The organism is Suilimivivens sp. (assembly GCF_037359455.1).
GTDB lineage: Bacteria > Bacillota > Clostridia > Lachnospirales > Lachnospiraceae > Suilimivivens > Suilimivivens aceti.
Map to the genome: position 1 here is coordinate 1 of NZ_JAXXXI010000048.1, position 49,337 is coordinate 49,337.

The following is a 49,337-nucleotide window of genomic DNA, read 5'->3' on the forward strand; positions in this document are numbered from 1 at the left end:
GAAGAAAAAGAGCTTCGGTGCCCCGCCGGCAGAGAAAAAACAGGGAAGAAGAGAGAAAATCCGAGGCGGGCGGGGCATGGAGAGCAAAAAGAAGCCTGTGGTGCCCCGCCGGCAGAGAAAAAACAGGGAAGAAGAGAGGAAATCCGAGGCGGGCGGGGCATGGGGAGCAAAAGGAAGCCTGTGGTGCCCCGCTGGCAGAGAAAAAGCAGGGAAGAAAAGAGAAAATCCGAGGCGGGCGGGGCATGGAGAGCAAAAAGAAGCCTGTGGTGCCCCGCCGGCAGAGAAAAAGCAGGGAAGAAGAGAGAAAATCCGAGCTGGGCGGGGCACAGGGAGCAAAAGGAAGCCTGTGGTGCCCCGCCGGCAGAGAAAAAACAGGGAAGAAGAGAGAAAATCCGAGCCGGGCGGGGCACAGGAGAAGAAAAAGAGCTGTGATACCCCGCCGGCAGAGAAAAAGCAGGGAAGAAGAGAAAAAATCCGAGCCGGGCGGGGCATGGAGAGCAAAAAGAAGCCTGTGGTGCCCCGCCGGCAGAGAAAAAGCAGGGAAGAAGAGAGAAAATCCGAGCCGGGCGGGGCACAGGGAGCAAAAAGAAGCTCTCATACCCCGCCTGCCATCAATAAATAGACCAGCCTGAGATAAGAGAGCTTCTTTAATAAAGCTTTTAGGAGAATAGTACCTTCTCAGCGACTTCCACACCACAACGGATGCAGTCAGGGCAGGAGCACAGTACTTTGCCGGTTTCAATTCCCTTCAGCTCCTTACATACGGTGCTGCCGGTCTTTTCACGGAACTGGTTCAGCAGTTCTTTGGAAAGCTGGTAGGTAGAAGCCTTGGTGGCGGGATTCTCGATGTTTCCGTCACTGTTCTTCATGCCAGCCAGCATGATAGCACCTGACAGGGCACCGCAGGTACCTTCCATACCGCCCATGCCAAGACCGAAGCCTTCTCCCGCCTTGAACAATACTTCCTCACTTACGCCAACTTCTCCAGCGAAAGCGCAGGCTACAGCCTGACAGCAGTTGAATTTCTTATCGTGGTATGCGATAGCAAGTTCTTTCTTATCCATTTTCATAAGTATCCTTTCTTTCTGTCATCTTATAGATTCACACATTCTTATTATACCATATTTTCCTGAAGTGCACGAAGATATTCCAGCCTGAATTTTGGGTGTTTTATAAACTCCGGGAATCTGATACAATGTATTATGATTTAAGCGATTCAAACGCTCAATTTTCCGGGCTTAAGAACGAAAAGGAGGAAGAAAATGTCTTTTTACAAAAATAAAAAATTCTGGATCATAGCGGGTATCGTCGTAGCAGTCTGCGGCGCAGGCACATGGGCTGCCAGAAATGTAACGATACACAAAAATGGAGACGCTGTTTCTATCATCGGAGGCGCAGACGGGCCAACCTCTATTTTCCTTGCCGGAAAGCTTCCCGGAGGAGAAACAGGAGAAGAGGGCGCAGCGGCTGATGCAGGGAGCGGAAGCAGTACAGGAATCATTCCCATGGAGAATAACATTTCTACCATGCCCTTGGAAATGACCATGACAGCGGTAAAGCTTGAAGATGGAATCCTGACGCTTGAGATCGATAACCACAGTGGTTATGAGATGACCTACGGAGAGGACTATGAGCTGCAGAGGCAGGAGGGAGATTCCTTTGTGAAGGTGGAGCCGGAAAGTGATATCGTATGGCATGATATTGCTTGCAGCATCCCGGATCTGACGAAAGCGACCGTAACCTGTGATCTGAAGCCCTACGGGAAGCTGCAGGCAGGAGTATATAAGCTGATCAAGTCAGATATGGAAGCGGTCTTTGAGCTGACGGCAGATTATGATCCTGACTGATAAGAGACCGGCAGGAGTGCTGACAGAAGCGCAAAACAGTGGACAGAAGCGGGGAAAAGTAGTAAATTACAAATATATGTGTGCAGACAGAAATGCCATGCACAGAATCATGTAAAGAATAATGATTTATCATAAAAGAAAGAAGGAAAAGATTATGGCAAGAAAAGTAGTTTTAGCAGGCGCATGCCGTACAGCGATCGGAACCATGGGAGGTACCTTAAGTACAACACCCGCACCGGATCTGGGAACCATTGTGATCAAAGAGGCTCTGAAGAGGACCGGTATAAGGCCGGAGCAGGTTGATGAGGTATATATGGGCTGTGTCATCCAGGCAGGACTTGGACAGAACCCTGCAAGACAGGCAGCAGTTAACGCAGGAATCCCGGTAGAGGTTCCGGCGACTACGATTAACGTACTCTGCGGTTCCGGTCTTCATTGTGTAAACCTTGCAGCCAAGCTGATCGCCAGTGGGGATGCTGATATCATCGTGGCAGGTGGTATGGAGAATATGAGCAAGGCACCTTACCTTCTTTATGATGCACGTTTCGGTTACCGTATGGGAGCAGCCATGATGGACGATGCGCTTCTGCGTGATGCCCTGCATGATGCTTTTGGAGGCTATCATATGGGAATGACAGCAGAGAACGTAGCAGAGGACTGGGGACTTACAAGGCAGCAGCTTGATGAATTTGCTGCATGGAGCCAGAACAAGTGTGAAAAGGCACAGGCAGAAGGGCGCTTCAAGGATGAGATCGTTCCGGTAGAGGTAAAGAAAAAGAAAGAAACCATTATTTTTGATACAGATGAAGGTCCACGTAAGGGTGTTACCGCAGAGGGCATCAGTAAGCTCCGTCCCGCATTTAAGGAAGGCGGTATCGTAACAGCAGCCAACTCTTCCGGTATCAATGACGGTGCAGCAGCCATCATCGTTATGAGCGAAGAGAAAGCAAAGGAACTTGGCATTACTCCTATGGGAACCTGGATCGGCGGCGAGCTGGCAGGTGTAGAACCACGTATCATGGGTGTAGGCCCTGTGGCTTCTACCAGAAAGGTTATGAAGAAGACAGGCTACCAGATCTCTGACTTTGATCTGATCGAGGCAAATGAAGCGTTCGCAGCACAGTCCGTAGCCGTAGGACATGACCTTGGCTTTGATATGGACAAGCTTAATGTAAACGGCGGTGCTATTGCACTGGGACATCCGGTAGGAGCATCAGGCTGCCGTATTCTGGTTACCCTGCTTCATGAGATGGCAAAGAGAGATGCAAAGAAGGGACTTGCAACCCTCTGCGTAGGCGGCGGTATGGGCTGCTCAGCCATCGTCACAAGAGATTAGTATCTGAAGTTTTTTGAAAGGAAAGAAAAACGTGGCAAATATCATTTCAGACGAAACCATTGATTATGTAGGAATCCTTGCCAAGCTTGAGCTTTCTGAAGAAGAGAAGGAGCAGGCAAAGAAGGATATGGGAAGCATGCTTGATTATATTGACAAGCTTTCCGAACTGGATACCGAAGGAGTAGAGCCCATGTCCCATGTGTTCCATGTCAGCAACGTATTCCGTGAGGACGTGGTGACCAATGGAGATGACAGGGAAGCCATCCTGAAAAATGCACCGGAAGAAAAAGACGGGATGTTCGTAGTACCCCGTACATTTGAATAGGAGGACGGCAGAATATGAGTATATTAAGCATGACTGCCGTAGAGCTTGCAGCGGCGATCAAAAAGCGTGAAGTCACCGTTAAGGAAGCCGTAGAGGCAGTCCTTGACAATATTGAGAAAAAGGAAGACACCTATCACTGCTATGTGACTGTAGACAGGGAAGGTGCTTTAAAGCAGGCAGAGGAGATCCAGAAAAAGATCAATGACGGAACGTTAAGCGGGCCTCTTGCCGGTGTGCCGGTAGCCATCAAGGACAATATGTGTACCGAGGGACTGCTGACCACCTGCTCTTCCAAAATCCTTTATAATTTTGTACCCACCTTTACCTCAGAGGCGGTTTTAAACCTTCAGAAGGCAGGGGCTGTGATCCTTGGCAAGACTAATATGGACGAATTTGCCATGGGCTCCACTACAGAAACTTCTGCATATGGCGTGACAAGAAATCCCTGGAACCCGGAGCATGTACCGGGTGGATCCTCCGGTGGAAGTGCGGCAGCAGTGGCAGCAGAGGAATGCTTCTATGCCCTTGGCTCTGACACCGGCGGTTCGATCAGACAGCCCGCATCCTTCTGTGGTGTTGTGGGGCTGAAGCCTACCTATGGTACGGTGTCCCGTTACGGTCTGATCGCCTATGGTTCCTCACTTGACCAGATCGGACCCCTCTGCAAGGATGTGACGGACTGTGCGACCATTCTGGAAGCGATCGCGTTCCATGACAGCAAGGATTCCACTTCCGTAGAAAGACTGGATACTGACTTTACCTCTGCGCTCGTAGAGGATGTAAAGGGAATGAAGATCGGTATTCCGAGAGATTACTTTGGAGAGGGTCTAAATCCCGAAGTAAAGGAAGCTGTCCTGAGAGCAGCAGAGGTTCTGAAGGAAAAGGGAGCCATCGTAGAAGAATTTGATTTAAGCCTGGTGGAATATGCAATCCCCACCTATTATACGATCGCAGCAGCAGAAGCCAGCTCCAACCTGGAGCGGTTTGACGGCATCAAATACGGATACCGTACCGAAGAATATCAGGGACTTCACAATATGTACAAGAAATCCCGTTCTGAGGGCTTCGGTGCTGAAGTAAAGAGAAGAATCATGCTGGGAAGCTTTGTACTGAGCTCCGGCTATTATGATGCTTATTATCTGAAGGCACTGCGTGTGAAGGCACTGATCAAAAAGGCCTTTGACGAAGCCTTTGCCAAGTATGATGTGATCCTCGGACCGGTAGCACCCACTACTGCACCGAAGATCGGAGAGAGCTTAAGCGATCCGATCCAGATGTATCTTGGAGATATTTACACTATTTCCATCAATCTGGCCGGACTGCCCGGACTTTCCATTCCCTGCGGCAGGGACAGTAAGGGTCTGCCGATCGGCATGCAGCTCATTGGTGACTGCTTCAAGGAAAAGAATCTGATCCGTGCCGCCTATACCTATGAAAAAGCAAGAGGTGCATTTGTAAGGAAGGAGGAGAACTGACATGGAAAAGCAATATGAAACCGTCATCGGTCTGGAAGTGCATGTAGAGCTGGCGACGAAGACCAAGATTTTCTGTGGATGTTCCACAGCCTTCGGTGGTGCACCCAATACCCACACCTGTCCGGTCTGTACCGGTATGCCGGGATCCCTTCCCGTACTGAATAAGCAGGTGCTGGAATACGCAGTGGCGGTAGGACTTGCCACAAACTGCGATATCACCAGATATTGCAAATTTGACAGAAAGAATTATTTCTATCCGGATAATCCGCAGAACTATCAGATCTCCCAGCTGTATCTGCCGATCTGCCGTAATGGTAAGGTAGAGATCGAGACAGAGAAGGACAAGAAATATGTGGGAATCCATGAGATCCATATGGAAGAGGATGCCGGCAAGCTGGTCCATGACGAGTGGAATGACTGTTCTCTTGTGGACTATAACCGTTCCGGCGTGCCGCTGATCGAGATCGTATCCGAGCCTGACATGAGAAGTGCAGAAGAGGTGATCGCCTATCTGGAGAAGCTCCGTATGACGATCCAGTATCTTGGCGCATCTGACTGTAAGCTGCAGGAAGGCTCCATGCGTGCCGATGTCAACCTTTCCATCAGGGAGGCTGGTGCGGCAGAATTCGGTACCCGTACCGAGATGAAGAACCTGAACTCCTTCAAGGCTATCGCAAGAGCCATCGAAGGAGAAAGAGAGCGTCAGATCGACCTTCTGGAATCAGGAGAAAAGGTTATCCAGGAGACAAGACGCTGGGATGACAATAAGGGTGAATCCTATGCCATGAGAAGCAAGGAGGATGCCCAGGATTACCGTTATTTCCCGGATCCTGATCTGGTACCGATAGAGGTTGATGAAGCATTCCTTGACAGGATCAGAGAAAGACAGCCCGAATTCCGCGAAGAAAAGATGGCAAGATATAAAGAAGAGTTTGACATTCCTGAGTATGATATTGATATCATCACAGGAAGCAAGCGCATGGCAGACCTGTTTGAGGCTACTGTTGCCCTTGGGGCACAGCCCAAGAAGGTTTCCAACTGGCTGATGGTGGAAACGCTCCGTCTTCTGAAAGAAAATGACATGGAGCCGGAGGATATCCGTTTCTCACCGGAGCATCTGGCTGCGCTGATCGCCATGGCAGATAAGAAGGAGATCAACAGCTCCGTAGCCAAGGAGGTTTTTGAAGAGATCTTCAAAAGCGATGTGGATCCTGCGAAGTACGTAGAGGAAAAAGGCTTAAAGACCGTCAATGACGAAGGGGCTCTGCGAAAGACTGTAGAGGAAGTGATCGCAAATAATCCCCAGTCTGTGCAGGACTATAAGAGCGGCAAGGAAAAAGCGATCGGCTTCCTGGTCGGACAGACCATGAAAGCCATGAAGGGCAAGGCAGATCCCGGCATGATCAACAAGATGCTGAAGGAACTGCTGTAGAAAAGATTAAAAGGAAGGCACTGCCTGGCTGGTGGTGACCTTCTTTTTTATTTTCTTCTTGCCTTTAAAAAAAGAATGTGCTAGAATATCCCTCGGTAACGTACAAATGTCTTTTATAGAAGGACGAGAACATTCATGGGAAACAGATTTTATGTTGTAAAGGAGCAGGCGGTGCCTGAGGTGCTTTTAAAGGTAGTGGAAGCCAAGAAGCTGCTCGACAGCGGCAGGGCGCATACGGTCAATGAAGCAGCCGATCAGGTGGGGATCAGCCGGAGCTCTTTTTACAAGTACAAGGAAGATATCTTTGAGTTCCATGAGCATTCCCAGGGAACGACGATCACTCTTACCTTTCAGATGGAGGATGAGCCGGGGCTTCTCTCCGATGTGCTGAAGATCATCGCACAGTTCGGAGCCAATATCCTGACGATCCATCAGAGTATTCCGATCAATGGCGTGGCATCTTTAAGCCTCAGTATACAGGTTCTCCCGACGACAGGAGATGTTTCAGATATGCTGGAAGCCATGGAAGCACAGAAGGGTGTCAGAAATGTAAAACTTTTAGCGAAAGAATAATTTAGGCTGCTGCAGGAAATCCTGCATGAGTCTCACAAAGAAAGGAAACGAATATGATACAGGTAGCAGTGTTAGGATACGGTACCGTAGGAAGCGGTGTAGTAGAGGTCATTGAAAAGAACAAGGCTGAGATCAACAAGAAGTCCGGTGAGGAACTGAATGTAAAATACATTCTGGATCTGAGGGATTTTCCGGGGGATCCTTATGAGGATAAGGTGGTGCACGATGTTAATATGATCCTGGATGATCCGGAAGTAAAGATCATCTGTGAGACCATGGGAGGCTTAAAGCCCGCCTATGACTTTACAAAGAAAGCTCTGAGTCTTGGCAAGAGTGTCTGCACTTCCAATAAGGAACTGGTAGCTGCCCATGGACCTGAGCTGATCCGGGTGGCACATGAGAACAAATGCAACTACCTCTTTGAGGCCAGTGTAGGCGGCGGTATCCCGATTATCCGTCCCCTGAACTACTCCCTGACAGCAGAGAAGATTGATGCTATCACCGGTATCCTGAACGGAACGACCAACTACATCCTGACCAAGATGGACAGAGAGGGTGCAGATTTTGAGGCTGTTTTGAAGGAAGCTCAGGAAAAGGGCTATGCAGAGAGAAATCCGGAGGCTGATGTGGAAGGCTATGATGCCTGCCGTAAGATCGCCATCCTTTCATCTCTGATGTGCTGCAAAAATGTAAAATATGAAGAGATCTATACAGAGGGTATCACGAAGATCACAGCAACAGACTTCGTTTATGCAAGGGCTATGGGCAGAACCATCAAGCTTCTGGCACAGAGCAAGGAAGTAGATGGTAAGCTTTTTGCCATGGTAGCACCGTTCATGATCAGCCGTGACAATCCGCTTTATATGGTAAATGATGTATTTAACGCAGTCTGCGTACACGGTAATATGCTGGGCGATTCCATGTACTATGGTAAGGGAGCAGGAAAGCTTCCCACTGCAAGTGCTGTCGTATCTGACGTTGTTGACTGTGCAAGACATATTGGTAAGGTGATCATGTGCTTCTGGGATGATGAGGATGTGAAGGTTTCTGATGTCAGTGAGGCAAGAAGGGCATTTTTCGTCAGAGTGGATGTGGCAAAAGAAAAAGAAGCCATTGATACCTTCAAATCCGTCAGAGTCATTGAGGCAGATGTGGAGGGTGAGTTTGCATTCGTGACCGATGTGATGAGTGAAAAGGAATTTAATGAAAAAGCAGATGCAGTAGGCATCATCAGCCGTATCAGGATGGAAGCATAAGATATATCCTGTGAAAACAGGTACGGGATCGAAGATTTCGAAAATGAGGAGAATGGAAAAATGAAAAAGGTAGTTAAGTTTGGAGGAAGCTCTCTGGCGAGCGCAGCACAGTTTCAGAAGGTAGCGGATATCATCCATGCGGATCCGGAACGCAGGTATGTGGTTCCTTCAGCCCCGGGAAAGCGTTTTTCAGGGGATACCAAGGTAACGGATATGCTTTATAGCTGCTATCATCTGGCAGAAGAGGGCGCAGATTTCAAGAAAGAGCTGAAAGCCATTGCAGAAAGATACCAGGAGATCATCGATGGACTTTCTCTTTCCCTGTCTCTGGCAGATGAGTTTAAGCTGATCGAGAAGAACTTTAAAGAAAAGACCGGCGAGAATTATGCGGCTTCCCGTGGAGAATATCTGAACGGTATTATCATAGCAGCATACCTTGGCTATGAATTTATTGATTCCGCTGAAGTAATCCGTTTTAAAGACAATGGTGAATTTGATGCTGAAGTAACCAATGAGATATTAAGCGCAAGACTGCAGGATGTGGAAAAGGCTGTTGTGCCCGGCTTTTACGGTGCCTACGCAGACGGCAGGGTAAAGACCTTTTCAAGAGGCGGTTCGGATGTGACAGGTTCTATCGTGGCAAGGGCTGTCAAGGCAGATGTATATGAAAACTGGACAGATGTATCCGGCTTCCTGATCGCAGATCCCAGGATCATCGACCAGCCGGAAGCTATTGAAACTATCACCTACAGAGAACTGAGGGAGCTTTCCTACATGGGAGCCAGCGTTCTCCATGAGGATGCAATCTTTCCGGTAAGAAGAGAGGGGATCCCGATCAACATCCGCAATACCAACAGTCCGGAGGATACAGGAACCTGGATCGTGGAAAGCACCTGCCAGAAGTGCAGGTACACCATTACCGGTGTAGCTGGAAAGAAGGGGTTCTGTTCTGTTAATATTGAAAAGGCCATGATGAATTCTGAGATAGGCTTTGGGCGCAAAGTACTGCAGGCCTTTGAGGACAATGGTATTTCCTTTGAGCATATACCGTCCGGTATCGATACCTTGACCGTATTTGTTCATCAGGATGAGTTCATGGATAAGGAACAGAAGGTGGTTTCTGCCATCCACAGACTGGCAGACCCTGATTCCATTGATATCGAGGCCGACCTGGCACTGATCGCCGTCGTAGGACGTGGCATGAAGTCCACAAGAGGAACTGCCGGAAGGATCTTCTCCGCACTGGCACATGCCAATGTCAATGTCAAGATGATCGACCAGGGCTCCAGTGAGCTGAATATCATCATCGGTGTTGCCAATGATGACTTCGAGACAGCCATCAAGGCGATCTACGATATTTTCGTAGTAGCAAGGATCTGAGCAGCTCCTGAATAAAAGAATAAAAGCTGACAAAGATAAAAAGAACCTCCTGCAGGAATATCTCGCAGGAGGTTTTTAAGTCACTGCAGAACCATCGCTTCAAAGGGAATGCTGTCATCATATAAATAGGAAAGATATGTGGCAGCCTTATCCATCCGCTGACTGGTAGAAGCAATTCCAAAGACTGGGATCAGACCATGATAGGAATCTGTCTTCTCTATAAAGGGACTGTCTTCTATATAAATACCGACAGGAACAGGCTCCTCCATGTTCTCTGGATGCTTATGTTCCTCGGCATCTGCTTTGATCACAGCATTGGTGGCATTTTCCATTTTGCTGTAAAACGCTGTGGCTTCCGGATCATCCGAGTCAGCCTCATCAGCCCTGTCGATGGCAGCCTGGTCTATATAATAGATATTTCCTTCGTAGGCAGCCAGCTCTTCTTCACTTAGGACAGTCCGGAGATCCACCATAAAGCCGCTGATGGAAAGCTTGTAAAAGACGGCTGAATCAAGGACAAGGGCATCGAAATCATTGGTGGCTGCCTGCGCAATGATCTTCTGATAGGTTGCCATGTCGTACTGTGTGTAGTCCTTTAAGGAAAGAGTCGTCATCGTATCAATGTAGCATTCATATTTTTCATTATCAAGGTCAGCATATTCACTGAAGGATTCACTGATGGCCGTATCGTTCAGATTCTGGGAATTCAGCATCAGTGCATAAAAATTATAGTCCTTTGCTGTGATCATATCATGGATCATGACGGACAGGAAAATAACGGCTGCGATCCCGGCAATGAAAGGTACCTTATAATAAAACCAGAAATAGGCAAGCCGTTCCTTCGGAGTCATATCCTTTGTTTTTTTCTGCTGCTCCCGGATCTCATCCCGTACACCTGTGTACTTTTTCTTCTGTTTCTTTTCATCAAACATATAAATTCCTCTGTTTTTCTTGCAATTTTAAAAGAGGTATATTAAAATAGCCTCTAACTCATATCATAGCTTTTCAAAAATTGACTGTCAACGAAACAAAATATGCAATCTGTGAAATTTTCCTAAATTTTCAGACACTAAACTTTCAGATGGGCAGCAGCACTTGCATGTTGACTGAAAATATACTATCATTATCGGGTAAGGCTTTGAAACTATATAGAGAAAAGAAAGGCAGATAAAATGAACGAAACCTATGTGGAATGTCTGGTAAAAAGAAAAACACCGGGATATATGTCCTTTTTAAAGATACTTCTGATCATGCTTACAGTCGGATTTGTCTTGGTTGGCATGGTATTTATCATAGCACTGATCCCGGCGATCCTGTTTGGTGTTGCAGCTTATTTTGTTTATATGAATACCGATCTCGAGTATGAGTATCTCTATCTTGACAGAGAGCTGACGGTGGACAAGGTCATGGCCAAGAGCAAGAGAAAGAGAGCTGCGGTTTATTCTCTCGACAAAATGGAAATCGTTGCACCTGTCAAGTCTTGGCACCTGGACAATTTCAAAAACAGACAGACCAGTAAGAATGTTGATTACAGCTCCGGAGAAGAGAAACAGCCGGATAAGCGCTTTGTATTTTATTATGAGGGCAATCAGAAGGTCATTTTCGAGCCCAGTGAGGAAATGGTCAAGGCGATGCAGTTCGTCGCTCCCAGAAAGGTTTTTAAAGATTAAATGATCTTTTAAAAAAAGAATATAACAGGAGGAGAGAAAATGGGTCAGATAATTGGCGAAGGAATTACATTTGATGATGTACTGCTTGTACCTTCCTATTCCAATGTAATCCCGAATCAGGTAGATCTTACAACCTGGCTGACAAAAAAAATCAAGCTGAACATTCCGATGATGAGTGCCGGAATGGACACAGTAACAGAACACAGAATGGCGATTGCCATGGCCAGACAGGGTGGTATCGGTATTATTCATAAGAATATGTCGATCGAAGCACAGGCAGAAGAGGTAGACAAGGTAAAGCGTTCTGAGAACGGTGTTATTACCGATCCGTTTTCTTTGACTCCGGATCATACACTGGCTGATGCCGATGCACTGATGGCCAAGTTCCGTATTTCCGGTGTCCCGATCACAGAGGGAAGAAAGCTCGTTGGTATCATTACCAACAGAGATCTGAAGTTCGAAACAGATTTTACAAAGAAGATCAAGGAATCCATGACAAGTGAAGGACTGATCACTGCCAAGGCAGGGATCACACTGGAGGAAGCAAAGAAGATCCTTGCCAAGGCAAGAAAGGAAAAGCTTCCTATCGTGGATGACAATTATAATCTGGTAGGTCTGATCACCATTAAGGATATCGAGAAGACGATCAAGTACCCTCTTTCAGCCAAGGATGCACAGGGAAGACTGCTGTGTGGTGCCGGTGTTGGTATTACAGCCAATGTACTTGACAGAGTAGCAGCTCTTGTAGATGCCAAGGTAGATGTGATCGTTCTTGACAGTGCACACGGACATTCCCAGAATGTACTGAACTGCGTCAGGATGATCAAGGAGAAATTCCCGGAGCTGCAGATCATTGCAGGAAATGTGGCAACCGGTGAAGGAACAAGGGCACTGATCGAGGCAGGTGCTGATGCAGTCAAGGTAGGAATCGGTCCCGGTTCCATTTGTACGACACGTATTGTAGCAGGTATCGGTGTACCCCAGATCTCCGCAATCATGGATTCCTATGCAGTTGCCAAGGAATATGGCATCCCGATCATTGCGGATGGCGGTATCAAGTACTCAGGCGATATGACCAAGGCGATCGCTGCAGGCGGAAATGTCTGCATGATGGGAAGCATCTTTGCAGGCTGTGATGAGAGCCCCGGAACCTTTGAGCTGTATCAGGGACGTAAATACAAGGTATATCGTGGTATGGGATCTATTGCAGCCATGGAGAACGGCAGCAAAGACCGTTACTTCCAGGAGAATGCAAAGAAGCTGGTTCCGGAAGGTGTAGAAGGCCGTGTGGCTTACAAGGGAACTGTAGAAGATACTGTATTCCAGCTGATGGGTGGTCTCCGTTCCGGTATGGGCTACTGTGGAACAGCTTCCATCGAAGAGCTAAAGGAGAAGGGAAGATTTGTCAAGATTTCAGCAGCTTCCCTGAAGGAGAGCCATCCTCACGATATCCATATCACCAAGGAAGCTCCTAACTACAGCGTGGATGAATAAAAATAGAATGCGGCAGAAAAGAGGAGAACATCATGTCGACAGTTGAGTTTGACAAAAGAAAGTACAGTACAGATAGTGAATACATGATACAGAACTTCAAGGAGAAGAAAAATCTGGAGAAATGGCAGAAGCTTCTGTGCCAGTCAGTAAATGTATTTGCATGCTTTGTAGACTGCGATGGGACTCCTCTCACAGCCCTTTCCGGCAATCCTGATGAAGCAGCAAGGCTGATGAAGGCCATTGATCAGGAACAGCTGCAGAATATGCTTACGAGAGTATGTGAAAGCACACTTGAGGATCAGGCAATTGAAGAGACAGGGTATTCCAACCTGCGCATGGCAGTGATCACTGCCAGGGCGTTTGGAAGACCTGTTCTTAACTGGGTGATCTTTGGTGTGCTTTCTGATGACTTTGAGGAAGAAGAGAATGACAGGCCAGGACTGCTCGGCTTTGAATCCATGATCACAGCGAGGGCATTTAACCGCGTGATCGATGCCGTCAGCGAGTTTTCGAGGGATCTGGTCAGCAGTGCAGCCCATACGCTGAATGCAGAAGCAGAGAGCCGGAGAAGCCAGTATTCGGCCAAGGCACTGGAAGCCAACCTGAAACGTACAGAAGCACTGGCAGAGATCATCCAGCTTCTGGAAAATGATGATGCAATTGAGAAATTAATGCTCCGGATCCTGCGGACAGTAGGAAGCTTTCTGGATTTAAGCACAGCAGCTCTGTGCAGAAGGACAAAGCAGAGGGATGAGATCGATATCCTGTCCCACTGGTGTAACCAGAAGGAGGTCTGGGGACTGGAGGCAGATGCAGCTCAGAAAAAGCCCTTCTTTATCAAGGATGATGATAAGGCTTTTATTTTATCTGACAGTTCAGGACTTAAGAAGGAAGAAAGAGAAGAGCTGGAAACATTTGGGATCCATGCACTTGTGGTAATTCCCATCATGATCCTTGGAAAGGTCGATATGTATGGCGTTTTCACGGAGAAAAGGGAGGACAGGATCTGGCAGAAGGAAGAGATCAAGTTCCTGGCGGATGCCATGAAGATCCTGCAGAGTATCCTTACAAGAAGGATCCAGAAGAATTCACTGGCAGGCTCCTATGCCTGTCTGGAAACTATTCTTGATAATGTGGGCGGCGCTGTTTATGTCAGGGATTTTGAAACGGGGAATAGCCTGTTCACCAACCGGAATATGCGTGGCATTTTCGGTGAAGAACTGAAAAACGGAAATATCAACAAGCTGCTTGAAAAGACGATTGTGGCGGAGAAAGGAATCGGGGAACTGTTCCTTGAGGATCCCGGCAAGTGGTTTGAGGTTTATTATACAAAAATGTGCTGGGTAGATGGAAGAAATGTAATGCTGGTTGCCCTGTACGATGAGACTGAGAAAAAGGTATATCAGAAGAAATTGGAACAGCAGGCTCATACCGATTTTCTGACAGGACTTTCCAACAGAATGTGCTGTGAAAGGGATCTGGCAAGATATGTGGATGAAGCCGGTAAAAAGAAGAAAAAGGGTGCGCTCCTTTATCTTGACCTGGATGATTTCAAGCATATCAATGACGGACTGGGACATCAGTATGGTGATGTACTGCTAAAGGCGATCGCACATAATTTTCAGAGGATCAAAGGAATTGAGAATACCTGCTACCGTATGGGCGGTGATGAATTTGTCATTATTGTGGCACCTGAGCATTATCAGGAGCTTAACAGGATCATCCAGGAAATCAAAGACATCTTTATGAAACCCTGGTTTTTAAAGGATTCGGATTACTACTGCACCATGAGTATGGGTGTAGTAGAGTTCCCTGACAATGGAGAGGTCGTCCATGAACTCATCAAAAAGGCAGATATCGCCATGTATGAGTCCAAGAAGGCAGGTAAGAACAGAGTTTCCAATTACACATTGGAGATCGGCAGTCTGTCAGGAAGAAGACTGGATATGGAAAAGAATATGCGTGAGGCGACAGCCAAGGGCAATCAGGAGTTCGAGATCTTTTTCCAGCCGATCATGGATATCAGGGGTGAGAAGCCGAAGTGTACAGGTGCAGAGGCACTGATCCGGTGGAACAGTACGGAGCTTGGCTTTATTTCACCGGCAGAGTTTATTCCGCTTGCAGAGTATCTGGGATTGATCAATCCGATCGGAAACCATATCCTCAGGGAAGCCTGCAAGATCTGCAGCTACTGGAATCAGAATGGTTATCCGGATTATAAGGTGAATGTCAATCTGTCTGTCATCCAGCTTTTGCAGAGTGATATTGTTGAAATTGTAGAAAGTGCTATTCATGACAGTGGGATAAGTCCCTGTAATCTGACGCTGGAGGTAACAGAGAGCCTTGCCATCAATGATATGGACAGAATGAAGGGAATTCTTGGAAGGATCAAGGAGCTTGGGGTAAGGATCGCACTGGATGATTTTGGTACCGGTTATTCTTCCCTGAACCATATCAGAGAGCTTCCGCTTGATGTGATCAAAGTGGATCAGAGCTTTATCAGAAATCTGGAAATGGACGTATATGCAAAGTCCTTTGTCCGTATGATCGCTGAACTGGCACAGGTGATCGGTGTAAACCTTTGTGTCGAGGGAGTGGAAACAGAAGGCCAGTTCTATATTGTGTCCAAAATGAATGTAGGACTGATCCAGGGGTACTATTTTGATAAGCCCTTAAAAAGAGAGGATTTTGAAAGGAAATATGCACCTGACCTTCCGAAAAATCAGAAGGGAACAAAGAAAAAATGAATCTGAAACAGCTGGAACAGTTCAATCCAATTACGATACAATGTCATGACAATCCTGATGCTGACGCTTTGGCATCAGGATTTGGCTTGTATTGTTATTTTAAAGACAAGGGAAAGGATGTCAGGCTGGTTTATAGTGGGGTAAATCAGATCCAGAAGCCAAATCTGCTTCTGATGATCGATAAGCTTGATATACCTGTCGTATACCTGAAGGATCAGGATGTACCGGTAAAGGGATTGCTGATCACAACTGACTGTCAGTATGGCGCAGGAAATGTGACACACCTGTCAGCGGAAAATGTGGCGGTGATCGATCATCATCAGGTAGAGATCACAGGAATCCCACTGACAGAAATCCAGTCCGGTCTTGGAAGCTGTTCTACACTGGTGTGGCAGATGATGAAGGCAGAGGGGTATTCCTTTGAAGGCAGGGATAAGCTGAAGACAGCTCTTTATTATGGACTACTTTGCGACACCAACATGTTTTCCGACATTGCAGCATCGGAAGATACAGAAATGCGGGATGCACTTTCCTATGATAAGGGACTGATCACTCTTTTTAAAAATTCCAATCTGTTCCTCCGGGAGCTGGAGATCGCCGGAAGGGCACTGCTTCATCACATATATAATGAAGATTTTCATTATGCGATCGTAAGGTCAGCACCCTGTGATCCGAATATTCTTGGAATGATCAGTGATTTCATGATACAGGTGGAAGAGATCCACATCTGTGTGGTATTTGCGGTTCTGGAGGAGGATATCATCTTTTCCCTCAGGAGCTGTATTGAAGAGGTTCATGCAGATGAACTGGCAGCGCTTTTGGCCGGAGAGGACGGGAGCGGAGGCGGTCATCTTCTGAAGGCAGCCGGCAGAATGAAAAGAACCAGTATTTTCAGGATCCTTGATATGGAATTTACAGAGAATTATTTTAATCAGAAGCTGGAAGATTATTTTGAGAAACTGGAGAAAACTCACGGAAAGGAATAGCATATTAAAAAATAATGTGCTATGATGTGGGATAAGAGTAACGGAAAATGCAGGAGGTAAAGCCAGAGCCGGTCTGCGGCTTATGGTATCGGACAGGAATGAGCGAAAAAGAACTGAAAGAAAATGTGACCACCGAAGGAGAAGCAGAAAAAACTGTTTCCAGAAATTTTATTGAGCAGATTATTGATAAGGATCTGGCAGAGGGTGTCTATGATACTGTGCACACCAGATTTCCACCGGAACCCAATGGATATCTTCATATCGGACATGCCAAGAGCATCCTTTTAAATTATGGACTTGCAAAAGAGTATGGCGGCAAGTTCAATATGCGTTTTGATGATACCAACCCTACGAAGGAGAAGGCAGAATTTGTAGATTCCATTCTGGCAGATATCAAATGGCTTGGAGCTGACTGGGAAGACAGGCTGTTCTTTGCATCGGATTATTTTGAACAGATGTATGAAGGTGCTGTGAAGCTGATCAAAAAGGGAAAGGCTTATGTTTCCGAGCTTTCTGCAGAAGAGATGAGAGAGTATCGTGGTACTCTGACAGAGCCCGGTAAGAATGATCCCAGCAGAGACCGCAGCGTAGAAGAAAATCTGGAATTGTTTGAAAAGATGAAGAACGGCGGCTTTGCCGATGGAGAAAGAACGCTCCGTGCAAAGATCGATATGGCATCTCCCAATATCAATATGAGAGATCCTATCATTTACCGTGTGGCGCATCTGTCCCATCAGCATACGGGAGATGCATGGTGTATTTACCCGATGTACGACTTTGCGCACCCAATTGAGGATGCCATTGAAGGAATCACCCACTCCATCTGTACGCTGGAGTTTGAGGATCACAGACCACTGTATGACTGGGTCGTAAGAGAACTGGAGTATCCTCATCCACCCAAACAGATCGAGTTTGCCAAAATGTATCTGACCAATGTGGTAACTGGTAAGAGATATATCAAGAAGCTGGTTGAGGATGGAATTGTAGACGGATGGGATGATCCCCGCCTTGTATCTATCGCAGCCCTGAGAAGAAGAGGCTTTACACCTGAGTCCATCAAGATGTTCGTGGATCTCTGTGGTATCTCCAAGAGTAATTCATCTGCAGATTATGCCATGCTGGAGTACTGTATCAGAGAGGATCTGAAGCTGAAGAGACCGAGAATGATGGCGGTTCTTGATCCTGTCAGACTGATCATTGATAACTATCCGGAGAATCAGACAGAGATGCTCACCGTAGCTAATAATCTTGAGAATGAGGCTATGGGAACAAGACAGGTACCCTTTGGCAGGGAGCTGTATATAGAGAGAGAGGACTTTATGGAAGAGCCTCCGAGAAAGTACTTCCGTATGTTTCCAGGCAATGAGGTTCGTCTGATGAATGCCTACTTTGTAACCTGTACCGGCTGCGTCAAGGATGAAAATGGCAGGATCATAGAAGTACACTGCACCTACGATCCGGAGACGAAGTGCGGAAGCGGCTTTACCGGCCGTAAGGTAAAGGGAACCATTCACTGGGTTCCTGCAAAGGAAGCAGTGAAAGCAGAAGTAAGACTTTATGAAAATATTATAGATGAGGAAAAGGGTGTATACAATGAGGATGGAAGCCTGAACCTGAACCCCAATTCCCTGACCGTGCTGAAGGAATGTTATTTAGAGCCGGCTTTGAAAGACGGAAAGCCCTATGACAGCTTCCAGTTTGTCAGACAGGGATATTTCTGTGTGGATTCTAGGGACTCTGTGGAGGGCGCACCGGTATTTAACAGGATCGTATCTCTGAAGAGCTCATATGTATTACCTAAGGCGTAGGAGGAAAATATGGCTGGATTATTAAGTGGACTTTCCGAGATTGGACTTGGAGGTCTTGAAAATATGGAAGTATATGAGCAGCCTGAGGATAAAGAGGCAGAAAAGCAGGCAGAGGAAAAACCAGAGGTGAAGGAAGAAACATTCCTGTTTGATAAGAGCTATGAATGTCCGGTCTGCTATCAGGGCTTTAAAGCAAAAACAGTCCGTTCCGGAAAATTACGTTCTCTCGGAACAGACAGGGATCTTCGGCCGCTTTATGATCAGATGGAGCCATTGAAATATGATGTGGTGATCTGTCCGCACTGTGGCTATGCAGCGCTTACCAGATTCTTTGGAGGACTGACAGCAGGACAGATCAAAGCGATCAAAGAAAATATTTCTGCAAATTTCCATCCGGTAGAGGAGGAAAAGGAAACCTATACTTATGAGGAGGCACTGTACCGTTATAAGCTATGCCTTGCCAATACGATCGTAAAGCACGGCAAGGTCAGTGAGAAGGCATATATCTGTCTGAAGGCAGGATGGCTCCTTCGCAGCATGGGTGAAAATCTGGATCCTGCAGTAGAGGATTACAATAAGAAAATACAGGAGATCAAGGAGCAGGAAAAGGATTTCCTGAAGAATGCCCTGGATGGACTGATCAACGCCAGGCAGACAGAAAGCTATCCGATCTGCGGTATGGACGAGGTGACACTGGAGTATCTGATCGCTGTGCTTGCCATGGAATTTGAAAAATATGATATTTCATCCAGACTCATCTATAATATCCTGAATACGCCAACAGTAAACAACAGGATCAAGGATAAGGCAAGAGAAGTAAAGGATGAGCTGCTTCAGCAGATGGGTAAGAAATAACGATAAAAGAGACCGCATACCAGTAAATGATATGCGGTCTTATTTTATTATTTAGGAGATGATCCGGGAAATTTCATGCCGGATTACTGCGCAGGATCTTCATCATCAAAGAATTCTTCTACAGTATCTTCAGATTCTTCGGCTGCTTCTTCAGATGGTTCAGCTGCTTCAGAAGCCTCTTTGACATCCTCTCTGGCAATCTCGGAAAGATCGGTAAAGGAGGTATGGGCACTCTGATTATCAGCAACGGATTTCACGGTGTCCTTTACCTGCTGGACGGAGTCGGTGATCACTTCCTTGGCCTTATGGAAAGCCTCTGTGGCAAGAGCCTCTGCCTTATCAAGATTTAAGGAAACATAGGAACGCTCCTTAGAAGAAGTGAGATCCTCGTCCAGGTCTTCGCTGAAATCGTCAAAATCATCATCAGTATCATCACCGGCTTCAGGATGGGTAATGATATCCTTCTTCTGGAGATAGGAATAAGCACCATAGGCGGCACCGGCAACTAAAGCGCTGCAAAGTAAAAATTTACCAAAACTCTTAGACATCGAAAAACTCCTTTCAAGATCACTTATAGAATAACAACATTCTAATACTATTTTGCAGGATTGAAAAGAGAATATAAGCAAAAAACAGGAAAAAACCGAAGTTTTATAGACAACAGGAATTGCGAAGCGCATGAAAATATGATATATTTAATTTCGACTAGAAAGGTCAATGGGGAGAACGGGGGTTATATGAACGATAAATTTTTTGATCTCAAAAAAGAGAAACAGGATCGTATGATCAATGCTGCATTGAAGGTGTTTGCGGGGAACGGGTATGAGCATGCCAGTACAGATGAGATCGTGAAGGAGGCAGGCATCAGCAAGGGACTGCTCTTTCACTACTTTATCAGCAAGATCGGATTGTATACGTTTGTATATGATTACAGTGTGAAGTATCTTCTGCTGGAGCTGAATACCGGTGTGGATAAGGAAGAAACTGATTTTTTTAAATTGACCAGACAGATCAAAAACTGTGAGCTGCAGGTCATGCGCACCTATCCTTACCTGATCCGGTTCTTAAGTGAAAGCGGCAGAGAGCAGAACAGTGAGGCACTTGAAGCTACCAGGGAGAAGCGGGTATACCTTGGGAAACAGTATGACAGACTACTTGAAAGGACAGAGAATACGTCCCTGCGGGATGGGATCAGCATGGATCAGCTGAAGAAGATGGTGCAGCTTACACTGGACGGGCTGATGGCAGAAGCCTTTTTTGAGGGCTCCTTCCAGCCGGAGCGTTACATGGAGGATGCACTGGGGTATCTGCTGCTTTTAGAAAGGCTTTGTGTCAGGGAGGCATAGAATGAAAGAAACTTTGTATACGATACCACTCAATGATGCTGTCAGTGCCAATGATGAATGTCCTTTCTGCTATATTGAAAGAGAGGTAGAGCAGGATCTGATGGACTTTGTGCTGGGCAGTGGATCCTCTTATATGGAAAGTGATGTAAGGGGAGAAACGGATAAGGCAGGCTTTTGCCGGGCACATTTCAAAAAGATGTTTGATTATGGCAACACTCTTGGAAATGCCTGGATACTGAAAACGCATTATATGAAAATCAACCGGGATATGAAGGAGCAGTTTAAGCACTTTACACCGGGAAAGAGTTCCTTTGCCAGCAGATTCAGGAAAATGCCGGAGGAGGAAAACAGCATCAGCGCCTGGGTGAAGCAGATAGAAGGCTCCTGCTATATCTGTAACCGGTTTGCAGATACCTATGACAGATATATGGATACCTTTTTCTATATGTATAAGAGGGATGAGGAATTTCGTAAGAAGATAAAGGAAGGCAAGGGGTTCTGCCTGCACCATTTCGGGGATCTCTGCGAAGCCGGGGAAACCAGGCTTTCTGATAAGGAGAAAAAAGAATTTTATGACGATATGTTTGCTCTGATGGAGCGCAATATGGAAAGGCTTCAGGAGGATGTCAACTGGCTGGTAGAGAAATTTGATTACCGGAATAAGGATGCCGACTGGAAGAATTCCAGGGATGCTGTACAGCGCGGCATGCAGAAGCTGAAGGGCGGATACCCCGGGGATCCCGTTTATAAGATGAATAAATAAAGGATCCCAAGGATAAAGCTTGTGAAAATACCGTAGAGAATGACGGGACCGGCAATCGTAAAGATCTTGCAGCCGATACCAAAGACCTGCCCTTCCTTCTGATATTCAATGGCAGGGGCAGCAACGGAATTGGCAAACCCGGTGATAGGTACAAGGGCGCCGGCACCTCCAAATTTTACAAGAGGGGCATACAGGCCAAAGCCCGTTAAAAGGGCACTGACAAGGACAAGACTGATGGAGCAGAAGCTCCCGGCCATGTCCTTTTCCATTTGCAGGGTATTTTTTGCGTAATCAAGGAGCAGCTGCCCCAGGGTACAGATAAGCCCGCCGGTCAGAAATGCCTTCAGCATCTGTAAAATTAAATTGTGACAGGGGGTAACCTTTTTTACATAACTGGCATAATCCTTTTCCAGTGAGAGCTGTTCTTCTGACTTCTTTTCTTCCATAGCGATTGATCTCCATAATATTCATTTGTATTTCAGTATGTGCATTTTTGTAAAAAATATGTAAAGGAATATTTAGCTTAACTTAAGATTCTGGAAAAGAATGTGCCTTGTAGATTAACAGGGCAGATGCTACAATGATAGAAACAAATGAGAAATGAAGGTTAACTGGTATGGTCAATTTTGCGGGGATGGAATTTATATTCTATTTTTTTCCTGTTTTTTTACTGATATATCATCTGATCCCCATAAAATATAAGGATGTAGTTCTGCTTCTTGGCAGTTATCTTTTCTATGCATCAGGGGATCTGAAATATGTTCTTCTGCTTCTTTTGCTGACTCTTTGTAATTACTTTATGGGACAGCAGATCCATAAGCTTTCCGAAGGCTATAAAATGCATAGCTGGCAAAGGACAGAGAGGAAAAAAAAGCTTGCGTTCATTATCAGCCTGGATGTCACAGTGCTTCTTGTTTTCAAGATGCTTGCGGTTTTCGTGGACAGCAGTCTGTTTCCTCTTGGACTCAGCTTTTACCTGTTTAAGATGATCTCCTTTCAGGTAGATTATTACAGAGGGGAGATTTTCGAAAAGACATCATTCCTGTCAGTTGCTGTGTATTTTTCCCTGTTTCCCCAGGTGATCTCTGGTCCGATCATGCGCTATAATGAAGGAACTGAGCCGCAGAACAGAATTTACTGTCTTTCACAGCTTGAGGACGGCATGAAGTATTTTGCAGCGGGACTTGGCATGAAGGTACTGCTGGCAGACCGGCTGGCGATTCTGTGGAATGATCTGCAGATGATCGGCTATCAGAGTATTTCAACGCCGCTGGCATGGCTTGGGGCAGCAGGCTATTCCCTGCAGTTATATTTTGACTTCTGGGGTTATTCCCTGATGGCATCCGGTATTCTGGTATGTCTGGGCTTTGATTTTATTGAAAACTTCCATCATCCTTATGCATCAGGCAGTATAGGGGAGTTTTACCGGAGATGGCATATGACACTTGGGAGGTTTTTCAGGGATTATGTGTATATTCCGCTTGGAGGAAGCAGATGCAGGAAGAATAGGTTGATCCTGAATCTTATGATCGTATGGCTGATCACGGGACTGTGGCATGGAAACGGGCTGAATTACCTGCTGTGGGGCGCTGTGCTTGGTCTGTTTATCATGCTGGAAAAGCTGTTTTATGGGGAAAGGCTGAAAAAGCTTCCGGTGCTCCGGAATCTGTATGTTCTGTTTCTGATCCCATTGACGTGGGTGATTTTTGCGATCACAGATCTGCACCAGCTTCTGATTTATTTTGGCAGGCTTTTCCCGGTATTTGGCGGCACAGGCATTGCAGTGAATACTGGAGATTTCCTGAAATATGCAGGAACCTATGGAAAGCTTTTCCTGGCAGGTGGACTGCTCTGTATTCCGGGTGTTTTTGATTTCCTGGAAAAGCACAGAAAGAATCCGTTCGTGATCGCAGGACTTCTGCTGATCTTCTGGTATTCGGTTTATTTTATGGCAAGCAGTGGAGAAAATCCATTTTTATATTTTCAGTTTTAAGGTGAGCAGGGATGAAACATTTGAAGGAAAGTCCGTTTTTCTTTTTGCTTTTGTTGTCGGGTATTTTATTTACCATACTGGCAGCGATCGGGAAAAATAACATATACCGGGATCAGCAGTATCATCCGGAAAAGGGACCGCTTCTGTCGATTCTGTTTACTGCCATGAATGAGGACATTTATCCCTGGCAGTTATTTACAGACGCTCAGGCGGTTGAGACAGAAGGCAGTGCTGCCAATCCGACAGAGGATAACCAGAATGGTCAAAACGAAGGCCAAGCATCTGAAAGCGGTCAAAACACCGATGACACCTCTGACAGTGCAAAAGATACAGGTGAAGGAAACGACACAGCTTCTGGCAGTGATTCCGCAGCAGGAAATAGTACTGTCAGTGGAAATGCAGCAGGAAACAGTACTGTCAGTGGAAATAACGCTGCACAGGAAAAGGAAGATGATGCTGCCGGTGGTATGCCACAGGAGGAGCCACCTTACGGTGAGAACAGACCGGAGCCTTTAAGAGGCAGTACGGAGGAAGAGTATTTAAGCCATATCTCAGCCGATATTTATGGAGATGCAGGAGTGCAGAAGGCTGCAGAATATCCTTTTGCTACGGTAGATGAGAGCTACTTTGATGATGCCCTGTTTATCGGTGATTCCAGAACGGTCGGGCTCCATGATTATACAGATCTGTCGGAGCATGCGGATTTTCTCTGTAAGACATCGCTGACGATCTATAAGGTACTGGATGAGAATTTCAAGGACATGGGAACAGTAGAAGAGGTTCTCAAGAAAAAGCAGTATGGAAAGATCTATATCATGGTCGGTATCAATGAGCTTGGAAGAGGAACCACAGAGGATTTCATGGCAAAGTATACGGAGGTCGTGGACACGCTGCATGAGTGGGATCCGGATGCCAGGATCATCATTCAGGGCATTATGAAGGTGAGTAAAAAGAAGGATACAGAGGATAAAGTCTTCAATAACAGCAATATAACAGGAAGAAATCATGCCATTGCCACGCTGGCAGATAATTATCATATCTTTTATATTGATATGAATGAGGCGGTCTGTGATGAGGAAGGAAATCTGAATGCGGAATATACCCATGATCAGATCCATCTGCTTGGTATGTACAATGACCTTTGGAAGGATTTCCTGATGACGAAGGGAATCAGCGGATAGAAGGTACCGGAACTGCAGGATTTGTATTTCCGTGTATAAAAACCTCCAGATCAGAAAAACTACTAGAAAAGTAATTTGATCTGGAGGTTTTTTATGGACAGCTGGAAAGGTGCATTTTTTGAACAGGGAAGGCAGAGCATTAAAATTCCTGTGCCGGTTTATATCAGGGCAAGTGCCAGTATAGCAGGGAGCAAGGAGGGAGATGGACCCCTTGGCGATCTGTTTGATATGGTTGGAGTAGATGATAAATTTGGCAGTAATACATGGGAAGAAGCAGAAAGCACTCTGCAGAAGGAGACACTGCAGCTTGCCATAGGGAAGGCAGGGCTCAGTGGTGAGGATATCCGTTTCCTGCTTGCCGGGGATCTTTTGGCACAGTCCATGGCAAGCAGCTTTGGCCTTGCATCCTTCCAGATCCCGCTGATCGGCTTGTATGGAGCCTGTTCCACCTGTGGACTTTCCCTGGCCATGGCTGCGGCCCTGATCGTTGGCGGAATGGCACAGTATGTGGCCAGTGTGACATCCAGTCATTTTGCCAGTGCAGAAAAGGAGTTCCGTTACCCGCTTGGATATGGAAATCAGAGACCCCTGTCAGCCACCTGGACAGTAACGGGAAGCGGTGCCTTTATCTTAAGCAGCCTGAAGGGAAAAAAAGACAGAGCAGTGATCACAGGGCTTACGATAGGAAAGATCGTGGATCTTGGGATGAAGGATTCCATGAATATGGGAGCATGTATGGCACCGGCAGCATCGAGCCTAATCTGTCAGCATTTTGCAGACTTTGGAAGAACACCGGAGGATTATGACCGGATCATAACCGGTGATCTTGGCCTTGTAGGCCAGCGGGTGCTTCTGGATATGCTGGCTGAGAAAGGCTTTGACCTATCCGGAAAGCATATGGACTGCGGCATTGAGATCTATGATGAGAAGCAGGATGCCCACGCAGGAGGAAGCGGCTGTGGCTGCAGTGCAGTGGTATTATCGGCGCTGATCTTAAAGAAGCTGGAGGAGGGCGAATGGAAAAGGGTGCTCTTTGTCCCTACAGGAGCGCTTTTAAGCAAGACCAGCTTCAATGAAGGCAAAAGCATACCGGGAATTGCCCACGCACTGGTGCTGGAGAGATGCTCATAAGGGTGCTGAAAGGGAAAACGGAATGAAGAAAACAGGAAAGGGTATTATAAAACGTGTAGGCACCAGTCAAAATGGACATTGGGAAATACTCATGATACAATAAGTTCAGATACGAATCGAGCTGTATCGGAAAGAGGACTTATATATTGAAAAAAGCAGGAAAAAGAATCGGAATTATCATACTGGTGATTCTGCTGATCGTGGCAGCTTATCTGGTCTATGTCATGGTGTCCTATCACAGGCTGCCGGACAAGCTGACTCTTGAGGTCAACAGAACAGGGAATCAGGCAGCCTTTGAGGAGGATCGTCAGGTAGAGGTTGGAAAGTATTACTGGATCATGACCTATAATATTGGTTTTGGGGCTTACCGGAATGACTACAGCTTCTTTATGGACGGGGGCAGGAGCTCCTGGGCGAAGGACGAGGAGAGCGTGACTGCCGGCATCTGTGGAATGGGAGATATCGTAAATACAGTTAATCCTGACTTCGTGCTTATGCAGGAGGTAGATATTGATGGAACCAGATCCTATCATGTGAATGAGCTGGAGCTGATGAATCAGTTTGTGACAGGCTATTATTACACCTTTGCTGAGAATTATGATTCTCCATTTTTGTTTTTCCCGCCGTGGGAGCCTCATGGTGCCAATCAGGCAGGAATCGTGACCTATTCGCGCAGCGAGATCACAGATACGATGAGAAGAAGCCTTCCTATTTCCCAGTCCTTCAGCAGGTTCCTGGATCTGGACAGATGCTATTCCATTTCAAGGATCCCTCTGGAAAACGGAAAGAGCCTCTGTCTTTATAATGTACATCTTTCTGCATACGGGGCAGATGCTTCCGTCAGGGACGGACAGCTTGCCATGCTCTACGAGGATATGAAAGCAGACTATAAGGAAGGAAATTATATCATCTGTGGCGGTGATTTTAACCATAACATGAAACAGACTGTTATAGAAAATACGGATGAATGGGCACAGCCCTTCCCGAGGGAATCATTGCCGGAAGGCTTTAGGCTTGCCATTGACTCTGCCAAGGCAGAAGACATAGAGCATAACAGCTGCAGGGATGCAGGAGAGCCTTATCAGGAAGGACAGACACAGACCTATACCCTGGATGGATTTATAGTTTCTGACAATGTTGGCGTAAATTATTATACCAATATGGACTGGCGTTATGAGCTTTCTGACCATGATCCGGTATTAATGCAGTTTATGCTTCTGAAATCAGAATAAAAGAAGAGAAAAATGACATACTAGTCTTCAGAAAAAGGAAGGTAATGGTATGTCATCAAAGGTTTTATATTTAAAAGCAGAACAGAATGCGGAGGTAATGCAGGCACAGGTATGTGTAAAGGACATTGCCTCCGTTTACTGTTCTGACAGTAGCATCACTTCCAAGGTGAAGGCACTTAAGATTTATCAGTTTCAGGAGGAGAAAAGAAAACGACAGGTGATCAGCATTCTACGTGTGATCGAGCTGATCGAAAAGGAATGCCCGGCCGTTACAGTGGAGAGCGTAGGAGAAAATGCAACATTGATCGAACTGGTCAATGCGGGCCGGCACAAAACCATGGCGCAGACGGTCAGACTGATTTTTGTCATGCTGATCAGTTTCTTCGGAACAGGCTTTACTATTATGGCATTTCACAATGACATCAGCATCAACAGGCTTTTTTCCAGGGTATATGAACAGGTCATGGGATATACGCCGCAGGGATATACCATTCTGGAGATTGCCTATTCCCTTGGACTCGCAGTAGGGATCATCATATTCTTCAATCATATTGGGGGCAGACGGCTGACGAAGGATCCCACGCCGATCGAGGTGGAAATGCGTGTATATGAAACAGATGTCAATAAGGCACTGATCGAAACGGCAGACAGGGAGGGCAAGACCATTGATGCTTCCTGATCAGATCCTTCTGGGGATATTTGGGTTTTCCTTTGGCCTGCTTTCCTCGGCAGGGGTATTTACCGTGCTTTCTTCTGTAGGGCTGATACCCAGGTTTGCTGGAAGGATGCATGTGGCAGATAAAGTATTTGCGCTGGAGGAGGCAGTGATTCTTGGCACGGTTTTCGGGTGCATTGCCAGTGTGTTCCCGGACTGCATTCAGGCAGGAGGCTATCTGCTGTCCAGGGAACCCTTCGGGGAAGCTACAGCAGCAGTAGTCAGAGTGGCTGGAACAGTGTTTCTATGCTTTTACGGATTTTTTTCGGGGAGCTTTATCGGATGCCTGGCATTTGCCATTGCGGAGATGCTGGATTCCATTCCCATTTTTGCAAGGAGAATGGGTTTCCGGCATGGTCTTGGGATCGCCATAGCGGCAGCTGCTTTTGGGAAGCTTTTCGGAAGTCTGTTTTATTTTTCCAGACAGATCTTTCTGTCCGGGATGTAATAGTATTGAAAAAAGCAGAAAAGTTGATTAAAATGGATGTGCACATGTAAAGGAGGTGTGGAGATGCGTTCTATGGAATTCAAGATGGAGCGTCCGGGACTTTTGAAGGAAGGCGATCAGATCACGGTGACAGAGGGTGTTCTGCCAAGTAATTACTATTATACGATAGATCCTTCCCTTGCAATGTCACCCAATATTCCTTTCCGTGAGAGACTAAGGACAAGAGAAGGACGTGTCAGCGCTGTCATTCAGAATGAAAGAGGCTACTACGTCACCGCAGAATTTGATGAGTAGAGAAGGAGAGAAAAACATGTTACAGAAGATTTCAACAGATAAGGCACCTGCAGCTATCGGACCCTATTCCCAGGGAATTATTGCAAACGGTATGTTATATGCATCCGGTCAGATTCCGATCATTCCATCTACAGGAGAGCTGGAGACAGGGGATATCACTGCACAGGCAAAGCAGGCCATCGAAAATGCAGGAGAGATACTGAAGGCAGCAGGCACGGATTATGAGCATGTGGTAAAGACCACCTGCTTCCTTGCGGATATGGCAGATTTTGCAGCCTTCAACTGTGTATATGAGAAATACTTTACCGGGAAGCCGGCAAGAAGCTGTGTAGCCGTAAAGCAGCTTCCGAAGAACGTGCTCTGCGAAGTAGAAGTGATCGCCGCCCTGGAAGATTAAGTGATGACGGAGAAAAATGTGATTCTGATCGGGATGCCGGGAGCAGGCAAGAGTACCGTGGGGGTGGTGCTTGCCAAGAAGCTCGGGTATTCCTTTACTGATTCTGACCTGGTGATCCAGGAACAGACAGGAAGGCTTCTCTATCAGCTGATCGAGGCATATGGAGAAGAGGGATTTCTTGAAATTGAAAATAAGATCAATGCCACGCTTGTTCTGTCAGGTCATGTGATCGCTACAGGAGGCAGCGTGGTATACGGAGAAGAGGCCATGGAGCATCTGTCAGAGATCGGATGCGTGGTGTATCTGAAGCTTTCCTATAAGGAGCTGACAGAACGTCTTGGGGATCTGCATAAAAGGGGTGTGGTCCTGAAGGAAGGATATACACTGGAAGACCTTTACCGGGAAAGAGTTCCGCTCTATGAAAAATGGGCGGATATCACCATCACCTGTGATGGAAGGAATATCCGGGATATTGTAGAGGAGATCAGTGAAAAATACTTGAAGGAGTCATGGCAGCAATGAAAAAAGGTTCACTGAAAAGCAGTCTGTTTCTGTTTCTGGCAGCATTTATCTGGGGTGTTGCCTTTGTCGCACAGAGCGTCGGGATGGATTACATGGGTCCCTTCAGCTTTAACGGAGCCAGATTTATCCTTGGCGCCCTGGTATTGTTACCGCTTGTAGCCATAAGAAGGCAGAAGGCCATAAAGGAAGGAAAGGAAGGCGCACCCTTTGGGGTTACGCTGAGGGGTGGTATTCTCTGTGGTATTGCTCTTGGCAGTGCGGCACTATTCCAGCAGTTTGGAATCATGTATACCACAGTAGGAAAGGCAGGATTTATCACTACACTGTATATTATCCTGGTGCCGATCGCCGGTATTTTCCTTGGGAAAAAGGCCAGTGGAAAGGTATGGATCGGGGCGGCTCTGGCAGCTGTCGGCATGTATCTGCTCTGTATGACAGAGACACTAAAGCTTTCAAGGGGAGATCTGCTTGTATTTATCTGTGCCCTGATCTTTACCGTACATATTCTGGTGATCGACCATTTTGTAGAAAAGGTGGATGGCGTGGAGCTTTCCTGTCTGCAGTTTCTGGTAGCGGGTGTGATCGGATGGATCGGAGCCATTTTATTTGAACATCCTGTACTGTCTGACTTTATAGCAGGCATCATACCGCTTGCCTATGCGGGAATTTTATCCTGTGGCGTGGCATATACGCTGCAGATCATAGGGCAGAAGGATCTGGATCCCACAGTGGCATCCCTGATCCTGAGCATGGAATCTGTATTCTCCGTTCTGGCAGGCTTCGTGCTCCTGCACCAGACACTGAGCCTGCAGGAGCTGTCTGGATGCATACTTGTATTTGCGGCAGTGATTCTGGTACAGCTGCCGGATAAAAAGAAAAAATAAGGATATGCTATATTCCAGCAGAAAGTGTTCCGGGTATGTGTCCGGGAAGTACCGGATGGAGATACGGACAGAAAGGATTTCAGGTATGGAATATAGCAAAGCATTTCTTATAGGTGGAGGGATCTGTGCCCTTGTGCAGATCCTGATGGAAAAAACAAAGCTGATGCCGGGAAGGATCATGGTGCTGCTGGTATGTCTTGGAGCAGTCCTTTCCTTTTTGGGCATTTATGATCCCTTTGTGGAATTTGCCGGTGCTGGGGCATCAGTTCCGCTTCTTGGGTTTGGACACGTTCTGATGAACGGAGTAAAGGAAGCCATAGGTGAGGACGGGATCATGGGATTATTTACAGGGGGCTTCCGGGCCGGAGCAGCAGGCTGCAGTGCAGCATTGATCTTCGGATATCTGGCAAGTCTCATTTTTAAACCGAAAATGAAAAAATAAGACAGGGAGGCAGCTACACATGATAAAGGAAAGGCTTGGAAAACTTAGAGAAGTGATGAAACAGGAAGGCGTGCAGTGTCTTGTGATCCCCACCTCAGACTATCATAATAGTGAGTATGTCAGTGAGTATTTTATGGCAAGAAAGTACTTCAGTGGCTTTACCGGATCGGCAGGGACACTGGTGGTAGCAGAGGATCAGGCAGCACTTTTTACGGATGGACGCTATTTTATCCAGGCAGCCAGAGAGCTTGCGGGCAGTGATATCACACTGATGAAAATGGGTGAGCCCGGTGTGCCTGCGGTGAAGGACTATATAAAAGAAATCCTGAAAAAAGGGCAGAAGCTTGGCTTTGACGGCAGAGTGGTCACAGCCGGAGAGGGAGAAGCGTACGAAAAGCTGGCAGAGGCTGCAGAAGGACGGGTCGTGTATGACAGAGATTTCTGCGGCATGGCATGGGAAGGAAGAACGCAGCTCGCCTTTACCCCTGTATATCAGCTTTCTGAAGCCTATAGCGGAGAGTCCTGCGAGGGCAAGCTTGCAAGACTTCGTGAAAAAATGAAGGAGAAGGGGGCAGAGATCCATTATCTGACCACGCTGGATGATATCGCATGGCTGTTTAACCTCCGTGCGGATGACGTGGAAAGCTGCCCTGTGCTCCTTTCCTATGCGGCGATCACAGAAACAGAAAGCTATCTGTTTGCCGGGGAGAAGGCATTTTCAGAGGAGATCAGGGAATATCTTGCGAAGAACCATATTATCCTAAAGCCTTATGAGAGCTTTTATGATTTTGTGGCAGCAAGAGGGATGGAAAATAAAGAGGAGAAGATCCTTGTGTGCAAGAACCGGATCAATTACCGGCTGTTAAAGGAGCTTCCGGAGAAGAGACTGATCGACAGTCCAAATCCTACCACGAGGATGAAGGCCGTCAAGAATGAAACGGAGCAGGAAAATCTCAGGAAGGCACATCTGATGGATGGCATTGCCGTGACCCGTTTTATGTACTGGCTGAAGAAGAACGTCGGAAAGATCCCAATGGATGAGATCAGTGTGGCAGAGCATCTTAAAAGCCTGCGGGCACAGAATCCTTCCTTTATAGAGCCAAGCTTTGAGACTATCAGCGCTTACGGAGACAATGGTGCGATCATTCATTATAGCGCAAAGAAGGATGCCTGCAGTACGATTCAGGCGAAAGGCATGCTCATGGTAGACAGCGGCGGTCATTATTATGAAGGAACGACAGACATTACAAGAACTTTTATCCTGGGAGAGATCACAGAGGAAATGCGACAGCACTTTACGCTGGTAGCAAGGGCGGTCATGCGCCTGAAGAGCCTCCGGTTTCTGAAGGGCTGCAGGGGAACCAATCTGGATCTGGCAGCCAGGGAGGTTTTCTGGCAGCAGGGACTGGATTATAAGCACGGAACCGGTCACGGGGTAGGTTATCTTCTGAATGTCCATGAAGGACCAAACAGCTTCCGGTATAAGGAGCTTCCCGGCAGTGATAATGACTGGGAGTTTGAAGAGGGAATGGTGACGACAGATGAACCCGGTATTTATATAGAAGGAAGCCATGGCATCCGTACGGAAAATGAGCTGCTCTGCCGGAAGGGTGAGCAGAACGGATATGGTCAATTCATGCACTTTGAGGATCTGACCTATGTGCCCATTGACCTTGACGGTATCGATCCTGCGGCTATGGAAGAAAGTGAAAAGAAAACATTGAATGCATACCATAAATCAGTATATGAGAAGCTGTCTCCTTATTTTGAAGGGGAAGAGCTGGAATTCCTGAAGAAGGCAACAAGGGAAATCTGACCCGGCCGGAGGATGGAAGCGCCGGAGGAAAGAAATCAGATCTTTGCTTGACGGATATCTCTTTTTTTGATAAGGTTGTATCTAAAGGATTTTTCGGGGAACGGGATTCATACTCCGGGAAATCAGTAAATACATACGGAGGAGATTGAGATGAGTAAAGCAAATGTAACTGTCGGAGATTCAGGTATCTTCGATGCAAAGCAGCTTGGCGTTTCCAAAATGCTGATTCTTGGTGTACAGCATATGTTCGCAATGTTTGGAGCAACAGTTATCGTTCCCGCACTGACAGGTCTGGATGTTTCCACCACACTGTTATTCGCAGGACTCGGTACACTGTTGTTCCATTTTTTAGCTAAAGGAAAGGTACCTGCATTCCTGGGATCCTCCTTTGCCTTTATCGCAGGCTATGCAGCGATTGCCCCTAACGGAGAGAAGGAGCTTCTCCCTTACGCCTGCTTTGGTGTTGCCTGTTCCGCTGTCCTGTATCTGATCCTGGCAGCACTGATCAAGGCCTTTGGAACCTCCAAGGTTATGAAATTCTTCCCACCTATTGTAACCGGACCTATTATCATTGCCATCGGTCTGAACCTCTCCCAGTCAGCGATCAATAACTGTGCAGCTAACTGGTGGATTGCAGTACTTGCCATTGTTGTGGTCATTGCCTGCAATATCTGGGGGAAGGGCATGATCAGGATCATTCCCATTATCATGGGTGTTATCGTATCCTATGCAGCCGCAGCCGTAACCGGAAATGTAGATTTCGCACCGGTAAAGGAAGCAGCATGGATCGGTTTCCCGATTCACTATGAAAGCACAGTATTCTCTGTTTTAAAGGGTGGAGATACTTCCCTGCTGATCACAGCAGCTATTACCATCATGCCGATTGCACTGGCTACCATGGTAGAGCATATCGGTGATATGTCTGCGATCTCATCAACCGTAGGCAAAAATTATATCAAGGATCCCGGACTTCACAGAACACTTCTTGGAGATGGTCTTGCAACCATGCTGGCTTCCCTGTTCGGAGCACCAGCCAATACAACCTATGGTGAAAATACAGGTGTACTTTCCCTGACAAAGGTTTACGATCCCGCAGTGATCAGGATCGCTGCTGTGCTTGCCATTCTCTTCTCCTTCTCACCGAAGATCGAGGCGATCATTTCCTGTATGCCGACAGCAACACTGGGCGGTGTTTCCCTGGTGCTTTATGGTATGATCTCTGCAGTCGGTGTCCGTAACGTAGTTGAGAATCAGGTGGATTTCGCGAAGAGCCGTAACGTGATCATCGCTGCTCTGATCCTGGTGCTTTCCATTGGTATCAACTTCAGTGCAGCAGGAGCGATCTCCTTCAGTATAGGCGCAGTCACAGTAAACCTTTCCGGTCTTGCTGTAGGTGCACTGACAGGTATCATCCTGAATGCAGTCCTTCCGGGTAAGGATTACAAGTTTGATGACGACGAGCCCTCTGATACCGGTGTAAACTTCGAGGTATAAGAAGCGGATACAGACAAAAACAGGTAAGAATGAAGCAGTCTTCCTTAGGCGGTACAAATTAGGGATTTTATATCTTTAAGAAAATCGGCATAGTTTAGTGATTACGATTACTGGACTATGCCGTTTTTATTGATGGGATGTCGATGTTTGAAATTCGCCGATACAATTCCAGATGATTTTGATTTTTGTTCTTATAAGAATTCTGGTACCGATTTTGATGGTAGGAAAGCCCGGCTGTTTTACCAGTGCATATGCTTTGGGAAGTGAGATACCTATCTGTGCGGAAAGCTCCTGAACGCTCATCGTTGTTTTATCCATCACCATAATCAATTGCTCCTTTCGGAAAAATTGGACAAAAAAACACCGGAACTCTGATTGACTCGGATTTCCGGTGTTTGACTCTGATTGACTCAATATTTGTCTATTATTTACTTTGATTGGCTATGACTCCCTGGCGATGGAGCAGGGTCTCCGTAGAAGGATTTTCATTAACTACACCATAACTTTAGCACAGACAGATATAGAAGTCAGTATAAAATCTCACATAATGTCATAGAAAATGATAAAAATATGTAAAAAGCAGTTTCATTTTCTCACTTTTTGTGCTAATATATTCTTTGTGTTTTATGTGATTATAGGAGAAATGACATGTTTGGAACACGATTAAAAGAATTACGTAAGAAAAATGGATATACACAGGTTACTTTAGCGGAAAAATTAGGAGTTTCCAAAGGCACTATCGCTATGTGGGAAGTAGGTAAGAGGAAGCCTGATTTTGAAACGCTTTGTACACTATCGGAACTATTTGATGTTCGGACGGATTATATATTAGGGCAATCGGATGATGCTTCTTCTGCTACACTATCAGCGGAAGCTATTGAAAAATTAGGAAAATGGTCAACAGAGGATGAACTGATGGATCTTTTTAAGCTCTATCTTTCAATAGATGATTATGGTAAGCAGACTGTGGATTATTTAATAAAAACCGAAGCCGAAAGGTGCAGAAATCAGGGAACATCTGAGGATGTAAGTGGAATAGATATTATGGTCACTTTCAGGTCATAACCCCCCCTATTGCATTTTGCGATTTTGTACACGATGGGGAACGGTGGTTCTACGCTAACTATATATAGGATTAGATGATTTTTACAATGAAGTAATAGATAGACACCTATCAAATACTTTTGAATAGTTTTTTGAAAGGAACTACATCATATGGAACAAAAACATGATATCGTCCTCTATCAGATAGATGATACCAATGTCTGTGTCAGTGTATATTTTGAAAATGAGACATTCTGGCTTACCACAAAGGCTATGGCTGAGCTGTTTGGTGTCAAGTCTCAGGCTATCACAAAGCACTTGGGAAATATCTATGAAGAGGAAGAATTAACTCGTGAGGCAACTTGTTCCAAAAAGGAACAAGTTCAAATTGAAGGTGGTCGTGAGGTAAAACGTAATCTTGATTTCTACAATCTTGATGCAATTATTGCCGTAAGGTTCTTGAGGGTAAAGGAAGAATATCCCATGAGCAGGCTATCGAAAAGGCTGCAAAGGAATATGATATCTTCCGTGTGCGTCAGGATCAGGAATATGTATCAGAATTTGATAAACAAACCGAAAAATATTTCAAGGGTGAATGGTAAACAGCCGAGGTGGTAACCTTTCGTTACTGCCTCGGTTGCAATTCTTAGCTGCCATAGTGTTACCTCCGATTTAGATTTTCTTTGCTTCATACCGCTTGAAAACGTTATTTATAAATATTCTCTAAAAATCCCTTAGTAGCACCGCCTTTTCCGGGAGGCTGTTTTTGTGTTAGAATAGAGAACAGTAGATTACATACAGAAAGAGGCAGATTATGAAACAATTACCGGAAGTAAACCAGGATATCAGGAGCAGGCTGAAGGATATTACCTGCTTTGCCCTAGATATGGATGGAACCGTTTATCTTGGCACGAAATGGATCGAGGGTGCCGTGGACTTTTTGAAGGCAGTGGAGAAGGCTGGAAAGCAGTATATCTTCCTGACCAATAATTCCTCCAAGGGGCCTGAAAATTATGTGGAGAAGCTGGCAGCCATGGGACTTATTGTGACAAAGGACAGGATCGTGACCTCCGGACAGGCGACAATTTCCTATCTGAAGAAGCACTATCCGGGAAAAAGGGTGTACCTTCTTGGAAACGATCTTCTGCAAAGGGAATTTCAGGAGGAAGGGATCCTTCTTGCAGAAAATGATCCGGAGGTGGTCGTGACAGGCTTTGATACCTCACTGACCTATGAAAAGCTGTGCAGGGTCTGTGATCATGTCAGGGCAGGGCTTCCTTATATTGCAACCCATCCAGATTACAATTGTCCTACGGAGGATGGCTTTATCCCGGATATCGGCTCTTTTCATGAACTGATCCATGCATCGGCGTTCCGCTACCCTGATCATGTGGTAGGCAAGCCCAGTGGGGATATTATGGACTATCTGGCCGGGCGCGCAGGAACCTCCAGGGCAGAAACAGCTATGGTGGGGGATCGTTTATATACGGATGTGGCAGCAGGTGTCAATAACGGTTATACCGGGATACTGGTGCTGAGCGGTGAGGCAACATTGGCAGATGCAGAAGAAGCTGAGGTCACACCGGATCTGATCTTTACCTCGGTGAAGGAGATGATCCCTTTTTTATAGAAAGGTGCAGAAAAAATGGCATTGCAGTTTTATTTTGGCCCTTCCGGAAGTGGAAAGAGCCACAGGCTTCACAGAGATATCATCACATGGGCGGAAAAGGAGCCGGGACGCAGCTTTCTGTTTCTGGTTCCCGATCAGTTTACCATGCAGACCCAGCTTGACCTGGTGAATGCCAGTAAGAAAAAGGGGATCATGAATATTGATGTACTGAGCTTTGGGAGACTGGCCCACAGGATTTTTGAGGAAACCGGTTTTACAACGGAAACGGTACTGGATGATACAGGAAAGAGTCTGATCCTCAGGAGGATCGCCGAAAAGCACAGGGAAAATTTAAGCGTGATCGGAAAGAATCTGAACCGGATCGGCTATATCCATGAGGTAAAGTCAGCTCTGTCAGAGTTCATGCAGTACGGTCTGACACCGGAGGATGTGGACGGGCTTGCCGGATTTGCAGGAAGAAGAGGAACCCTTTCAGGGAAGCTAAAGGATTTAAGTGAGCTTTACCGGGCATTTCTTACTTGTAAGGAAGGAAAATTCATAACGACAGAGGAAACACTGGAGCTTCTGACAAGGGCAGTGGAGCAGTCTGCCATTATCAGGGACAGTGTGATCATATTTGATGGCTTTACAGGCTTTACACCGATCCAGAACCGGCTGATCCAGCGTCTGATGGAGCTGACCGAAAGAGTCATCGTTTCAATAACAATCGATATTTATGATGACCCCTACAAAATGGCAGGGGATCAGGAGCTGTTTTATCTAAGCAAAAAGACGGTCCGGGATCTATGCAGGCTGGCAGAGGAAGCCAGTGTAGAGAAGATGGAGGATGTCTATCTGAAGGAAGAGCCGGTATATCGTTTTTTACAGAACCCGGCACTGGCACATCTGGAGAAGAGCCTGTTCCGGTATCCTTTTGCCCCTTTTGCAGGAGAAACGAAAGCACTGCAGCTCTCAGAATGTCTTTCTCCGGCAGGTGAAGCAAGAGCTGTGGCTGAAAAAATCCGTGAGCTGGTACTTTCTAAAGGGTACAGCTACCGGGATATTGCCGTTATCGTTGGAGATATGGAAACCTATGGAGATTATCTGGAACGGGAAGGGGAACGGTATGAGATCCCTATGTTCATGGACAGGACAAGGGGACTTCTGCTGAATCCCTTTATTGAATTTATAAGGAGCAGCCTGAAAATGGTGCTGACGAACTTTTCCTATGAATCAGTATTCCATTATCTGCGGAGCGGACTGGCAGGTTTTGAGGAGGAAGAGGTCGACAGGCTGGAAAATTATGTAGTTTCCCTGGGAATACGGGGAAGGAAGAGCTATCAGGAGGTCTTTGTCAGAAAAGGAAAAGGGATACCAGAAGAAAAACAGGCGTTATTTCTAGCTGGACTGAATGCAACAAGGGAAAAACTGATGCTGCAGATGATGCCCCTGCTTGAAAAGCACAGAAGTGCCGGGGAATATGTCAGAATGCTGTATGATTTTATTGTGCAGGCAGATATGGCAGCAAAGCTTGCGTCCTATGAGCAGTGGTTCCAGGAGAATGGAAGACCGGAAAAGGCACGGGAATATGCCCAGGTATACCGGTTTGTCATGGAGCTTTTAGAGCAGATCGAGGCGCTTCTAAAGGATGAGGAAATGTCTTTGCAGGAATTTGCGGATATTCTGGATGCCGGCTTTGCCGAGATCGAGATCGGGATCATTCCGGGCAGTGTGGACAGGGTTGTCGTGGGGGATACCCAGAGGACCCGGCTGAAGCAGGTGAAGATTCTGTTTTTCCTTGGCGTAAATGATGGAAATATTCCAAAGAGTGGTCAGGGAGGGGGTATCATTTCCGATATTGACCGGGAATTCCTGCAGACCTCCGGCATTGAGCTGGCGCCTACACCAAGGCAGGAAATGTATATCCAGAGACTGTATCTTTATATGAATCTGACGAAGCCATCAGAGCGGCTGTATCTGTCCTATGCACGCTGTGGCAGTGACGGAAAGAGTATCAGGCCTTCCTATCTGATCTCCCTGATCGAGAGGATATTTCCGGGTATTCATAAGGAATATCCGGACATGGTTACTTCAGTGACAGAAAGACTCTGCGGACCAAGGGACGGACTGCTTCTGCTGGCAGAAGGCCTGCAGGCATACAGGGAGGGAAGACGGGAGCATGAAAAGGAAACAGCAGCACTTCTGAAGCTGTACCGGCAGAATGAGGATTACAGGGAGCTTGCAGAAGAGATGACAGAAGCAGCCTTTGCAGGATACTCGCATTCACCGCTCTCTGAACAGGTGGCCAGAGAAATTTACGGCACTATGCTGCAGAACAGTATCAGCCGTCTGGAGCGGTATGCAGCGTGTGCCTATTCCCATTTCCTGCAGTATGGGCTGCAGCTAAGGGAGCGGGAGGAATACAGCTTTGAACCGGCAGACCTTGGAAATATATATCATATGGTGCTGGAGCGTTTTGCAGGAAAACTTGCAGAGCATGGAAAAACCTGGTTCAATTTTGATGAAACAGAAGCAGATGTCTGGCTGAAGGAGGCTCTGCTGGAGAGCACAACCTCTTATGGAGAAACGATTCTTTACAGTAACGCCCGTTATGAATATATGACGGAACGGATCCTCCGGATTTTGAGGAGAACGGTCAGGACATTGAAGACACAGCTTCTTGGTGGTGCCTTTGTGCCTTCTCATTTTGAAATGTCATTTCAGAGAGTAGAGGATCTGGATGCCGTAAATATTGCCCTGTCAGAGCACGAAAAGATGAAGCTGAAGGGAAGGATCGACAGGATCGATACCTTTGAGGATGAGGAGCATGTTTATGTAAAGGTGATCGATTATAAGTCCGGAAACAAAAAATTTGATCTGGCAGCCCTGTATTACGGACTGCAGCTCCAGCTTGTTGTTTACATGAATGTTGCTGTGGAAATGGAGAAAAGGAGGAATCCGGGGAAGGAGGTAGTACCGGCAGCCCTTCTTTACTATCATGTGGCAGACCCCCTGGTTAAGGAGGAAAAGGAGCTGTCGCCGGAGGAAATAAATGACCGGATGCTGAAGGAGCTGCGGACAACAGGAATTGTCAGTGCGGAGGAACCGGTGGTGAGCCTTCTTGACAGAACCCTGTCCGGAAAATCCCTGCTGATCCCGGTAGAGCGGAAAAAGGATGGCAGCTTCTCTGCCTCCTCCAGTGTGGTATCAAAGGAGGATTATGAGGTGATCTCCGGTTATGTAAATGAGAAGATCAGACAGTTTGGGCGGGAGATCCTTTCCGGGAATATGGCTGTCAGTCCCTGTGAAATGGGACAGGGAACAGCGTGTACGTACTGTGCTTACAGGAGTGTCTGCAGCTTTGATGAGAAGCTGCCGGGCTATCAGGTCAGGGAGCTGAAGGATGAGGGCAGAGATGCCATTATGGAAAAAATGAGGGAAGCTATGATGCAGGAAAAAGCCGGAGACGGATCCGGGAAGGGAGGAGAGCAATGGCAGTAACATTTACAGAGGAGCAGCTTAAGGCGATCACTCTCCATGACCGGAATATCCTGGTATCAGCGGCTGCAGGAAGCGGTAAGACAGCAGTGCTGGTTGAGAGGATCATACGGATGATCACCAGGAAGGAAGCACCGGTCGATATTGACAGGCTTCTGGTGGTGACCTTTACCAGTGCTGCGGCGGCAGAAATGAGGGAGAGGATCAGCCTTGCCATAGAAAGGGCGCTGCTTGAGGAACCGGAAAATGAGCATCTGCAGAAGCAGAGCACTCTTCTCCACAATGCAAAGATCACGACCATTGACAGTTTCTGTCTCTTTGTGGTCAGGAATAATTTTAACGATATCGGGCTGGATCCTGCCTTCCGGATCGCAGATGAGGGTGAGCTGAAGCTGATGAAGCAGGATGTGCTGACAGAGCTTCTGGAGGAATGGTATCAGGAAGGCACAGAAGAGTTTCATGCCTGTGTGGAATATTTTACCGGAGGAAGCAGTGACAGGGCTCTCGAGGAATACATAGGAAAGCTGCATGGTTTTGCCATCAGTCATCCATGGCCGGAGGAATGGCTGAAGGAACGGGAAGAGGATTATAAAATAACAGACGTATCAGGACTGGAAGCCCAGGAATGGGTGGAGTATTTGTTAAATTATGTTTTAACATGTATAAGAGAAGACGCTGACAGGATGCGTGAGGCGGTGAGGCTGGCAGAACAGCCATCAGGGCCCTGGTATTATGGTGAAATGCTGGAGAGAGAGGTGGAAATGCTGGAGGCTGTGGCCGGAAGGGACAGCTATCAGGCACTCGGAGAGGCTTTTTCCAGGATTCATTTTGACAGGCTGCCGGGGAAAAAGGATGACAGTGTGGATCCGGTCATCCGGGATCAGGCTAAGGAGATCCGGAATGCAGTCAAAAAGCAGATCGATGAGCTGCAGGAGAATTTCTTCCTGCTTCCGGCAGAAACAGTGATCCGCAGAATGCAGGAGGCGTCAGGACCGGTCAGGACACTGCTTGCACTGACCATACAGTTCCTGCACCGGTTTGAGGAAAAAAAGAGACAGGAAAATGTGATCGACTTCAGTGACATGGAGCATATGGCGCTGCAGATCCTGCTTCAGAGAAAGGAGGATGGAAGCCTTGCTTCCACACCGGCTGCCAGGGAGTACCGGCAGTTTTTTGCTGAGATCCTGATCGACGAGTACCAGGACAGCAATCTGGTCCAGGAGCTGCTCCTTAAAAGTGTTTCCGGAGAGGAAGAGGACGCATTCAACCGGTTCATGGTAGGAGATGTCAAGCAGAGCATTTATAAGTTCAGACTGGCAAGACCGGAGCTTTTTATTGAAAAATACACCTGTTATTCTAATGATGACTCAGTGAGACAACGAATTGATCTGCATCAGAACTTCCGTAGCAGAAAAGAGGTTATCACCAGTATCAACCATGTATTTGAGAGGATCATGGGAGAAAGGATCGGCGGAATATCTTATGATGATGCGGCGGCTCTGTATCCGGGAGCTGTTTATCCGGAAGGGGAAGGGTATGGAACAGAAATCCTGCTGACAGAGAAGGATCAGAAGGGGGGACTGTCAGGCAGCGGATCAGAAGCGGTCATGATTGCTTCCCGTATCCGGGAGCTGCACAGGACACTGCAGGTACAGGACAAGGAAAGCGGCGGCCTCCGCCCGGTGAAATACAGTGATATGGTGATCCTTTTACGTGCTGTTTCCTCAACAGCAGAGGAATTCAGAGGAATCCTGGAGAAGGAGGGAATTCCGGCCTATGTGACATCACGGACGGGATATTTTCAGGCGGCTGAGGTACGGGAGATCCTGGCACTTCTGCAGGTCTTAAACAATCCCATGCAGGATATTCCGCTGTTTGGAACAATGAAATCCTTCTTTGGAAGATTTTCAGAGGAAGAGATTGCCGGGATCCGTGTGGCAGGGGAGCGTAGCAGTCTTCTGTATGAGGATCTGGTCAGGGGGGAGCAGGACGAAAAGGTTTCCGGTTTCCTTAAGAAAATCAGACGCTGGCGGAGAATGGCAGTGTATACCCCTATCCATAAGCTGATCCAGAGCATTCTGACAGAAACGGGGTACCTTGAGTATATCCAGGCAAAGCCTGGCGGAGACCAGAGAAGAGCCAATGTGGAAATGCTGCTGGTACGGGCGGCAGCATTTGAGAAAACAAGCTATTACGGACTGTTTCATTTCCTTAGGTATATGAAACAGCTTGAAAAGTATCAGGTCGATTATGGAGAAGCGGATGTACTGGATGAAAATGCAGATGTTGTCCGGATCATGAGTATCCATAAGAGTAAAGGACTGGAGTTTCCGGTCTGCTTCGTGGCGGGACTTTCCCACCGCTTTAACAGGACGGATATGAGCGGAAGCCTGATCCTGGATGTGGATATGGGAATCGGTGTGGACTATGTGCAGAGCAGGGAGCGGATCAGCAGCAGGACACTGCGGAAAAATGTGATCGCAACAAAGCTGAAGCTGGAAGCCTTGTCAGAAGAGATGCGTATTTTGTATGTAGCCATGACAAGAGCCAGGGAAAAGCTGATCCTGACAGCAGCGGTGTCTGACCTTGAGAAGGTAAAGAGTGCGATGGAACAGAGAGAACCATATGAAAAGGTGCCCTTTTCCGTGCTGGCATCGGCAGGCTCCTTCCTTGATTTTCTCCTTCCCTGCTTCAGGGCAGATGAGGTAACCTTTCTGGGCAGTGAAGAGCTGTTTACGAAGGAAGTGGAAGAAACCATACGAAATTATGACAGTAAACAGGAGCTTCTATTGTCCAGTGTGGATAATGAGATTATGACAGAAATGTCACAAAAGCTAAACAGAGCCTATCCCCATATGGAGCTGCAGCATCTCATTGTGAAGACGACGGTGTCAGAACTGAAAAAAGCCGGGATGGGTCATTTATCAGAAAGGTCAATCAGCGAGCTTTCCGGTGGTATGGCAGAAGGGAGAGAGGAGGGCTTTACAAGAGAGCTGTTTCCGCAGCCTGAGGTTACTCCTTATATTCCATCCTTTATCAGGGAACAGGAAACCATGTCGGGAACAGACCGAGGAACAGCCTACCATAAGGTCATGGAGCTGCTGGATCTTGCAGGGGTGCTGGCGTGGGAAGAGAAGATGGAACAGGAAGCTGCTTCGGGTGCAGGAGCAGATCAGAAGCAGCTGGGTGCGCAGCTTCAGGCGCTGTGTGAAAGCGGAAGGCTGAAGCAGGCAGAAAGAGATGCGGTGGCAGACCGCAAGATAGAGGCTTTTCTGAATACTGCCCTTGCCAGAAGAATGGCAAGGGCACAGCAGGCAGGGAAGCTTTACAGAGAGCAGCCCTTTGTCCTTGGACTTCCGGCAAACAAGCTGGGAGAGGATCTCCCGGAAGAAGAAACTGTGCTGATCCAGGGAATCATAGATGTTTTCTTCGAAGAAGAGGACTATATCGTGGTAGCTGATTATAAGACAGACCGGGTAGAAACATCAGAAGAACTGATCCGGCGGTATCAGGTGCAGCTTGATTATTATGCGCAGGCACTTGAGCGTCTTACCGGAAAGAGCGTGAAGGAGAAGCTGATCTATTCCTTTGCCCTGTCAAGGGAGATCCGGCTTTGATGATAAGGCTGTCAGTGCAGGGATTCTAAAAATTTACGGATATAAGGAAGAGCAGCACCACAGGCAATCGGTATGCCGGCACAGGAGGCAGCGGATATAAAATGCCGGTCAGTTGGAAATGCACTCGCCTTTTGAATCTTTGATAACAATAGATCAATATCATTGTCTGTAATATAAGGAGCAATACTGCCACCGAGAATTACGTCATAATCAATAACCATGTGGAGATTATCTATTGCAATAGTCAGCGCAGAAAGATAAGAGAGCCAGCGTTCCTCATAGCTGTGCTCTTTTTTTCTCAGATGAAGGAAAAAATCCTCAAGAGTTTCATCCCCCTCGAGAAGGGCAGAAACAGAGCAGCAGGTTTCCATACATCCGCGCTTGCCGCAATAGCAGGGCTTTCCGTCTGGTATGATTGTCATATGTTCAAAAACACCACTTTTTAATTCACAACCCTTCAGGAATTTTCCATTTACGATAAGAGCACCACTCAGATTTTCCCGTATATGAAAGAATATTGCATTTTTCTTTTCCGGCTGCTGCCATAGCTCCAGGGTAGCTGCGGCCTCAGCATCATGGATCATTGTGCAGGGAAAGGGCAGATATTTGGAAATGGCACGTACGGTCAGACCGGTACAATTTAGGATTTTTCCATAGGTAACTGTTTTTCCATCCGCAGAGATCAGTCCCTGCAGTACGATACCGATACCCAGAATAGAAGAAGATGGGTATGCAAGTGAAGTCAGGAAATGAGTCAGCTTTTCACCCAGCAGTTCAAAATAATCCGGTGTATTGGAAAAGGGAACAGCGTATTGGATAGTGTGGAGCAGGGTTCCTCTCAGGTCAATAGCTGCCATGGAAAGCGTATTAAGACGGATTTCAATTCCGATGGAAATCCGGGCATCATAGATACAGGATATAATCTGCGCCTTACGTCCGCCTGTAGAAGCGAAGGAGCCATTTCTTTCGATCAGACCAGAGGCTTCCAGACTCTGCAGCTGCTGGGATACCGTTGGTAAGCTGAGCGTTAGCTGGTATGCAATGTCCTGCTTGGAAATACGTTGTGTTTTGTAGATCAGCTCATATACCCGCTTGCGGGTTATGGGATTTGGTTGACCATTCATAAGGGTAAAGCTCTCTTTCTAAAAATTATACCAATGCTTTGTTCAGGATAACACATCCTGTTACAAACAGCAAGCTTTGTGTATAGTGCACAAAAAAATATATATTTTTTTTGATTATATGTCATTTACTAATAAAAAATGTTCGTATAAACTTATAACATAAATTTTTGCAAAACGAATTTGCAAAAGAAGTTCACAAAAGCGGTTCAAAAAAAGGAGGGAAGCGAGTGGATACAGCAAGAGAGTTACCAAAAAAGATGAAAGCAATTGTTGCTTATGCACCGGGCGATTACAGATTTGAGGTCGTGGATACCCCAAGAGCAGGAGAGGGTGAAATGATCCTGAAGGTAGAAGCCTGTGGGATCTGTGCAGGTGATGTGAAGGCCTTCCATGGTGCAAAGAGCTTCTGGGGCGGTGATGGAAATCCTCCCTACATTAAGGCACCTATGATCCCTGGCCATGAGTTTGTTGGCAGGGTTGTGGAAATTGGTGATAAGGTCAAGGGAAACTGGAAAATTGGAGACAGAATCTGTCCTGAACAGATTGTTCCCTGCGGCGAATGCATGTTCTGTAAAACCGGAAGACACTGGATGTGTGAAAAGCACGATCTTTTTGGCTTCCAGAATAATGTAAATGGCGGTATGGCTGAATATGTACGTCTGACGAAGGAAGCGCTTCCATATCTGGTACCCGCAGATATGCCTGTTGAGAAGGCTGCTCTGATCGAGCCATATGCATGTGCATTTCATTGTGTGGACAGGGCACAGCCAAAGACGACAGACTTTGTGGTGCAGTCAGGAGCAGGAACACTGGGACTCGGAATGATCGGAGCCCTGAGACAGGCAAATCCTAAGTGCCTGGTAGTTTTGGATATGAACGATGAGCGCTTGAAAAAAGCAAAGGAATTTGGGGCGGATATCGTCATGAATCCGGGAAAAGAAGATGTGGTGTCTAAGATCAAGGAGATGACAGGCGGATATGGCTGTGATATCTATATTGAAGCAACCGGACATCCATCCAGTGTACAGCAGGGACTGGATTGTATCCGTAAGCTGGGACGTTTTGTTGAATTCTCTGTATTTGGAGAAAAGGTATCTGTGGACTGGAGCATCATATCTGACAGAAAAGAATTGGATCTTCTTGGTGTACATCTGAGTCCCTACTGCTATGACACGGTGATCGAATGGATTGACAATGGGAAGCTGCCGACTGCCGGAGTGGTAAGTCATAAATTCCCGTTAGAGAAGTGGGAAGAAGGATTTCATCTGGCACAGACCGGAGAAGATGGAGCAATGAAGGTTGTTCTGGTACCGGGAATGGAGGGATAGTATGCAGAGGATTCTCAATGATCCGGACAATATTGTAGACGAGATGCTGAGCGGCTTTCTGAAAGCAAATAGTGATATAGTAGAAGCCACGGAAAATAAGCGGGTTGTTAAAGCCAGATGCAAAGGCGAAGGAAAGGTTGGCGTGATCACCGGAGGCGGCTCCGGACATAAACCGGCATTCATTGGTTATGTTGGAGAAAATATGTGCGATGCTGCAGCAGTTGGTGAAATCTGTTCTTCCCCTACAGCAGTTGCCTTTCTGGATGCGGCCAAATGTGCAGATCAGGGAAAGGGAGTAGCCTGTCTCTATGGAAATTATTCCGGGGATAACATGAATGTAAAAATGGCTGTGAAAATGGCACAGAAGCAGGGCCTGACGATAAAGACAGTGATTGCCAATGATGATGTGGCCAGCGCTCCTAAGAATCAGAGAGAAAAGAGAAGAGGAGTTGCCGGGGAGATCTTTATGTGGAAATGTGGCGGTGCCAAGGCTGCAATGGGCGGTTCACTTGACGAGGTGATCAATGCAGCACAAAAGGCAATTGACCATACGAGGAGTGTTGGTATTGGTCTGACACCATGTACACTTCCGGCGGTGGGACATCCTAATTTTGAGATCAAGGATGGCACTATGGAGGTAGGGATAGGACACCATGGAGAGCCTGGAATAGAAGTGTGTGAGTTGGAAACGGCTGATAAAATGGCAAAGAGAATGACAGATATCATCCTGCCGGACTATCCTTTTGAAGCAGGTGATGAGGTTGCAGTGCTGATTTCCGGGCTTGGGGCGACACCGGTAATGGAATTGTATGTATTATACAATGAGGTGGAAAAGCTTCTGCAGGAAAAAGGAATTGCAGTCTACAGAGCATATGTGGGAAATTATTTTACATCATTAGATATGATGGGTGCAACGCTTACATTAATGAAGCTTGATGAGGAATTAAAGGAGCTCCTTGATATGCCTGTTAATACAGTAGGATTGAAGCAAAAAGGGAAGGAGAAGGGATGAAAGCGTTTCATAACAAGGATGGAAAGCCTGTTCTGATGAGGATGGTCAGTGGAATTAAAGAAAATAAGGATTACCTCGGTGAAATTGACGGCCTGATCGGAGACGGTGACCATGGGATGAATATGAATAAAGGCTTTAGCCTGTTTCAGCAGCGGTTTGAAAAGGAAACGTTTGATCTGAGTGAAGGCCTGAGAGAGCTGGGGATGATCCTGCTTAATGAAATCGGCGGTTCCATGGGTCCGATCTATGGAACTGTATTTATGGCAATGGCAGATGAAGCAGACGGAAAAGATGAGATTACAGTTTCAGATCTGTACCAGATGCTGGATCAGGCGAAAAAGGAGCTGGAAGAGCTTGTTGGAGCAAGAACAGGAGATAAAACGCTGATGGATACACTGACACCTGCAGTGGCAGCTTTGGAAAAAGCCGGCCAGGAGGGTGCGGATATGCAGACTGCCCTTGTACAGATGAAAAAGGCTGCAGAGAGTGGAAGAGATTCCACGAAGGATATGATAGCAAAATTCGGACGTGCCAGCAGACTTGGGGAACGGTCAAGAGGTGTACTGGATGCCGGGGCTGTATCCTGCTGTATCCTGCTTCAGAGCTTTGCAGACGGTATAATGGAGGTGATCGGGTGAAACTTGCAATTGGCTGTGATGAAGCAGCATATCAGCTGAAAAAGACGATAATGGAGCATTTGTCTGATATCGGTGTTGAATATGAGGATTACGGAGCGGCAGAGGGAGAAACTGTTTTATACCCGGATATAGCAAGGAAGGTAGCTGAGGCAGTGGCAGAAGGAAAATATGAACGGGGCATTCTGGTTTGCGGAACTGGAATCGGAATGGCTATTACGGCCAATAAAGTCCCGGGGATACGGGCAGCAGTCTGTCATGACCCATATTCTGCAGAGAGAGCCAGAAAAAGCAATGACGCACAGATCCTCTGCATGGGAGAAAGAGTGATCGGGAAGGAGCTGGCTAAATGCCTGGTTGATATCTGGCTAAAAGCAGAGTTCTCTGGCGGAGGATCACTTCCCAAGGTGAAACGGATCGGAGAAGTGGAACAATACTATTTTGACAAAGTAAAAAAACAAGTATCTGATTGACATTTTCTGTAGCGTGGAATATACTATGGTTAAGAAATGAAATTAAATTTCAAATAATGAAATTCAAAAAACAAGTGAGGTGAAGGTATGAATTATCATATTTTGGATTCGCTAGATTTAAGGGCATTTGACAACAGGGAGAAGGATTATGGGGTACATAATTATTTGGAAACACTGGGATTTGTTCCAGATGCTGTTACTCTGCTGGAATGCTCTGTAGAACAGGTTCATTCCTATAACGGGATCATTGATAATGCGACAGTGCCTTACCTGTGGACATGTGAAAGAGAAATGCCGGGCGGTAATGTCTGGAGCCAGAGGCAGCTGTACGGATTGGTAGAGGAACTGCATAAGGCAGGAACCAAATTTTTCTTTGGTGCACTTGCCCAGCCGAATATACATGATGAATACAATACCAGAGCAGAATGGCTTATGGAGCATGCGGATGAATATGATATTTTCATCATGACAAGGGATGGCGGTTCCTTACGGAATAGTACAGGATCCATTAATCCGCTGAGAAGGCTTCCAGATGGACGCTACTATGAAGATGTATTTCTGGAAGATCTGATCAGATATCTGGAGGATTTTCATATGGATGGCTTTCTGGCAGGAGATGGCTGGTGCGGTCTTGGCGTTATGCTGAAGGATGGGGATTTCCATCCGGATATGATCGATCAGTTTGAAACCTGGTCAGGAATAAAGGTTAAGGGTGAGAAGACGTCTGAACAGGCAGACTTTATCTGGAATGATCCCGGGAACCGGTCACTTTGGATGAAGTTTTATGCGCAGAGGTGGGCTTCTTTCTTTAAAAAAATGAAACAGGGATTGGAAAAGCATGGAAAAGAATTTGTTTCCATGGATCCCTGGGCAAGAGGAGCTGTAGATGCAATTTATGACTACGGTGTGGATTATAAGCTGTTGTCCGAAAGCGGTGTGGGTGCAGTCTGCATCCAGGCAAGAGAGGAAAACTGGGGACACAGAGGCGGTGAGTGGCTGTATGTATGGGAAGCTGGTGAAATTGTCAGCTTTGTGACAAGCAGGGCATATGCACCGGATCTGCATCTGTACTGGGCAATTGCCACCTGCAATGCACCGGAGCACTGGATTGCAGTTAAGGATATGCCAAATGCGCTGGAGAGACAGTCATTATCA

The 49,337-nt window shown here is 46.7% G+C and carries 47 protein-coding genes; 41 read left to right on the forward strand and 6 right to left on the reverse strand.

Translation table 11 applies throughout. The features are described 5' to 3' along the window. Window positions 1-622: hypothetical protein (locus WJQ40_RS09915; protein ID WP_337539769.1), on the forward strand; the 622-nt coding region annotated here is incomplete at its 5' end. Window positions 623-659: 37 nt separating this feature from the next. On the opposite strand, the gene WJQ40_RS09920 is transcribed toward WJQ40_RS09915, so the two are convergent. Next, complete coding sequence (locus WJQ40_RS09920; RefSeq protein WP_118797682.1) at window positions 660-1,064, reverse strand: C-GCAxxG-C-C family protein; 405 nt, start codon at window positions 1,062-1,064, stop codon at window positions 660-662. 480 nt (window positions 1,065-1,544) lie between these two features. Between WJQ40_RS09920 and WJQ40_RS09925 the strand changes: the two genes are divergently transcribed. The 9 genes from WJQ40_RS09925 (at window position 1,545) to WJQ40_RS09965 (ending at window position 9,624) form a co-directional block, all read left to right on the forward strand. After that, window positions 1,545-1,847, forward strand: a complete 303-nt coding sequence (locus WJQ40_RS09925; RefSeq protein WP_337539834.1) for an immunoglobulin-like domain-containing protein — start codon at window positions 1,545-1,547, stop codon at window positions 1,845-1,847. Beyond that, complete coding sequence (locus WJQ40_RS09930) at window positions 1,834-1,962, forward strand: hypothetical protein (RefSeq protein WP_337539772.1); 129 nt, start codon at window positions 1,834-1,836, stop codon at window positions 1,960-1,962. The genes WJQ40_RS09925 and WJQ40_RS09930 overlap by 14 nt, the downstream gene beginning before the upstream one ends. Window positions 1,963-2,001: 39 nt before the next feature. Continuing rightward, window positions 2,002-3,183 (forward strand): acetyl-CoA C-acetyltransferase, encoded by a 1,182-nt coding sequence (locus tag WJQ40_RS09935; RefSeq protein WP_337403622.1) that lies wholly within the window; start codon window positions 2,002-2,004, stop codon window positions 3,181-3,183. A gap of 31 nt (window positions 3,184-3,214) precedes the next feature. Further along, entirely contained in the window at window positions 3,215-3,508 is a 294-nt protein-coding gene (gatC, locus tag WJQ40_RS09940) for an Asp-tRNA(Asn)/Glu-tRNA(Gln) amidotransferase subunit GatC (protein ID WP_118797476.1), read from the forward strand. 14 nt (window positions 3,509-3,522) lie between these two features. Further along, window positions 3,523-4,983 (forward strand): Asp-tRNA(Asn)/Glu-tRNA(Gln) amidotransferase subunit GatA, encoded by a 1,461-nt coding sequence (gene gatA, locus WJQ40_RS09945; RefSeq protein WP_337539775.1) that lies wholly within the window; start codon window positions 3,523-3,525, stop codon window positions 4,981-4,983. 1 nt (window position 4,984) lies between these two features. Further along, on the forward strand, window positions 4,985-6,415 hold the full coding sequence (gene gatB, locus WJQ40_RS09950; RefSeq protein ID WP_337539780.1) for an Asp-tRNA(Asn)/Glu-tRNA(Gln) amidotransferase subunit GatB: 1,431 nt from the start codon (window positions 4,985-4,987) through the stop codon (window positions 6,413-6,415). A gap of 135 nt (window positions 6,416-6,550) precedes the next feature. After that, window positions 6,551-6,988: an ACT domain-containing protein gene (locus WJQ40_RS09955; RefSeq protein ID WP_262573756.1), complete on the forward strand. Its 438-nt coding sequence runs from the start codon at window positions 6,551-6,553 to the stop codon at window positions 6,986-6,988. A 53-nt stretch (window positions 6,989-7,041) separates the two neighbouring features. Further along, on the forward strand, window positions 7,042-8,244 hold the full coding sequence (locus WJQ40_RS09960; RefSeq protein WP_118797480.1) for a homoserine dehydrogenase: 1,203 nt from the start codon (window positions 7,042-7,044) through the stop codon (window positions 8,242-8,244). 60 nt (window positions 8,245-8,304) lie between these two features. Further along, the gene (locus WJQ40_RS09965) at window positions 8,305-9,624 is read left to right on the forward strand and encodes an aspartate kinase (RefSeq protein ID WP_337539783.1); all 1,320 of its coding nucleotides are present in this window, start codon (window positions 8,305-8,307) and stop codon (window positions 9,622-9,624) included. 80 nt (window positions 9,625-9,704) lie between these two features. On the opposite strand, the gene WJQ40_RS09970 is transcribed toward WJQ40_RS09965, so the two are convergent. After that, window positions 9,705-10,556, reverse strand: coding sequence for a hypothetical protein (locus WJQ40_RS09970; protein ID WP_337539785.1), 852 nt, complete (start codon window positions 10,554-10,556; stop codon window positions 9,705-9,707). Window positions 10,557-10,796: 240 nt separating this feature from the next. Between WJQ40_RS09970 and WJQ40_RS09975 the strand changes: the two genes are divergently transcribed. The 6 genes from WJQ40_RS09975 (at window position 10,797) to WJQ40_RS10000 (ending at window position 19,184) form a co-directional block, all read left to right on the forward strand. Next, window positions 10,797-11,294, forward strand: coding sequence for a DUF6106 family protein (locus WJQ40_RS09975; RefSeq protein WP_118797483.1), 498 nt, complete (start codon window positions 10,797-10,799; stop codon window positions 11,292-11,294). Between the two features lie 39 nt (window positions 11,295-11,333). Next, a complete protein-coding gene (gene guaB, locus WJQ40_RS09980; RefSeq protein ID WP_118797484.1) occupies window positions 11,334-12,788 on the forward strand; it encodes an IMP dehydrogenase in 1,455 nt (484 codons plus the stop codon). A 32-nt stretch (window positions 12,789-12,820) separates the two neighbouring features. Next, the gene (locus WJQ40_RS09985; RefSeq protein WP_337539788.1) at window positions 12,821-15,535 is read left to right on the forward strand and encodes an EAL domain-containing protein; all 2,715 of its coding nucleotides are present in this window, start codon (window positions 12,821-12,823) and stop codon (window positions 15,533-15,535) included. Continuing rightward, the gene (locus WJQ40_RS09990; RefSeq protein WP_337539791.1) at window positions 15,532-16,521 is read left to right on the forward strand and encodes a DHH family phosphoesterase; all 990 of its coding nucleotides are present in this window, start codon (window positions 15,532-15,534) and stop codon (window positions 16,519-16,521) included. Before WJQ40_RS09985 ends, WJQ40_RS09990 begins: the two co-directional genes overlap by 4 nt. Before the next feature lie 98 nt (window positions 16,522-16,619). Then, entirely contained in the window at window positions 16,620-18,329 is a 1,710-nt protein-coding gene (locus WJQ40_RS09995; RefSeq protein WP_337539835.1) for a glutamine--tRNA ligase/YqeY domain fusion protein, read from the forward strand. Window positions 18,330-18,338: 9 nt separating this feature from the next. Next, window positions 18,339-19,184: a DUF2225 domain-containing protein gene (locus WJQ40_RS10000; protein ID WP_337403600.1), complete on the forward strand. Its 846-nt coding sequence runs from the start codon at window positions 18,339-18,341 to the stop codon at window positions 19,182-19,184. 83 nt (window positions 19,185-19,267) lie between these two features. Here the strand turns inward: WJQ40_RS10000 and WJQ40_RS10005 are convergent, their stop codons facing one another. Then, on the reverse strand, window positions 19,268-19,732 hold the full coding sequence (locus tag WJQ40_RS10005; protein ID WP_337539794.1) for a hypothetical protein: 465 nt from the start codon (window positions 19,730-19,732) through the stop codon (window positions 19,268-19,270). Window positions 19,733-19,921: 189 nt separating this feature from the next. On the opposite strand from WJQ40_RS10005, the gene WJQ40_RS10010 reads away from it, so the two are divergent. After that, complete coding sequence (locus WJQ40_RS10010) at window positions 19,922-20,530, forward strand: TetR/AcrR family transcriptional regulator (protein ID WP_118797489.1); 609 nt, start codon at window positions 19,922-19,924, stop codon at window positions 20,528-20,530. Between the two features lies 1 nt (window position 20,531). Next, window positions 20,532-21,293 carry a DUF6062 family protein gene (locus tag WJQ40_RS10015; RefSeq protein ID WP_337539796.1) on the forward strand — a complete coding sequence of 254 codons (762 nt, stop codon included), beginning with the start codon at window positions 20,532-20,534 and terminating at the stop codon, window positions 21,291-21,293. Here the strand turns inward: WJQ40_RS10015 and WJQ40_RS10020 are convergent. After that, window positions 21,275-21,739: a SpoVA/SpoVAEb family sporulation membrane protein gene (locus WJQ40_RS10020; protein ID WP_118797491.1), complete on the reverse strand. Its 465-nt coding sequence runs from the start codon at window positions 21,737-21,739 to the stop codon at window positions 21,275-21,277. The genes WJQ40_RS10015 and WJQ40_RS10020 overlap by 19 nt on opposite strands. Before the next feature lie 170 nt (window positions 21,740-21,909). Here WJQ40_RS10020 and WJQ40_RS10025 point away from each other — a divergent pair, with 170 nt between their 5' ends. The 13 genes from WJQ40_RS10025 to WJQ40_RS10085 all read left to right on the forward strand — a co-directional run bounded on the left by WJQ40_RS10025 (window position 21,910) and on the right by WJQ40_RS10085 (window position 33,842). Further along, window positions 21,910-23,286: an MBOAT family O-acyltransferase gene (locus WJQ40_RS10025; RefSeq protein WP_262573731.1), complete on the forward strand. Its 1,377-nt coding sequence runs from the start codon at window positions 21,910-21,912 to the stop codon at window positions 23,284-23,286. 11 nt (window positions 23,287-23,297) lie between these two features. Then, on the forward strand, window positions 23,298-24,467 hold the full coding sequence (locus tag WJQ40_RS10030; protein WP_337539800.1) for a GDSL-type esterase/lipase family protein: 1,170 nt from the start codon (window positions 23,298-23,300) through the stop codon (window positions 24,465-24,467). 93 nt (window positions 24,468-24,560) lie between these two features. Next, on the forward strand, window positions 24,561-25,598 hold the full coding sequence (locus tag WJQ40_RS10035) for a stage V sporulation protein AD (RefSeq protein WP_118797494.1): 1,038 nt from the start codon (window positions 24,561-24,563) through the stop codon (window positions 25,596-25,598). A gap of 146 nt (window positions 25,599-25,744) precedes the next feature. Continuing rightward, complete coding sequence (locus tag WJQ40_RS10040; RefSeq protein WP_262573723.1) at window positions 25,745-26,830, forward strand: endonuclease/exonuclease/phosphatase family protein; 1,086 nt, start codon at window positions 25,745-25,747, stop codon at window positions 26,828-26,830. 49 nt (window positions 26,831-26,879) lie between these two features. Beyond that, a complete protein-coding gene (locus tag WJQ40_RS10045; RefSeq protein WP_337539804.1) occupies window positions 26,880-27,509 on the forward strand; it encodes a stage V sporulation protein AA in 630 nt (209 codons plus the stop codon). Beyond that, window positions 27,499-27,993, forward strand: a complete 495-nt coding sequence (locus WJQ40_RS10050) for a stage V sporulation protein AB (protein WP_337539807.1) — start codon at window positions 27,499-27,501, stop codon at window positions 27,991-27,993. Before WJQ40_RS10045 ends, WJQ40_RS10050 begins: the two co-directional genes overlap by 11 nt. Window positions 27,994-28,056: 63 nt before the next feature. Next, on the forward strand, window positions 28,057-28,287 hold the full coding sequence (locus WJQ40_RS10055) for a hypothetical protein (RefSeq protein ID WP_262573717.1): 231 nt from the start codon (window positions 28,057-28,059) through the stop codon (window positions 28,285-28,287). 16 nt (window positions 28,288-28,303) lie between these two features. Continuing rightward, a complete protein-coding gene (locus WJQ40_RS10060; RefSeq protein WP_337539810.1) occupies window positions 28,304-28,684 on the forward strand; it encodes a RidA family protein in 381 nt (126 codons plus the stop codon). Between the two features lie 3 nt (window positions 28,685-28,687). Then, entirely contained in the window at window positions 28,688-29,206 is a 519-nt protein-coding gene (locus tag WJQ40_RS10065; RefSeq protein WP_262573712.1) for a shikimate kinase, read from the forward strand. After that, the gene (locus tag WJQ40_RS10070; RefSeq protein WP_337539813.1) at window positions 29,203-30,090 is read left to right on the forward strand and encodes a DMT family transporter; all 888 of its coding nucleotides are present in this window, start codon (window positions 29,203-29,205) and stop codon (window positions 30,088-30,090) included. Before WJQ40_RS10065 ends, WJQ40_RS10070 begins: the two co-directional genes overlap by 4 nt. Before the next feature lie 85 nt (window positions 30,091-30,175). Next, the gene (locus tag WJQ40_RS10075; RefSeq protein WP_262573874.1) at window positions 30,176-30,532 is read left to right on the forward strand and encodes a SpoVA/SpoVAEb family sporulation membrane protein; all 357 of its coding nucleotides are present in this window, start codon (window positions 30,176-30,178) and stop codon (window positions 30,530-30,532) included. A 19-nt stretch (window positions 30,533-30,551) separates the two neighbouring features. Continuing rightward, a complete protein-coding gene (locus WJQ40_RS10080; protein WP_337539815.1) occupies window positions 30,552-32,348 on the forward strand; it encodes an aminopeptidase P family protein in 1,797 nt (598 codons plus the stop codon). Window positions 32,349-32,498: 150 nt separating this feature from the next. Beyond that, the gene (locus WJQ40_RS10085) at window positions 32,499-33,842 is read left to right on the forward strand and encodes a uracil-xanthine permease family protein (protein WP_337539817.1); all 1,344 of its coding nucleotides are present in this window, start codon (window positions 32,499-32,501) and stop codon (window positions 33,840-33,842) included. 126 nt (window positions 33,843-33,968) lie between these two features. Here WJQ40_RS10085 and WJQ40_RS10090 read toward each other — a convergent pair whose 3' ends face one another. Beyond that, window positions 33,969-34,166: an excisionase gene (locus WJQ40_RS10090; RefSeq protein WP_337539820.1), complete on the reverse strand. Its 198-nt coding sequence runs from the start codon at window positions 34,164-34,166 to the stop codon at window positions 33,969-33,971. A 324-nt stretch (window positions 34,167-34,490) separates the two neighbouring features. Here WJQ40_RS10090 and WJQ40_RS10095 point away from each other — a divergent pair, with 324 nt between their 5' ends. From WJQ40_RS10095 to addA, 5 genes are all read left to right on the forward strand, one after another. Beyond that, a complete protein-coding gene (locus WJQ40_RS10095) occupies window positions 34,491-34,907 on the forward strand; it encodes a helix-turn-helix transcriptional regulator (RefSeq protein WP_337403570.1) in 417 nt (138 codons plus the stop codon). A 150-nt stretch (window positions 34,908-35,057) separates the two neighbouring features. Then, entirely contained in the window at window positions 35,058-35,504 is a 447-nt protein-coding gene (locus WJQ40_RS10100; protein ID WP_337539823.1) for a hypothetical protein, read from the forward strand. A 196-nt stretch (window positions 35,505-35,700) separates the two neighbouring features. Beyond that, the gene (locus WJQ40_RS10105) at window positions 35,701-36,516 is read left to right on the forward strand and encodes an HAD-IIA family hydrolase (RefSeq protein WP_118797505.1); all 816 of its coding nucleotides are present in this window, start codon (window positions 35,701-35,703) and stop codon (window positions 36,514-36,516) included. Window positions 36,517-36,531: 15 nt separating this feature from the next. Next, window positions 36,532-39,996 (forward strand): helicase-exonuclease AddAB subunit AddB, encoded by a 3,465-nt coding sequence (addB, locus tag WJQ40_RS10110; protein WP_337539825.1) that lies wholly within the window; start codon window positions 36,532-36,534, stop codon window positions 39,994-39,996. Then, window positions 39,987-43,610 carry a helicase-exonuclease AddAB subunit AddA gene (addA, locus tag WJQ40_RS10115; protein ID WP_337539827.1) on the forward strand — a complete coding sequence of 1,208 codons (3,624 nt, stop codon included), beginning with the start codon at window positions 39,987-39,989 and terminating at the stop codon, window positions 43,608-43,610. The genes addB and addA overlap by 10 nt, the downstream gene beginning before the upstream one ends. Before the next feature lie 11 nt (window positions 43,611-43,621). Here addA and WJQ40_RS10120 read toward each other — a convergent pair whose 3' ends face one another. Beyond that, a complete protein-coding gene (locus WJQ40_RS10120) occupies window positions 43,622-44,734 on the reverse strand; it encodes an ROK family transcriptional regulator (protein WP_262573693.1) in 1,113 nt (370 codons plus the stop codon). A 257-nt stretch (window positions 44,735-44,991) separates the two neighbouring features. Between WJQ40_RS10120 and WJQ40_RS10125 the strand changes: the two genes are divergently transcribed. From WJQ40_RS10125 to WJQ40_RS10145, 5 genes are all read left to right on the forward strand, one after another. Further along, the gene (locus WJQ40_RS10125; RefSeq protein WP_118797688.1) at window positions 44,992-46,062 is read left to right on the forward strand and encodes an alcohol dehydrogenase catalytic domain-containing protein; all 1,071 of its coding nucleotides are present in this window, start codon (window positions 44,992-44,994) and stop codon (window positions 46,060-46,062) included. 1 nt (window position 46,063) lies between these two features. Beyond that, window positions 46,064-47,074, forward strand: coding sequence for a dihydroxyacetone kinase subunit DhaK (locus tag WJQ40_RS10130; RefSeq protein ID WP_262573690.1), 1,011 nt, complete (start codon window positions 46,064-46,066; stop codon window positions 47,072-47,074). Then, a complete protein-coding gene (gene dhaL / locus WJQ40_RS10135; RefSeq protein ID WP_118797510.1) occupies window positions 47,071-47,712 on the forward strand; it encodes a dihydroxyacetone kinase subunit DhaL in 642 nt (213 codons plus the stop codon). The genes WJQ40_RS10130 and dhaL overlap by 4 nt, the downstream gene beginning before the upstream one ends. Further along, on the forward strand, window positions 47,709-48,182 hold the full coding sequence (gene rpiB / locus WJQ40_RS10140; protein ID WP_262573686.1) for a ribose 5-phosphate isomerase B: 474 nt from the start codon (window positions 47,709-47,711) through the stop codon (window positions 48,180-48,182). Before dhaL ends, rpiB begins: the two co-directional genes overlap by 4 nt. A gap of 87 nt (window positions 48,183-48,269) precedes the next feature. Next, on the forward strand, window positions 48,270-49,337 hold a 1,068-nt coding region (locus WJQ40_RS10145; RefSeq protein WP_337539831.1), incomplete at its 3' end, for a hypothetical protein.

Bases quoted from the DNA above. Each gene is read 5' to 3' on its own strand.
- WJQ40_RS09920 (WP_118797682.1), bottom strand. From the start codon at position 1,064: ATGGATAAGAAAGAACTTGCTATCGCATACCACGATAAGAAATTCAAC.
- WJQ40_RS09925 (WP_337539834.1), top strand. From the start codon at position 1,545: ATGACAGCGGTAAAGCTTGAAGATGGAATCCTGACGCTTGAGATCGAT.
- WJQ40_RS09930 (WP_337539772.1), top strand. From the start codon at position 1,834: ATGATCCTGACTGATAAGAGACCGGCAGGAGTGCTGACAGAAGCGCAA.
- WJQ40_RS09935 (WP_337403622.1), top strand. From the start codon at position 2,002: ATGGCAAGAAAAGTAGTTTTAGCAGGCGCATGCCGTACAGCGATCGGA.
- gatA (WP_337539775.1), top strand. From the start codon at position 3,523: ATGAGTATATTAAGCATGACTGCCGTAGAGCTTGCAGCGGCGATCAAA.
- gatB (WP_337539780.1), top strand. From the start codon at position 4,985: ATGGAAAAGCAATATGAAACCGTCATCGGTCTGGAAGTGCATGTAGAG.
- WJQ40_RS09955 (WP_262573756.1), top strand. From the start codon at position 6,551: ATGGGAAACAGATTTTATGTTGTAAAGGAGCAGGCGGTGCCTGAGGTG.
- WJQ40_RS09960 (WP_118797480.1), top strand. From the start codon at position 7,042: ATGATACAGGTAGCAGTGTTAGGATACGGTACCGTAGGAAGCGGTGTA.
- WJQ40_RS09965 (WP_337539783.1), top strand. From the start codon at position 8,305: ATGAAAAAGGTAGTTAAGTTTGGAGGAAGCTCTCTGGCGAGCGCAGCA.
- WJQ40_RS09970 (WP_337539785.1), bottom strand. From the start codon at position 10,556: ATGTTTGATGAAAAGAAACAGAAGAAAAAGTACACAGGTGTACGGGAT.
- WJQ40_RS09975 (WP_118797483.1), top strand. From the start codon at position 10,797: ATGAACGAAACCTATGTGGAATGTCTGGTAAAAAGAAAAACACCGGGA.
- guaB (WP_118797484.1), top strand. From the start codon at position 11,334: ATGGGTCAGATAATTGGCGAAGGAATTACATTTGATGATGTACTGCTT.
- WJQ40_RS09985 (WP_337539788.1), top strand. From the start codon at position 12,821: ATGTCGACAGTTGAGTTTGACAAAAGAAAGTACAGTACAGATAGTGAA.
- WJQ40_RS09990 (WP_337539791.1), top strand. From the start codon at position 15,532: ATGAATCTGAAACAGCTGGAACAGTTCAATCCAATTACGATACAATGT.
- WJQ40_RS09995 (WP_337539835.1), top strand. From the start codon at position 16,620: ATGAGCGAAAAAGAACTGAAAGAAAATGTGACCACCGAAGGAGAAGCA.
- WJQ40_RS10000 (WP_337403600.1), top strand. From the start codon at position 18,339: ATGGCTGGATTATTAAGTGGACTTTCCGAGATTGGACTTGGAGGTCTT.
- WJQ40_RS10005 (WP_337539794.1), bottom strand. From the start codon at position 19,732: ATGTCTAAGAGTTTTGGTAAATTTTTACTTTGCAGCGCTTTAGTTGCC.
- WJQ40_RS10010 (WP_118797489.1), top strand. From the start codon at position 19,922: ATGAACGATAAATTTTTTGATCTCAAAAAAGAGAAACAGGATCGTATG.
- WJQ40_RS10015 (WP_337539796.1), top strand. From the start codon at position 20,532: ATGAAAGAAACTTTGTATACGATACCACTCAATGATGCTGTCAGTGCC.
- WJQ40_RS10020 (WP_118797491.1), bottom strand. From the start codon at position 21,739: ATGGAAGAAAAGAAGTCAGAAGAACAGCTCTCACTGGAAAAGGATTAT.
- WJQ40_RS10025 (WP_262573731.1), top strand. From the start codon at position 21,910: ATGGTCAATTTTGCGGGGATGGAATTTATATTCTATTTTTTTCCTGTT.
- WJQ40_RS10030 (WP_337539800.1), top strand. From the start codon at position 23,298: ATGAAACATTTGAAGGAAAGTCCGTTTTTCTTTTTGCTTTTGTTGTCG.
- WJQ40_RS10035 (WP_118797494.1), top strand. From the start codon at position 24,561: ATGGACAGCTGGAAAGGTGCATTTTTTGAACAGGGAAGGCAGAGCATT.
- WJQ40_RS10045 (WP_337539804.1), top strand. From the start codon at position 26,880: ATGTCATCAAAGGTTTTATATTTAAAAGCAGAACAGAATGCGGAGGTA.
- WJQ40_RS10050 (WP_337539807.1), top strand. From the start codon at position 27,499: ATGCTTCCTGATCAGATCCTTCTGGGGATATTTGGGTTTTCCTTTGGC.
- WJQ40_RS10055 (WP_262573717.1), top strand. From the start codon at position 28,057: ATGCGTTCTATGGAATTCAAGATGGAGCGTCCGGGACTTTTGAAGGAA.
- WJQ40_RS10060 (WP_337539810.1), top strand. From the start codon at position 28,304: ATGTTACAGAAGATTTCAACAGATAAGGCACCTGCAGCTATCGGACCC.
- WJQ40_RS10065 (WP_262573712.1), top strand. From the start codon at position 28,688: ATGACGGAGAAAAATGTGATTCTGATCGGGATGCCGGGAGCAGGCAAG.
- WJQ40_RS10070 (WP_337539813.1), top strand. From the start codon at position 29,203: ATGAAAAAAGGTTCACTGAAAAGCAGTCTGTTTCTGTTTCTGGCAGCA.
- WJQ40_RS10075 (WP_262573874.1), top strand. From the start codon at position 30,176: ATGGAATATAGCAAAGCATTTCTTATAGGTGGAGGGATCTGTGCCCTT.
- WJQ40_RS10080 (WP_337539815.1), top strand. From the start codon at position 30,552: ATGATAAAGGAAAGGCTTGGAAAACTTAGAGAAGTGATGAAACAGGAA.
- WJQ40_RS10085 (WP_337539817.1), top strand. From the start codon at position 32,499: ATGAGTAAAGCAAATGTAACTGTCGGAGATTCAGGTATCTTCGATGCA.
- WJQ40_RS10090 (WP_337539820.1), bottom strand. From the start codon at position 34,166: ATGGTGATGGATAAAACAACGATGAGCGTTCAGGAGCTTTCCGCACAG.
- WJQ40_RS10095 (WP_337403570.1), top strand. From the start codon at position 34,491: ATGTTTGGAACACGATTAAAAGAATTACGTAAGAAAAATGGATATACA.
- WJQ40_RS10100 (WP_337539823.1), top strand. From the start codon at position 35,058: ATGGAACAAAAACATGATATCGTCCTCTATCAGATAGATGATACCAAT.
- WJQ40_RS10105 (WP_118797505.1), top strand. From the start codon at position 35,701: ATGAAACAATTACCGGAAGTAAACCAGGATATCAGGAGCAGGCTGAAG.
- addB (WP_337539825.1), top strand. From the start codon at position 36,532: ATGGCATTGCAGTTTTATTTTGGCCCTTCCGGAAGTGGAAAGAGCCAC.
- addA (WP_337539827.1), top strand. From the start codon at position 39,987: ATGGCAGTAACATTTACAGAGGAGCAGCTTAAGGCGATCACTCTCCAT.
- WJQ40_RS10120 (WP_262573693.1), bottom strand. From the start codon at position 44,734: ATGAATGGTCAACCAAATCCCATAACCCGCAAGCGGGTATATGAGCTG.
- WJQ40_RS10125 (WP_118797688.1), top strand. From the start codon at position 44,992: ATGAAAGCAATTGTTGCTTATGCACCGGGCGATTACAGATTTGAGGTC.
- WJQ40_RS10130 (WP_262573690.1), top strand. From the start codon at position 46,064: ATGCAGAGGATTCTCAATGATCCGGACAATATTGTAGACGAGATGCTG.
- dhaL (WP_118797510.1), top strand. From the start codon at position 47,071: ATGAAAGCGTTTCATAACAAGGATGGAAAGCCTGTTCTGATGAGGATG.